The sequence below is a fragment of the Ideonella lacteola genome (genome assembly GCF_038066555.1).
GTDB classification, from domain to species: domain Bacteria; phylum Pseudomonadota; class Gammaproteobacteria; order Burkholderiales; family Burkholderiaceae_C; genus Ideonella; species Ideonella lacteola.
Map to the genome: position 1 here is coordinate 115344 of NZ_JBBUTG010000004.1, position 56613 is coordinate 171956.

The following is a 56613-nucleotide window of genomic DNA, read 5'->3' on the forward strand; positions in this document are numbered from 1 at the left end:
GGTCATCATCGCCACCGGTTCCGAGGTGCAGCTGGCGCTGAACGCCCAGCAACTGCTGGCCGGGCACAAGATCGCCGTGCGCGTCGTCTCGATGCCCTCGACCACCGTCTTCGATCGCCAGAGCGTCGAGTACAAGTCCGAGGTGCTGCCGCCCAAGCTGCCGCGCATCGCCATCGAGGCCGGCGTGACCGACTTCTGGTGGAAGTACGGCTGCGCCGCCGTCGTCGGCATCGACCGCTTCGGCGAATCCGCCCCGGCTGGCGTGCTGTTCAAGCACTTCGGCTTCACGGCGGAAAACCTCGCGCTGACGGTGCGCAAAGTGCTCGCCAAGTAACCACGGCAGGGGCAGACTTCAACGGTCTGCCCCTTGTTCATTCGGATCACCGCTTTTCTGTTCAACCTGGGAAATCACAACATGACGATCAAGATCGGTATCAACGGTTTCGGCCGCATCGGCCGGATGGTGTTCCGCGCTGCGGTGCAGAACTTCGCCAACGACATCGAAGTCGTCGGCATCAACGACCTGCTCGAGCCGGACTACCTGGCCTACATGCTGAAGTACGACAGCGTGCACGGCCGCTTCAAGGGCGAGGTTTCGGTCGACGGCAACACGCTGGTCGTCAACGGCAAGAAGATCCGCTTGACCGCCGTCAAGGACCCGGCCGAGCTGAAGTGGGGTGACGTCGGTGCCGACATCGTCGTCGAATCGACCGGCCTGTTCCTGACCAAGGAAACCGCCGAGAAGCACCTGGCGGCCGGCGCCAAGAAGGTGATCCTGTCGGCCCCGTCGAAAGACGACACGCCGATGTTTGTCTACGGCGTGAACGACAAGAGCTACGCCGGTCAGGCCATCATCTCCAACGCCTCGTGCACCACCAACTGCCTGGCGCCCGTCGCCAAGGTGCTGAACGACACCTTCGGCATCAAGCGCGGCCTGATGACCACCGTGCACGCAGCCACTGCGACGCAGAAGACCGTCGACGGCCCGTCGAACAAGGACTGGCGCGGCGGCCGCGGCATCCTCGAGAACATCATCCCCTCGTCGACTGGCGCCGCCAAGGCCGTGGGCGTGGTGATCCCCGAGCTGAACAAGAAGCTCACCGGCATGGCCTTCCGCGTGCCCACCTCTGACGTCTCGGTGGTCGACCTGACGGTCGAACTGAACAAGGAAGCCAGCTACGAGGACATCTGCAAGGCCATGAAGGCGGCGTCCGAAGGCGCGATGAAGGGCGTGCTGGCCTACACCGAAGACAAGGTCGTCGCCACCGACTTCCGCGGCGAGCCCTGCACCTCGGTGTTCGACGCCGAAGCCGGCATCGCTCTCGACAAGACCTTCGTCAAGGTCGTGGCCTGGTACGACAACGAGTGGGGCTACTCGAACAAGGTGCTCGAGATGGCGCGCGTGATCGCCAAGTAAGGCGCTCGCCAAGTTCGATCACGAAGGGCCCTGCGGGGCCCTTTTCATTGGGATCCTCAGCGTTCTCCCGGCTACGATGGCGCCCGCGTTCCTTAGCAGCGCTGCGAATCCGTCGTCACCACTGCTCTTGGTGGGTGTTGGCGACGCCATCGGAGTTCAAGTACGACGCTGCTACAACGAAATCCGAGCCAGCGAACCGCGCCCCGCCGACCTGGATCACGAGCTGCGCCCGAAGTGCAGCACCATGGGCGCCCGAACCTACAAACTCTGGGAGAACTTCCGATGCATATTCATCTCGACTTCGGGCAACGCCGTTGGCTGGTCCTGGGAATGGTCACGGCACCGCTGCTGATCGCGGGCAATGTCAACGCGACACCCATTCTTCAGCCGGACGGCTGGGCCTACGTTTACGAAGACTTCTCGAACACGAGCAATTCGAACAACTGGTGGTACTACGCTTCGTGCAACCAGGTCGCCCACGGCACCACGGACGGCAATGCGCCGAACACGCAATACAAAACCTTCGGCCAAGCTTCGCGGCCGGGGTATTGCGGCCCGCGCACACTGGATGGCAATCAGTTCTTCCGATTCATCACCATGCCTTTCGATCGTCGTGATGCGGTGGTCACCTACAACGCCGACGGGTCCGTCGCCAGCGACAACTGGAACGAGATGGACGACGGCAAGGGTGGCTCGGAGATGCGCAGCCGCCAGACCTACTACGCCTACGACGGCATCACCAACAAGCGGGGCTGGGATGACCTGGGCGTGAACTACCTCGCGCCGACCAACACGGTCCGGTTCTCGTGGAAATTCCGCCTCTACAACGTGAGCATGCTCAAGCGCGATGCCAACGGAGACAAATTGGCTGCATCCGCGGTCGTCGGGCAGTTCCACTCGCAGAACATTCCCGAGTGCAATCGGAACTACACCTACGAGGACGGCTTCTCCCCCGCTCCGGGCCTGGACGTGCGCGTGGACCCGGGTCCCGATGGCTCGGAACACGTCTACTTCAAGCTCTTCACCAAGATCAGGAATTCCCAGGTTCCGTCTGGCGTTCAGAAGTGTTCGCAAGCGGATGCCGATGCAAACAAGATCTGCCAAGTGACGCTGTGGGAGCAAAGCTTCCCGATCGCCAACGTGACTCGCGTGGACTCGGCCGACACGCATGTGCCGCCTTGGATTTCGATCAGCTACGTCATGCGGCCCTCCGTCACCAACGGCGCGCTGAAGTTCCTTTTCGGTGTCGAGGGTTCCAGCGATCAAGCCTTGAACTATCAGGTTCGGCCGCTGGGCAGCGCGGGCTCCAATCAATCCTTCCTGCGCATGCCCATGACGCAGAACGACTGCCCGAACCGGCCCTTCGTGGGCTCGTACGTGCTGGGCTACAACCGGAAGTACTACGGGTACCTGCACGGGGACGCTGCGCACTACGTTCCGAAACGCACTGACCAGCAGCCCTGGCCGTCGGTCTGGGTCCACCCCAATTTGCTGGGCAATGCGCACCTGAAGAGCTACATCGACGGCACCTGGGCCCCTGGCGACTACCCGCCCCAGTTCATCGTCGACTACGACGATTTCCGCATCGTGCAGGTGCCACAGCTTCCCTGAGAAAGCATGGAGCTGGTCTCGGATCTGGGGTCTTCGTGCCCCGTTCCTTGTTGAGATGCTTGGCCATTGAACTGTCGATGTGCCGCTGTCGTCGCCACCGACTTCCGCGGCGAGCCCTGCACCTCGGTGTTCGACGCCGAGGCCGGCATCGCTCTCGACAAGACCTTCGTCAAGGTCGTGGCCTGGTACGACAACGAGTGGGGCTACTCGAACAAGGTGCTCGAGATGGCGCGCGTGATCGCCAAGTAAGGCGTTGGCCTAACTTCGAATAAGGGGGCCATCGGCCCCTTTTTCGTTTCGCGACGATTGCGTCAATTTAAGACGTTAGACTCGGCGCCCTATGCACATCACGGGCCGCCAGCCATGAACATCGTCCGATCCGTCTTCGCGCTGACCGCCATCGCTGCTGCCGTCGGCACCTGGGCGGCCGAGCCGGCCACCTACCGCTGTGAACGCCTGTTCCAGGCGGGTGCCCATGTGTTCGACATCAACGACCGCGGTGCGGTCGCGGGCTCCACATCGGTGAAGCACGAGGGCTGGTACGCCGCGATCTGGCGCCAACGCAGAATGGAGAAGCTACCTCAAGTGGCTGGCTTCGAGCGGGCCACCAACGTCGCCTACGCCATCAATCGCCGGGGCGACTTGGCGGGCAGCGTCAACGACCAAGGCTATCAACTGGCCGCCGTGTGGATCGATGGGGTCGGTAAGACGCTGCCGCCGTTCTCTGACGCAGCGGTGCCTGACAGCCAGGCCATGGCGATCAACGACGGCGGTCACGCGGTCGGTTACAGCACCAACTCTCAGTACCGGCGTCACGCCGCCTTGTGGAAGAACGGCCGCGTGATCGACCTGGGCGCCCTGGACAGCCGGAGCGGTGGCAACCACAAGACCGACAGCCAGGCCAACGCGATCAATGCGTCGGGAATGGTGGTGGGGCACAGTGGCTCGCCCCGTTCATACCAGACGGCCGTGCAATGGACCGACGGCACCCGCGCCAGCCTGGTGGACCTGGGTTCCACGGCCTTCGGTGTCGAATCCTCCGCCGTGGCGGTCAACAACCTCGGCGTCGTGGTGGGCTGGAGCAGCATCGGTGACTCCACCCTGCCACGCCTTCCCATCGCCTGGATCAATGGTGCCGCCTTCGCGTTGAAGCCCTTCGCCGGCGCCGAAGGTACGGTCGCCAGTGACATCAACGATGGCGGCGCAGTGGTCGGGTACGTCAACACCGGCAATCTCGGTGCCCTCGTCTGGCCTCACTATGCAGACGAGCCGATCGACCTCAACACGCGACTCGACACCGACGGCTGTCGTGGCTCTGGCGGCAAGATGCACCGATTGGCCTACTCCATTGCCATCAACAACCACGGTGAGATCCTGGCTGCGGGCACTTCGTCGCCCGGCAGCTACGCATTCGAATCGTTCCGATTGAGACCCGTCAGCCCACGCTGAGGCCGTTGCGAACCGCACCAAGATGTGTGCGGATGGCCAAGGCCCGCGGCAGGCCCTCGGGTCACTGCGGGTCGAAATGCCGCGCCAGCACCGGCTGCACGCTCGGATGGGTTTCGATGCGGTGGAGCAGGGCGCTGAAGTCCGGGCGGTGCTTGGCCAGGTGGGCGCGGGCGCCGGACCATTTCGAGACCACTGCGGCCATCAGGTCGAGGGCGCCGGGCATCGTCGTCCGGCTGAGGAATGGGGTCGCCGGGAACTGGTCGGCAAAGATCTCCCAGTGGCGGTGCAGCATGCGCCGGGCGGCTTCGCGCACCGAGGCTCGGGCCTCGTCGCCGTCGTCGGTGGTGAAGCGCTCGGGGTAGTCACTGGCGGTGATCGCGCTGTAGCAGTTGGCCGCGATGAACACCACGCCGCGCAGCGTCTGGGCACGGGCGCTTTCGTCTGTGGGCAGCAGAGCGCTGTTCGGGTGCTGCAAGCCGAGGTGAATCAGGATCGCGGCGCTTTCGGTCATCACGCTGCCATCGGGCATGACCAGCGTCGGGATCTGCGCCAACGGATTCACCCGGCGCAGCTCATCGATGGCCGAATCGTCTTCCCAGGCCGAGGCGCGAACCTGGCGAAACGCGAGGCCGCAGCGTTCGAGCGCGGCTTCGACGATCGCCGAACCGCTGCCGCGTGAACCGTAGAGTGTGTACATGGTCGCCTCCGGGGTGGGGATGGTTGAGGGATGCCCGGCCGTCTCGTTGCTCAAGCCAGCCGCAGGGGCAGGCTGCGCAGGCGCTGGCCGGTCAGTGCAAATATCGCATTAGCCAGGGCTGGCGCCAACGGGGGCAAGGCCGGTTCGCCCATGCCGGTCGGCGGAAGGTGCGTGTCGATCAGGTGCGTTTCGATGGTCGGCGCATCGCGCAGCGAGAGCATCGGCTGGTCGGGGAAGTTGCGGGCCTGCACCTGGCTGCGCACGATGTGGATCTCGCCGTGGAGCGCCGCCGACAGGCCGAACACCACGCTGCTTTCCACCTGCTGCGCCACGCCATCGGGGTTGATGACGGTGCCGCAGTCGACCGCGCACACCACCCGGCGCACCCGCGGTTGACGCCGGCCATCGACCGTGTCGACAGACGCCTCGACCACCATCCCGACGATGCTGCCGAAGCTTTCGTGCAATGCCACGCCGCGCGCACGGCCCGCGGGCAGCGCTTGGCCCCATCCGGCCCGCTCGGCCACCCGCTGCAGCACCTGGGCGTGGCGCGGCATCGCGCCCAGCATCTGCAGGCGAAACGCCACCGGGTCCGTCTTGGCGGCGTGGGCCAGCTCGTCGATGAAGCTCTCGCTGAAGAAGGCGTTGTGCGAATGGCCGACCGAGCGCCAGAAGCCGATCGGCACGCCGCTGCGCCGCGCCACGTGCGCCATGCGCTGGTGCGGCACGTCGTAGGCCAGGTCGAACAGGCCTTCGGCCGTCGTCTTGTCGGGTGTATCCACCGGGCCGGCCAACGCAGGCAGCGTGCGCTCGATCCAGCGCGGCGCGATCGCATCGCCGGCACTGTGGATGCTCAGCACCTGCAGGCGCCCCGAGGCATCCAGGCCACCACGCAGCAGCGCAGCACCTGCCGGGCGGTAGAAGTCGTGGGTGAAATCCTCTTCGCGCGGCCACACCAGCTGCACCGGCCGGCCGCCTGTTTCCATCGCCACACGCACGGCCTGGGCCACATAGTCCACCTCGAGGCGGCGGCCGAAGCCACCGCCCAGGTAGGTGACATGCAGACTCACGCGCTCGGGCGCGACACCCGCCACCTTCGCGGCGGCATCCCGCGCGGCGGTGGGCATCTGCGTCGGCGCCCAGACCTCGACCGAGCCGTCCGCATGGACCTGAGCCGTGCAGTTCATCGGCTCCATCGTGGCGTGGGCCAGGTAGGGCGCGCGGTACAGCGCCTCCAGCTTCTGCGCGGCCTGGGCCAGCGCCTGCGCGCCGTCGCCACGGGCATAGAAGCCAAAGCCTTCGTCCTGCTCGGCCGCCTCGCGCGCCGCATCCGACAAGCCCTCGAGGATGCGCACCGAGTCGAGCGCGCCACCCGGCGGCAACTGCCAATCGATCTCGAGCGCCTGGGCGCCTTGCTTGGCATGCCAGGTGCTGCGGCCGACCACCGCAAAGGCATCGGTGGAGCCGGCCAGCGGCGGCAGCCGCACGATGCGCTCCACACCAGGCCGGGCCATGGCGGCCGTGGTGTCGACGCGCTGCGGCACGCCCCCCAGCGCGGGCGCGTGCAGCACCACGGCATAGAGCTGGCCGGGCCGACGCGTGTCCAGCCCATAGCCAGCCTGCCCGGTGCTTTTCGCCAACGCGTCGTGCCGGGGCTGCGGCTTGCCGATGCGCGTCCAGGCGGCGCGTGGTTTCAGGCGCACCTCGCCCGGCGGCGTCAGCGCCGCAGCGGCGGCCAGCTCGCCGTAGTGGCCTTGGTCGTGGCCCGCGCTGTGCACGACGCGGCCGTCGGTCACGGTGAACTCGTCCACCGGCAGCTTCCAGCGCAGCGACGCCGCACCGAGCAACTGGGCCCGCGCCGTGGCCGCGGCCAGCCGCAGCGGCTCCCACGCGTCGGCCATCGTCGACGACCCGCCGGTCACCGCGATGCCCAGTTCGCGCGCCACCTTCTTGATCATCCAGTGGCTCAGCCGGGCCCCCGTCGTCTCGTGGCCGGGCTCGGTGCTGGTGGGGTGCAAGGGCAGGCTGGCGGCAAACATCGCCACGTTGCCGTAGATCGCGTCGTGCGGGGCCTGCACCGGCTTCACGCGGGCGGGCGAGATGTCCATCTCTTCGGCCACCAGCTGCGCCAGCGCGGTGAACACGCCCTGGCCCATCTCGACATACGGGGACGCAAACTGCACGCTGCCATCGGGCAGCACCTTGATCCAGCCGTTCAGCGCCACCTCGCCCGAGCCTTCGGGCCACAGGCTGGCGCGGCCCAGGCGGCTGCGCGGTGGCAGGCCCGACCAGCCCAGCACCAGCGCGCCCGCGCCGCCCACGCCGGACAGCAGCCACAGCCGTCGCGTGAGCTTCATGCCTTCTTGCCCGGTTGCATCAGGGCCGCAGCGGTGTGGATGGCCGCCCGCACGCGCGGGTAGGTGCCACAACGGCAGAGGTTGGTGATCGCCGCGTCGATGTCGGCGTCGCTGGGGCGGGGGTTCTTCTGCAGCAGCGCTGCCGCGGCCATCAGCATGCCGCTCTGGCAGTAGCCACATTGGGGCACGTTGTGCTGCACCCAGGCTTGCTGCAGTGCATGCGGCGCCTCGGGCGAGCCGAGGGCCTCGATGGTGCGAATGGGTTGGCCGGCCACCGAGCCGACCGGCGTCACGCAGGCACGCGTCGCCTGTCCGTCGACATGCACGGTGCAGGCGCCACAGGCGGCAATGCCGCAACCAAACTTGGTGCCGGTGAGGTTGAGCACATCGCGCAGCACCCACAGCAGCGGCATCTCCGGCGCCACCGCGGCGTCGTCCACCGTGGTCTTCCGGCCATTGATCGTCAGTTCCATCGCCCCTCACTCCAACGCCCGGCCGGGCGGCGACGCGGAGTGTGGCAGATCTGGCCCGAACGGGCTCAGTCGAGGCCGTCGACACGCAACGCAGCTTGCATCAATTGCACCCTGTTTCGGGCGCCGAATCGCTTGCGCAATCGGCGCAGGTGGTAGTCGACGTTGTGGCGCGAGATGTCGAGCCGAGCGGCGATCTGCTTGTCGCCCATGCCGCGCGAGAGCAGGTCCAGGATCTGGGCCTGCATCGGTGACAGCTCGGACATCGGGGCCTCGTCGTCACCGGGCGCGGCCGCCATGCCAGGAAGCGTGTGGTGGAACTCTTCCAGGCACAACGCCAGCAGCAGCACCCGGGCCACCACAAGATCGTCGATGCGCGGCAACGGTTGGCGCCGCGTCAGCAGGCTGACGAATCGCCGGGTCTGCCCGGGCAGCGCGGGCAGGGCCAGCATCAGCCCGCCCGTCACGCCCCGCTCATGCAGATCGTCGACCAAGGCACACAGCTCGGTCTTGTGGGCCAAGGTCACGGGTTGGCGGGCCAGCTCCTGCAGCGTCCACACGCAAGGCAGGCTGCTGCGCTCGATGGCCCGCAATCGGGGGTCGATCTCGTGGTAGCGGCGCGCGAAATAGCGATCGATCCACTCCGGGTCGGCGTAGTCGCCGCAGAACGAACGCACCACCGGCGAGCCCCGGCTGATGTCGAGGGCGCCAAAGCCGACCTCGTCGAAGCCCAGCGCCTCGATTTCCTGCCGAACCAGGTCGCCACGGCGACGGTCGGAGCCGGCCGTGGTCAACGCCTGCAGCAGACGCGGTCTGAGGCACCAGGCCGAGGCTTCTTCCGGCGGGCGATCCGCCAGCACCCGGTCGCTGGCGATGGACGCTTCCAAGGCCAGCGGGCCGCGGCTGGTGGCTGCCAGACGTCCGATGGTGTGACAGTCGCGGGTGTTGGTTTCCCACATGCGCTTTCTCCCCTGTCGTCGAGCACGACGCTCAAGGTAAAGAAGCGCAAGGCAGCGCCGCACGGGATCATCCAGTTGCAATTGGGTACCAGCGATACAGCCGGCTCGCCTGTCAATAGTGATGCCGTCGTGGGGCGAAAACGTTTACGACGGCCCCGGCGGTGTTACCAATACCGGAGGCGCCCAGCCCAGTGCACGGGCCAGCGGGGTGGCCAGCGGCTCGGGCACGGTCTGGTCCAGGCGCACGCCAGCGTCGATCTGTTCGGTGAGCTCGTGCAGCGGCAGCTGTGGCAGCGTGTGCAACTCGGCCAGCGCCCGGATCTGGGCGGCCATCTCGCCGCGCCCCTTGGCCACCACATAGGCCCCCGCTCCGCCGCCCAGCCGCATCAGCGCAATGGCGACACCGGGCGTGTGGATGACGGCCTGGGCCAGCTTCAGCCGATCGGGCAGCGCGCTGAACAGGGCCTCATGCCGCAGGTTGCGACGCTGGCCGCGCATGTGGGGGTCGCCTTCGTCATCGCGGTGTTCCCGTCTGACCTCTTCGAGCGACATGCGTTGCTGGCGCAGGTAGTCGAAACGCTGGAACGCGAAATCGGCCGCTGCGACCAACACGAAGATCACGGCCGCCCAGGCGCTCACCCGCGACAGCAGCGGGCCCGCCACATCCAGCACTTTCAGCGGCGGCGCATGGCCCAGCCGCACCGCACTGTCCAGCGACAGGCGCACGCTCAGCCACACCACGGCGCCGAGCAGCACGGCCTTGAGCACCAGCATGAACAGCCCGAACACATTGCGCCACGCGAAGATCTGCTGAAGGCCCTGCGCCGGGTTGATGCGTTTGAGATCGGGCTGGATGCGTTTCCAGGCCAGCAAGGGGCCGACCTGCAGAAACGACGCGACCACCGCACCGGCCGCCGCCAGCAGCACCGCCGGCACCGCCACCTGGGCGAGGGTCAGGATGGCCTGCGTGACGAACGGGCCCAGGAACTGCGGCCCCTCGGCCCAGGCCACCGGATCGATCGCCCGCCGCCACAGGCTGCGCAGGGCGGGCAGCAGCGCGCCCATCGACCAGGCCACGCCCAGCATCGCCCCCAGGAAGGCGGCCGCGCTCGTCAGCTCGCTGCTGCGCGGCACATTGCCCTCGCGACGCGCCTCGCGCAAGCGGCGCTGGCTGGGCGGGAACTTCTTGTCGCTCATTGGCTGCTCAGAGGCTGAGAGTTTTTCGGCGGTGCCCGAAAGGGGCACCCAAGCGACCCGGATCGAGGCGCAAAGCACAGCCATAGCTCGGGCTATGGCGAGCATTTGCAACGAAGAGCCGGGGCGTTTGGGGGTTCAAGACGGGCATCGGCGAAAGACTCTCAGCCTCTCAGACCCTCAGTGCTCGGCCAGGCTGCGCCAGACGCTCAGCACATCGGTGCCCGGGCGCACTGCGGTGAGCAAGGCCTCGTGCAGCAGGCTCAGGCACACCAGCAGCATGAAGATGGCGACCAGGCTCTTCAGCGGCTGGGCGATCACGAACACGTTGAACTGCGGCACGAAACGGCCCAGCAGCCCGAGGCCGAAGTCCACCAGCATCAACACCATCAACACCGGCGAGCCGAGCTTGACGATCCAGTTGAACAGCGAGTCGGCCTGGTGGATGGCAAAGGCCTGCAGCAGACGCGGCAGGTCGGGCAGCGGTGCCGCGAGCGGCCAGATGCGGTACGACTCGGCCAGCAGCGCGACGACGCCGGTGAGCCCCCCCGCGCTGACGAAGAGCACCGCCATCAGCCAGCCGAGAAACTGGCCGGTCGGGCCGCCTTGGTGGCCGAAAGCGGGATCGAAGAACTGGGCGTTGGAGGCACCGGTGTGGAAATCCACCAGGTCACCCACGCTCTGGATGGCCCACAGGAAGATGCCCAGCCCCAGACCGAGCAGCAAGCCGATCAACCCCTCTTTGGCGGCCACCATGATGGCCTGCACCGGCGTCAGCCCCTCGGCCGAGCCGGCCAGCGGCAGCATCAGGATCGCCAGCAGAAAGATGATGCCGCGCCGCACCGTGCCGGGAATCATCGTGCGCGAGAGAAACGGCACCACCATGAAGAGCACGAAGGGCCGCGGCATCAGCAACACGACCGACAACGCGTCACGGTGCCACTGCGCCAGGACCGGCCCCAGCCATGGCAGCAGGCCGCCCGGGTCGGGCTGGAGAACGTCGACCGCGCTCATCGCCAATGCCAAAGGCTCATCGTGGTGGGGCAAGGGCTGAACCACATGGTTCGTCAGCCCTCGAGTCGCTGCCACCAGCGCAGCGGGGCCAGGTCTTCGATCTGCTGCTCTTCGGCGTGCTCGGCCACGGCCTCGGCACGCGCCCGGGCCCGGTCGATGGCCTGTTGCGCACGGTCATGGTCTTGCGCCGCGCGGCGCGCGCCCGCCTGGGCGGTACGCGCGGTGATCTGGGCTTGCCTGGCCTCGGCATGGGCCAGCAGCGCGAGGCGGCGGCCGTCGTCGATGCGGCGTTGCAGCTCGCCCGACCAGGCCTGCCCTTCTCGACCTTCAGCGGCTGAAAACCCGCCCGCCTGCTGGCGCCGGGTCGCGGCGTGACGCAGGCGCGCCTGGGCCCGCTGCTGCACCTCGGTCTCCTGCCGCAGGGCCTCGCCCTGCCGGTGGCGCCACTCGGCCGCGGCCTGCGACGCCCGGGCGGCCGCGAGCTGCTGGCGCCGCTGCCGGATCTGGCGGATCTGCTGCCAGCGGCGCTCCTCGCGGGCGTTCATGCCACTCATGCGACGCCGCCCTTCAAGTGCCCGCCAGCGCGCGCAACGCCCGGCACGCCTCGTTCCAGCCGATGGCCTCGGACTCTTCCTGCCGAAGCAAGCCGTCGATCAGCGTCTTGCTGCGCACCGCCGCGTCGGCCTCGGGGTCGGCACCGGGCCGGTATTCACCGATCTGAAGCAGCAGCTCGACCTCCTTGTACCTTGCCATCAGCGCACGCACCCGCCCGGCGGCCCGTCGGTGCGTCTCATCGACCACCCGCGGCATCACCCGGCTGATGCTGGCGAGCACATCGATCGCCGGGTAGTGGCCGGCGCCGGCCAGCTCGCGCGACAGCACGACGTGGCCATCGAGGATGGAGCGCACCTCCTCGGCCACCGGGTCGTTGTCGGCCTCGCCTTCGGTGAGCACCGTGTAGACGGCGGTGATGGTGCCGCGCGCGCCCGGGCCCGCCCGCTCCAGCAGGCGCGGCAGCATCGAGAAGACCGACGGCGGGTAGCTGCGCCGCGTGGGCGGCTCGCCGCAGGCCAGGCCGATCTCGCGCTGGGCACGCGCCAGGCGGGTGAGCGAATCGACCAGCAGCAGCACCCGCTTGCCTTCGTCGCGAAAGTGCTCGGCCACCCGCGTGGCCGCCTGGGCGCAGCGCAGGCGCTCGGCGGCCGGGCGATCCGAGGTGGACACCACCATCACGCATCGGTCCCGGCGTGCACCGAGGCCGTGGTCCAGGAACTCGGCCACCTCACGGCCGCGCTCGCCCACCAGGGCGGCCACCACCACATCGGCTTCGCAGTGACGCGCCAGCATGCCGAGCAAGGTGCTCTTGCCGGCCCCCGGCGGCGCGAACACGCCGATGCGCTGGCCCTCGCCCAGGGTCAAGAGCGTGTCGAGCGCCCGCACGCCGGTCGGCAAGGGCCGGGTGATGCGCTGGCGCATCAGCGCCGGTGGCGGAGGCGCCTGCACCTCGGTGCGCACGGTGGAGAGCAGCGGCCCCGCGCCATCGATGGGCTCGCCCATCGCATCGAGCACGCGGCCGAGCAGCCCCGGCCCCACCGGAAACTGCGCCGCATGCCCGGTGGGCAGCACGGCGGCGCGCACCGTCAGCCCGTCGATCGCCCCCATCGGGGCGAGCAATGCCGTGCCCTGGGAGAAGCCCATCACTTCGGCGAGCAAGGGCTGCGACTGGCCGATCGACAGCTCGCAGACCTCGCCCACGCGGGCCAGCAGGCCGGTGGCCTCGATGGCCGGGCCAATGGCCTTGGTGACCTGGCCGACCACGCGCGCCGGTGGCGCCTGGGCCAGCCGCTGGCGCAGATCGGCCAGCAGATCGATGGCCGGCAGGTCGGGGGTGGTGTCCATGGGCCGCGTCATCCGGCCTGCGGCGCTGGCGCCTGCAGCGCACGCCGCAACGCCTCGACCTGGGCCTGCAGCCCCATCTCGACGCGGCCGGCCGAGGTCTGCAGCCGGCACTCGTCGCCGGTCAGGGCCTCGTCCACCATCACATGCACCTGCCCGGTGTGGCGGGTGCCTTCGAGGACGCGGGCCACCGCGGTCTCGGCCTCTTCGCGCGCACCCGCCGACACCCACAGCGTGACCACCGGCTCGTGGGCCCACATCAACTCCAGGCGGCGCAGCACCCCCTCATAGCGCAACGCCGGGGGCAACTCCCCCAGCGACTGCGCCAGCGTCTCGACCACCAGGCGGGCCATGGCCTCGCGCTGCACATACACCGCGTGCTCGTTCGCCCAAGCCTGAGCCAGGTGGCGGCGCGCGTGTTCGGCCTGCGCCTCGCGCCAACCCGTGTGGTAGCCCTCACGCAGTCGCGCCTGCACATCGCGCTCGGCGTCCTTGCGCACCCGCGATGCCTCGCGCTGCGCGGTGCCGATGACTTCTTTCGCATCGAGCAGCGCACCGTATTCGTCGGCCTTCAACACCTTGCGCTCGCTGAGCAGGTGCAGGTGCTCGGCGGTGATCAGAAAAGCCAGTCCCATGATCCAAACCTCTCGGGCAGCGCACACATGAACAGCAGCTCTTCGTAGACCTGCCGGCGTTCGGGCGGCATCGCCGGTGGCGCGACCTGGCCGTGGCTGCGCGGAAACTTGACGCGCGCGCTGCGCCAGAGCGCCTCGCCCTGCGCCGCGAGCAACCCCAGCATCAGCTGGTAGCTGCGCCGCACCACCATGCGGCCGGCCGCGCGCGGGCGCTGCACCAGGGCCCGTGGGCTCATCGCCAACGCGGGGCACGAAGGCCAGCGCGAGAGGGCGAAATCCGGCAGGTCGCGGTCGAGCCGGCGGGCCTGGCGCCACATCTCCAGCGCCAGGCCGGGGGTTTCGAAGTGGTCGCGGTGGGCCACGAAGCCGCAGAAGAGTGCGAGCCGGCGCAGCTCGCGCCCCTCCATCCAGGCAAGCCGCTCGATCGGTCCATCGGGCCGGGCGGCCGCCTGCGCCGCATCCGGCACCGAATGGGCGCGCTGGAGCCAGCGCGAGCCCGCCTGGTGCCCGCCCTCGCCGAGCGCGACGGGGCTCGTCGCTCGCCAGCCGGGCGGCCACCAGCTGGCGTGGACGTCGAGCGACGGCCGGGTCGCCGCGCGCAGGCGTGCCCGCAGCACGCGCGATGAGCGGGTACTGGCAGGCAAGCTTTCGGCGGCGTCGCGGTTCATTTCACGAACCCCGCGCGGCGCAACCACACCCGCAGCGGCAGCCCAGAGCGGCGCAGCAGCCAAGGCAATGCCACCACCGCCGCGGCGGCCAGCAGCGCCACGATCGACAGGGTCGCCAGCGCGGTGGTGCTCAAGCCCAGCGGACCGGCCGCCTCGGCCGCGGCCCGCGATCGGCTGGAAGCCGAGTTGACGACGTCGCTCGCGGGCACGAGCGTCAGCGACACCTGCTCGTAGCTCAGGCCTTCGACGCTGTGCGCCACCAGCTCCTTGACGGCCGGCGCCAGCAGGCGCAGGTCGGTGCCGGGCCGATGCTTGATGAAGACCGCCGCCGAGCTGGGCTTGAGCTTGTCGCTCAGGGGGTCGTTGGCCGGAATCACCACATGCACGCGGGCCGAGACCACACCATCGATCTCGGCGACCGTGCGCGACAGCTCTTGCGACAGGCCGAAGATGTAGCGCACCCGCTCTTCGGCGGGCGTGGCCACCAGGCCCTGCTTCTGGAACACCTCGCCAAGCGAGGCGTGGCGCGGGCCGGGCAGGCCACGTTCTTGCAGCACCTCGACCGCGGCCGGCAGGTCGCGCTCGTCGACCTGCAGCTGCCAGCCCGATTCGCCGGCCTGCACCTTTACCGCGTCGATGCGGGCGCCGGCCAATGCGGCGAGCATCACGTTCGCCTCGTTCTCGTTCAGGCCGGAATACAGCTCGACGCGGCACGCACTCAGAAGGGCGGTCAGCAGCAGCGCCGCCAACAGGCGAAGCGGGCTATTCATTGCTGCTCAACAGTTGGTGGAAGGTCGTGTTGGCGGCGCTCGCCAACGCGCTGGTCACCGAGAGCATCGTGGTCTCGCTGGCCAGTTGAATGCTGGTCTGGATAGCGAAGCTGCTGACGCGTCTCAGCCCATCGACGGACGCTTCATCCAGCGTCGCATCCTCGGGCAGTCCGGCGGCCACCTGCTGGGCGGTCGGCTCGGCCGCTTCGCGCGTCGGCAGCAGCACGCTTTGGGTCAGATGGTTGAGCAGTTGCATCGGGGCCGTCGGCCGGCCGCTGTATTCGGCGCGCACGCCGTGGCCCACGGCATCGGGCGCCTGGGCCGCCTGGTGCAGCGCCTGCAGCGATTGCTGCAGCATCGGCTCGCCACGGGGCATGGCGGCACCGGGCAGGGTGTCGCGGCCGAGGGCGGCGGTGGCGGAGGTCGAAGACGCGGACAGGCCGGCGCCGACAGCGGACACGGGATCAATCGGGGTGGCCATGGTTCCTCCTGGCGATGCGGCAAACCTGAATGGGGGGCCGGGGCGACCGGCCGGTCTCGGGCCCGCGAAGGGCCGTCGCTCGATCGGATCGCCCCTGGAGGATTACTCCTTCATCTTGGCCGACTGGCGCAGGTCGCTGCCCATTTGGGCGGCGAGGTCGCCACGGGCCTTCGCGGCACCGGTGATCGATGAGGTTTCCAGCTGGATCGATGACAGCTTGATCGACGCCATCTGGGCTTCCTCGGCGCGCTTCTGGAAGTCGTCCACTGCGCCCGGAACGGTGCCACTGTCAACGGGTTGCGGGGTATTGGCCATGCTCTTCTCCGATGAATGTTGGAAAGACAAGTCAAGCGACAGGCGGCCCATCGATGGGCTCGCTCGATTCCCGCCGGCCGCGGCTGCAGCGCGTGGCCGGGCGGAAATGGGTGGGCGGTGCGTGACGGCACGCACATCGCCAGGCCCTGACGATTCGGTCAAGGCCCATCTTTTTTCTCCTCGACGGGGGCGGCCACCGGGGGTGCCAGGTCGTCGGCACTCACCGGGCCGAGTGCGCCCCCATTGCGCAGCGGCGCACCTTCGAAATAGCGATCGCCATTGGCCAGCTGCACGAAGCGAAGACCATCGGGGCCCTCGGTGATGCTGACCACGCGCGCCGGCAGACGGTCGGCCCAGTCGGGCGTGCCCGATGCCTGCGCGGCCCGCGCGACCGGCTTGTAGTGCAGCTGATCGTCGACGACGATCATGGGGTAGAGATCGCGTGTGAGCCGCTGCACCCGCTCGGCGGTGCCGGCCTGGTCCGAGGCACCGCTGAGCTGCAGGTGGCCCTGGCCCTTGTAGCTGACGGCCACGCCGGGGTCGGCCAGGAACTCGCGCGCCCGGCTGACCACCTCGTCCAGCGGCGTCACGCCCACCTGCACCCGGCCGCCGACGGCGCGCACCGCCTGCGAGAGCGTCCGCTGGCGCGCGGCAGATTCGACGAAGCCCGTCAGGCGGACCACGCCGCCCGCATCCGGCGGCTGCGCCACCACTTCGGGGTAGTCTCGCAACAGGCTTCTCAGCTTCACCGCATCGACACCCTGGCCTTCTTCGGCCGCGCCGCGGGCCGCCGGGCGCCACGCGAGTGCCGCCGCCGTCACGCCGAATGCAGCGAGCACGAGGACCACCGCCGCCTTGGGCCACCAGCGACCCGACGCCTGGTGCATGGCTGCGCGCGCCTGGGCCGCAGCTTCCTCGTCGAGGAACATCGAGTCGGGCGCATCGTCGTGGGTGCTGGCCTGCGCGTACTCGCGATCGATCTGCATGTCGATCGCGCCCACGCGCAGCACATCACCCGGCACCAAGCTGCGCCGCTCGGCCGCCATCGGTGCGCCATTCAACTCGACCGGCGAATCGTTCAGCCGGCGGACAGTGAGGGCCACCTCGCCGGCCGTCAGCGCGAGGTGCTGGCCGCGCGCGTCGGTGTCGGGCAGCAACACCTCGCACTCGGGCGCGGAACCGAGCGTGTGGGTACCCGGCTTCAGCGCGATGCGGCGGCCCCGCATGCCGCTGCTGAGGAAACGCAGGCACCAGGTGTCGCGCGGGGTGGGGGCGGCTGGGGTCATGCGGCGCTCCTCACGATCCGCTCCACGGCATCGTCTCTTCGACGCGGCTGGGCGCGGCCGGGCGCACGCCGGCCCCTTGCGCCGCCTGCGCCGCCGGGACCGCAGGCGCAACGCCCACCGACGTGGCCGCCGCTGCGCCGCCATCGGGCAGCACGAAGCGGGGCGTGAGCAGGTAGAAGCGCTCCAGCTTGCCGCCCTTGTCCTCCGAATACTTGAACAGGCGCCCCAACACCGGAATCGACGAGAGCCCGGGTACGCCCGCGTCGCTGGTGCTCTTGCTCTCGCTCGAATAGCCGGCAATGAGCAGGCTCTTGCCTTCGCCCACCATGGCCTGCGTGTTCACGCTGCGGCGGCGCACGATGGGGATGTTGTCGACCGTCTCGGCGGCCAGGCTGTCGTCGCCAATGTTGATCGCCAGCTTGACGCTGTGGCTGCCCTCCTCGTCCACCACCAACGGTGTGACCCGCACATCGGTGCCGGCGCTGACGGTGTACAGACTGGCGTCCTGGTAGCCGGGCACCTTGACGTAGAACTCGCTCTTGTTCTGCAGGCTGGCCTCGGTGTTGTCCAGCGTCAGCACCTTGGGCCGCGCGACGAACTTGGCGCGGCCGTTGGAGGCCAGCGCGCTGACGCGGGCCAGCAGGAAGTCGCGCATTTCCTTGCCCAGCGACGCGGTGATCACCACGCCCGAGGGCACGGTGAGGCCGGTCTGGCCGGCGGCGGTGGTCGCGCCGGCCCAGGTGAGCGGCGGGTTGCTGCCGTTGCCGGTCTGCACGTCCATTTGCGTGCCGTGGGCGCGCCAGTCGACGCCCAGCTTGTCCACCGAGTCGTCGCTCACGTCCATGATGGTCAGCTCGATCTCGACCAGCCTGGGCTTGGCGTCCATCGACGCGATCAACTTGGCGTATTGCGCCATGCGTTCGGGCAGGTCGCGGATCAGCACGGCGTTCATGCGCGCGTCCGCCTGGAACTGCGGGCCGTCACCGCCGGCCGACCAGGCGCCGCCGGTGTCGGTGTCGGTGCTCGCCGAATCCGCCGAAGCCGAGGTGGCCTGCGCGGCGGCGGCGGCCGCTGCCGCCTTCGGGCTCTTCATCCGCGGCACCTGCGATGCGCCGTTCCCCCCACCACCGGCGGAGGCTGCGGCGGCCCCACGAGCGCCGTACAGGCTGCGCAGCGTCGTCACCACCCCCGGCACGACCACCGGTGCACCGTCGCGCGTAAGCTTCAGGTCGTTCGCCCAGGCGTAGCGCAGCGGGAACATCTTGACCTCGGCATGGTCGACCTGCGAGGCGCGGTAGTCGATCGACTTGACGATCTGCCGCACCATCTCGACATAGCGCTTGGGGCCGCTGACGAAGACGCTGTTCTCGTTCTGGCTGATGACCAGCGGGTAACGCTTGTCCCAGACCTGCAGCTTGTTGAGCGTGTCGGCGATGCGCGGCGCATTGCTGCCGAGGATGGGCAAGACCTCGTTGCGCGCGTCGGCGGCCAGCTCGATGAACAGCAGCGAGCCGTCGTAGTACCAGGTGAGGCCGTAGTTGCTGCACACCGCCTCGAGCACCGAGCGGGCGTTGCCACTGCGGCCACCGCCGAAGGTGCCGCTGATCACGCCGTCGATCTTGGGATCGACCACCGCGGTGGTGCCCTGCGAGGCCGCCAGCTCGCGCAGAAAATCAGCCAGCTTCTTCTCGCTGGCGACGATCCGCACCGGCTTGGCATTGGCCCAGCGCAGCTCGGCGGCGTGGGCGACACCGCAGGCGCACAACGCAGCCATCACCACGCCGCGCCATGCGTGAGTCACAGCGTGGCGATCCGCAGGAGCCGCCCGGAAGGGGCTGCGGGGGTTCATACGTTCTCCATCCATTGAAAGGCCCGCTCACCGAACCGAAGCACTTCGCTGCCCAGCCAGCCCACACCCACCATGAGGCTGATCAGCACCACGACCAGCCGCACCGATTGGCCGATGCTCTGGTCCTGGATCTGCGTGACCGCCTGCAGAATCGCGACGCCCAGGCCGACGACGGTCGAGACGATGACCAGTGGCAGGCTGACCCACAGCACCACCGACAGCGCGTCGCGCGTCAGGCCCAGCAGATCAGCCCCCATGGCCGGCCTCCGTGCCCGTGACCCAACCGACCGGCTGCAGCGTGATGTCGTCGTCGACCTCCTGGTACGACAGCACCGGCAGCTTCGGCAGGGCGGCCGCGATCATGTTGCGCACGTACCGGCGTACCGCGCTAGAGACCACCACCACCGTCGAGGCCGGCGCGCCTTCCATGAGGCCGCGCAGTTGATCGAAGATGGCCTGCTTGACGGCCGGGTCGAGCAGCAACCGGTTGCCCAGTGCGGTGCGCTCGATCGAGGCTTCGATGCGGTCGATGAGCTGGGTGTCGAACAGCACCGCATGGATCTCGCGCTGCGGTGTGGCGTGCAGGCTGGTGATGTAGGGGCCGAGGTCGGCGCGCACGAGCTCAGTCAGCGCGATCGAGTCGTCCTCGCGAGGCGCCCATCGCACGAGGCTCTCGAAGATCGCCTTCAGGTTGCGCACGGGGATGTTCTCGGTGAGCAGGCGCCGCAAGGTTTCGGCGATCTTCTGCACCGGCACGACGCGAGTGACCTCCACCGCCAGCTCGGGCGCCTGGGCCTGCATGCCGTGGATCAGCTGCCGCACCTCCTGCAGGCCGATCATGGCCGGCAGGTGCTGGCGCGTCACGCGCTCGACGAGCGCAGCGAGCACGCCTTCAGGGCCCTCGGCGGCAGCCGGATCGATGGCCTGGGTGGCTTTCACCACGTCTTGCACCAGCACGGCCACGTGGCCCGGCGGCACCGCGGTGGAACTGGCCACCAGGATGCGTGGGAACACCGGGCCCAGCTCGGCCTCGACGCGACGGCGCGCCTCGATCAGCTGACGATCCAGCTGCGCCGGATCGACCGCGACGTGCAGGTCGGGCGCCATGCGCAGCGCCACCGGAAAGGTCAGCGCGCCGCCCGCCACCAGCGCCCCCGCGGTGCCGTCGTCGTGGAAGATCCAGTCGGGCGTGTCGCCGCGCTGGCGGTGACGTCGGGCAGCCCACGCGAAGCCGAACAGCGCGACCAGCCACACCAGGAAGGCCCAGGCCGGAAAGCCCGGCGCCAGCATGAAGCTCGACACCGCCAGCCCGGCGATGAACAGCGCCCGCGGATGGTTGGCGAACTGGCCCATCATCTGCGCGCCGAGCGGCTGCGATTCGTGCTCGTTGCCGCCGCTGCATCGGGTGATGACGATGCCGGCCGCGATCGACACCAGCAGCGACGGGATCTGCGACACCATGCCGTCGCCGACAGTGAGGATGGCGTAGCGCTGCACCGCGTGGGCGATGTCCATGTCGTGCATCAGCGTGCCCACCGCCACGCCGCCAAGGATGTTCACCGCCGCCACGACGAGGCTGGCGATCGCGTCACCCTTGACGAACTTCATCGCGCCGTCCATCGCGCCATGCAACTGGCTTTCCTGCTCCAGCTGCGCGCGCCGGGCCTGCGCCTGCGCGTTCGACAGGTTGCCCGCGCGCACCTCGGCATCGATGCTCATCTGCTTGCCCGGCATCGCGTCGAGCGCGAAACGCGCGCCGACTTCGGCTACGCGCTCCGAGCCCTTGGCGATCACGATGAACTGCACGATCGCGACGATGAGGAACACCACACCGCCGACCACGACGTTGTTGCCGACGATCAGCTTGCCGAAGGCATCGATGATCTGACCAGCGTGCGCATGCAGCAGGATCAGCTTGGCCGAGGCGATGTTCAACGCGAGCCGGAACAGCGTGGTGAACAGCAGCAGCGATGGGAAGGTGGAGAGCGACAGCGCCGATCCGACATACATCGACACGATCAGCAGCGCGACGCTGATCGACAGATTGGCCGCGATCAACAGGTCGAGCGCCGCTGCCGGCAACGGCAGCATGAACAGGGCGACGATGCCCACGAGGAACAGCGCCAGCAGCGCATCGCTGTGGCGCATCGCGGCCATCAGCGGCGAGCGAGGCCGCTGGGCGACGGTGGTTCCTGCAAACAAGGGCATGGGATCGACCAGGCTGGATGAGATGGGCAGGCGGCCATGTTGGCGGCGAAGGGCCTCGCCCTCAACGACGAGGATTCGTAACCTGCCGCAGCACCATCACATCTGCGCGCGGTGTCGGGCGCTGGCATACGCCGACTCGTAGTTCACGTGCAGATCGGGCTTGCCTAAGCTGCACGCCTCTGGTGACCCACCCGACCCGGCGTGCATTCGCACTCGGGGCTCCGGGCCATGGCACCGGCATGCCCATGCAGATGACACCGGCCACCCTGTTGATGCCCGCCTGGACGCCACTTGGCGAAGCGCGCGCCTTGCCACGCCTGTGGCCCGGCTTCGCGGCGGTGTGTCGGCAGCTCGCCGGGCGCACCTGGACACTGGACGCGCCGGTGGCGGATGTGGGCGCCACCTCGTCGGCCCACCTGCGGCTGTGCCCCGGCACACCCGCGCATTGGGGCGAGGCCCTCACGTTGCGGCTGCGTTGGCAAGGGCACGAGGGTGAGCTGGCGCTCGATGCCGCGGCGCAGGCCTGGTGCCTCGGGGACGATGTGCCCGGAGATGCCCCGCTGGCGTGGCGCCAGATCCTGCTGGCCGATCGCCTGATGCCCATGGCACGCGCCTTCCTGGGCAGCGCGCCCGAGTGGGAAGCCTCCGCGGCGCCGTGGCCCCGCGATGTGAACACCTTGTGGTGCGAGCTGCATGCCCTGGGCGCCGGGCCCACCTCATGGCCCGGTGCCTGCGGGCTGGTGCGCCTGCGCTGGGCCAATGCCGAAGCGTGGACAGCGCTGGCAAGCGTGCTGCAACGGCTGCCGCCAGAGAGGGCGCGCGACGTCCAGTCACCACAGGCACGACAGCACTTGTCGGCCTGCCGAGTCCCTCTGCGGCTGGAGCTGGGTCGCACGCGGCTCGATCTGGCCTCGCTGCGCGGCATCGAACGCGGCGACATCGTGGCGGTCGACGAGTGGCGGCCCCGCGGGCCGGCGATTGGCGTGCAGCTGTATGCCGGCCGGCGTGGCGAGCTGCAGTGGGCCGCCGAAGTGCGCCAGAACCGATTGACTGTTCTTCTCGATCCGGAGCCTGCCATGCCCGCTGCCCCCGCCACCTCTTCATCGGCGCCTGGCGCCGCCTCTGCGCCGCCAGGCACCTCTGCGGTGAAAGCCGATCGCGTGGCCGACAGCGCGCTGCCGGTCGAGCAGCTGGAGAAGCTGGAGGTGACCTTGCACTTCGATCTCGGCGGCCTGGCGCTGAACCTGGAGGCACTCGGCCAGGTGGCCGCGGGCCATGTGCTGGAACTGCCACACGCCTTGAACCAGTGCGAGCTCAGCATCCTGTGCCAGGAGCGCGTGCTCGGCAAAGGGCAGTTGGTGGCGGTGGGTGAGCGGCTCGGAGTGCGGGTGACCGAATTCGCCATGAATGGCCATGCAGCACCTGCCTGATCCGGCGACCGTCTTCACGCTGATCCTCGCGTTCGGCGTGGCGCCCTTCGTGGCGCTGATGATGACCTGCTACACCAAGCTGGTCATCGTGTTCGGCCTGCTGCGCACCGCGCTGGGGCTGCAGCAGACGCCGCCCAACATGGTGCTCAATGGCATCGCGGTGATCCTGTCGATCTACGTGATGGCGCCGGTGGCGATGGAGATCGGCGACAACCTGAAGCTGCACCCCGCCCCCAGCACGGCCAGCTCCACCGAGCAGATCGGCAGTGCCGTCGCGGCGGCCGAGGGCCCGATGCGCAGCTTTCTGAAAAAGCATGCGCAACCGCGTGAGCGCCAGTTCTTCCTCAAGACCGCCAAGGAGATCTGGCCACCGCAGCGGGCCGAGGCGCTGCGCGACGACGACCTGATGGTGCTGGTGCCGAGCTTCACCCTCAGCGAGATCACCCGCGCGTTCCAGATCGGCTTCGTGATCTACCTCGTCTTCGTGGTGGTCGATCTGATCGTGGCCACCATCTTGCTCGCGCTCGGGATGTCGATGCTCTCGCCGTCGACGATCTCGCTGCCGTTCAAGCTGTTGCTGTTCGTCATGCTCGATGGATGGGAACGGCTGATCCACGCGCTGGTGCTGTCGTACCGATGACACGGCGCACGGTCGCCGCGAGCTGAGAGGTCGACAGGCCCGAGCCCGGGCTCGCCAGGGCGGGGCGGGGGCGCCCTACGGATTTCCGTAGGACCACGAATCCCCGTACTTACATCAGGATTCGGCACAGGCCGCGTCACAGACGTAGCATGCGCGCTCGCTGAATGGAGCCCCCCTGTCGCCATGAAGCCTCCGGCGTCTCTTCCGCCCATCCTGCCTCTTGCACCAGGACCTTCCGGTTCTGCCCCACCGCCCGAGCCCTGCGCCGAAGAGATCGGCGAAGTGACTGCCTTGCTGCAGAGCTGGGCCAACGGCGACCGGGCGGCGCTCGACCGGCTGATTCCGGCCGTCTACGCGCAACTGCGCCAGGTGGCGCGCTCTGCTGCGCGGCGAGAGCGGCCCGAGAACACCTTGCAGGCCACCGGACTGGTGCACGAGGCCTTCATCAAGCTGTCGCAGCAGCGTTCGTCGCGCTGGTCGAACCGCTACGAGTTCTTCAGCTGGGCGGCGCGCGTGATGCGCCAGATCCTGGTCGACCACGCCCGCGCACGGCAGGCGCAAAAGCGCGGTGGCGGTGCCGAGCACGACAGCCTCGACGACGAATCGCTCTCGCTGCAGACCACACTGAAGGCGCCGACCTCGCCATGGATGGAATTGCTGGCCCTCGATGAGGCGCTGAACCGGCTGAAGGCCCTGGATGCGCAGCAAGCCCGCGTGGTGGAGTTGCGGTTCTTCGGCGAGCTGGGCGTCGAAGAAACGGCGCAATGCCTGGGCATCTCCACCGCCACGGTGAAGCGCGAGTGGGCCACCGCGCGCGCCTGGCTGCTGCGCGAATTGAAGACGACCGGCGGAGTGATCTGATGCAGCGCGACGTGGGCCTGGAGCAGGCCGACGGCGACGCGCGCCGCTGGCAGTGGGCCAAAGCGGCCCTGGCCGATGCGCTGGACCAGCCGACGGTGGCCCGCGCGGCCTGGCTCTCGCAGCTGCGCGAGCGTGACCCGGCGCTCGCCGACGAGGTGGCTTCGCTGCTGGAGGCGCACGCCCAGACCGACTCGGCGCTGCTGCGGCTGGCCAACGGCTCGGTCGATGGCCTGGTGCAGGCCCATGCCGACGACCGCCGCATCGGGCAGCGCCTGGGTGCCTATCGCCTGGTGCGGCGCATCGGCAGTGGCGGCATGGGCGACGTGTACCTGGGCGAACGGTCCGACGGCACCTTCGAGAAGTCGGTCGCGGTCAAGGTGCTGCGGCAGGAGCTGGTGGGCGAGCAGGCGGTGCGCCGTCTGGAGCGAGAACGCCAGATCCTGGCCAGCCTGGACCATGTGAACCTGGCCAAGGTCTTCGACGGTGGCGTGACCGAAGAGGGACTGCCGTACTTCGTGATGGAGCTGGTCGATGGCCAGCCCCTGACGGACTACTGCGACGCCCATGACCTGGATGTGGCCCAGCGGGTGGCGCTGATGCGCGCCGTCTGCCAGGTGGTGCATTACGTGCACCAGCGGGGCGTGATCCACCGCGATCTGAAGCCCGGCAACATCCTGGTCACGCCCGAAGGCGACATCAAGCTGCTGGACTTCGGCATCGCCAAGCTGGTGGCGGCCAAGCCGGGTGGGGCAGAGGAGACCGTCACCCTGCTGCGCACGATGACGCCGCTGTATTCCAGCCCCGAGCAGGTGAGGGGGCAGGCGATCGGCCCGGCCAGCGATGTGTATTCGCTCGGCATCGTGATGTGCGCGCTGCTCGCAGGCCGCGCGCCCTACGATGTCGACACCACCCGGCCGGCATCGTTCGAGCTGGCCCGCGCGATCTGCGATGAAGAGCCACTGAGGCTGAGCGACGCCGCGGCCGGGCGCGCCGGGGCGATGCCGGTGCGCCAACTGCGTGGCGACCTGGATGCGGTGGTGGCCAAGGCGCTGCGCAAAGACCCCTCGGCGCGCTACGCATCGGCCGAACAGATGGCCGACGACCTGTTCCGCCACCTGGAGCGCTTGCCGGTCGGTGCGCGCCGGGGCGCCACCGGCTATCGCCTGGGCCGCTGGCTGGTGCGCCACCGGGCCGTGGCCGCCGGCGCCCTCGTGGCCAACCTGGCCCTGCTGGCCGGCCTGGCGCTCGCGCTCGACCAAGCCCACGAGGCGCGCGAACAACGTCAGCTCGCCCAGCAGGCCTCGGCGCGTGCGCGGAGCATGGCGAACGTCGCGCTGTTCGATCTCGACGACGCCGTCGCCAAGCTGCCCGGCTCGATCGAGGCGCGCAAGCTGCTGGTCGAGAAGGCGCAGGCCTACCTCACGGCACTGGAAAGCGACCTGAACAGCGACCCGGGCCTGGCGGTGGAGCTGGCGGCCAGCTACCGCAAGCTGGGCGACATCCGCGGCCGCCCGAACACCTCCAACCTCGGTGACTTCGACGGCGCACTGGCCAGCTACAACCACAGCCTGGCCTTGCTGCAGTCGTTGGTCGGGCGGCCGCTGCCGATCAGCCAGGTCGAATTCGATCTCGAGCGGGTGTCCGCACTGGGGCGCAAGACCTCGGTGCTGAGCTACACCGCGCAACGCGACGCCGCACGTCAGTCGGCCGAACAGGCGCTGGCGTTGCTGGACGGCGTGGCCGCCCGCGAACCCGAGAACACCAAGGCGATGACGATGCGCGCCGGGGTGCACGGGGTGTTGTCGTGGGTGCTGCATGAGCAGGGCGACACGGCGGGCTTTCTGGCGCAGGCCGCGGCCGCCGAGAAGCAGCTCGACCATGTGCTGCGACTGACGCCGGACGACAACGAAGCCCGCTTCAATCTGGCGGCGGCGTATGCGCGCCGCGGCGTGTACTACCTGGAGCGCGACCACACACCCGAAAGCGCGCGCCTGGCCCTCGAGCCCCTGCAGAAGTGGACGGAGCTGGTCGAACACATGAGTTCGCAGCAACCCGACAACGCCACCTACGGCGGTGCACTCGCCGAGAGCCGCAGCTACCTGGGGCTGGCCTACGAGCGCATGAACGACCGGCGGCGCGCGATCCAGGTGCTGCGCGATTCCACCGACGAGCTGACACGCCGGATACAGCTCAACCCCCGCGATGAGCACCTGTCGTTCGTGCTGTTGAACGCCCGCAACGAACTGGCGGGGGTGCTGCTCAGCCATGGTGACGCGTCGGGCGCCCTGGACCAGACGCGTTTGGCCCTGGCATTGTTCAACGAGTGGCCCGAGGCCACCCGGCGCAACACGATGCACCTGCATTCGGCGGCGCAGGCGCACTTCATCGCCGGTCAGGCCCAGGCCGTGGGGGACAGGCTGGCGCCCGGGCGCGAGGCCTGCGAGCACTTCCGCGCCAGCTTGTCGTTGCTGCAGGGCATCCCGGGCGAGCTGCCCGCGTCGAGCAACGGTGAGCTCAGCCGCGACGATGTTCAGCGCGCCGTGGCACGCTGCCGCCCTTGATGCGGCGCGGTCAAGCCGCCCACCACTGCCACGCCGCCTGGGCCATCGCCCACAACACATGTGCCGACAGCACACCGTAGGCCATCGCCGCGGCACCAGCCAGCATGGACCACAGCAGGGCCACACCATCCCTGTAGATCCAGCCGAGTGACAGCAACACGAGGCTGATACCCGGCAGCAGGTTGCCGAGCGGCAACGGCAACAGGATCAGCAGCGCCATCGCGGCGATCCACAGCCGCCAGCCGGCATGGGTGCTCGGATGGCGCCAACTCAGCCAACGCCGCCGCAGGGTCAACCGCGCCCGTTCGTACAGCGTGGCCAGCAGGCCGAGGCAACGGCGCGACCAGGTCTCGCCCAGGCGGAAGGCCATCACCTGCGGCGGCAGCGCCACCCGCCCACGCGCACCTGCACCGGGTGCCCCTTGCGGCCAGCGGGCCGCCACCAGGAACAACGGCAGGCTGAGCACCGTGCCCACCCCGGCGATGGGCAAAGTGCTCAGCAGGGCCAGCACCAGCAACAAGGCGGGCCAACTGGCCCGACCATGGAGTTCCAGCAGATCGGCCACGCTGACGCTTTCGGCACGGCCAGCGGCATCACGAAACGCCTCGGGACGGATCATGCGTGCGACGCCATCGGCGGGTGCGGCAGGCGCAACGCCCGGGCCACCAGCCACGTCGCCAGCGCCGACAACCCCAGCAAACCCGCCAGGCCGATCGCCCACACGATCCAGACCAGCGGCACCAACAGGCCGGTGAGGCCGCTCAGCAGCGGCAGCATCGACTGCGCGGCTTGCAAGCCCTGCATCACCGCATCGGCCACCGCGGCCCACACCGACGGGTCGATCCTGCCCGCCAGCCACGGTGGCAGGCTGGCCAGCGCCGAGCTGGACGCAACGGCGGCCGATTCGGCGCCACCCATCGCACCGCCTGCCCAGCCCAACACCGCCGCGACGGCGGCGCTCAGGCCGGTCCAGAGCAGGGCAAGCAGGCCGGCCACGGCCCAGATCAAGGTTTTCATCAGCGCATCTCCTGTCGGCAGCGGGTGAGGGAATGGAGGGTCGGGCCCCCCAGCCAATGCTCGAGAGTAGCCCGGGCTTCATTCCGCTTCCAGCAGAGCAAGTCGAATACTCACTCAGGCGCAGCCGAAGTCACTCGGTCTTTCTGAGGTGCAAGATGCACGTCGATCATGGTTCGTTCAGAACGAAGTCAAAGTGAGAATAACTCTTCTTTTTACGAATTGAATCGGTCCCCACACTTCGGTGCATCGTCCACTTCCATCGAGGAGCTCTGATGAACCCAGCCTGGCCACCCGCCGTCTTTCGGGCCGCGTTGCTGCTCACGCAGCGCTGGCTGCAGCATGTCGCCCGCTGGATCGGCGAGTCATTCCAGCCGCCCCCGGCCCTGCAACGCGCACCGGCCTTGATTCCGGTGCGGCACGACAACCGCCGCGGCCCGCAGCGGCACCCGCGCCGGCTCTGAAACCCTCTTCCCCATTCGCTGCCCCGCCTTCTCACCGCCCCTGGACCCTCACTGGAGAAACCTCATGCGTCACTACCCCCGTAACAGCCCCGAGGCTGCCGCACGCTTGTTGGCTCTGTGCATGGTGGCCGACGGCCACGTGTGCAAGTCCGAAGTGGAGGCGCTGCGCCGGCTGGGCATCGAAGCCGAGCTGGGCCTGCCGCCCGATGGCCTGGGCCCGGTGTTGCAGACGCTGTGCGAGGACCTGCTGAGCGAACAGACCAGCGGCTCGCTGTCCGCCTGCATCGACGACAGCCTGCTCGAAGCCCTGCTGCGCGATGTGGACGACCCCGCCCTGCAGCGCAAGGTGATCGATGCGATGGCGGCGACCGCGGCCGCCGATGGTCACCTGTCCGATGGTGAACAGCAGGTGCTGCAGGCGATGCAGCGCGACTGGCGCGTCGACTGGCGGGCCGTGTTGGCGCAGGAACCGTTGATGGCCCGCGCCTGATCCGCCCGACTGGGCCGCCTGGGCCGCTAATCCACCTGCTGGCGCTCGCGCGCGGCCGCCAGCAGGCGAAGCACCAAGGGATGGTGCATGCCCCGCCGCGAGCGGATGGCGTGGATCTCTTCGTGCAGGCCCTCGCTCTCGCCCAGCAGGCGCAGCCCGCGCACCCCTTCGAGGTCGGTGGCGCCGAGCGCCGTCACCGGAAACACGCCCAGCCCTTGCGCCGCGAACAGGCTGAGCAGCGCGCTGTCTTCGAACTCGCCGACCACGCGCGGCGCGAGGCGCTGGGCCTCAAACCATCGATCGATGCGGCCGCGCAGCGCGGCGTGGGTCGTGGGCAGCAGGACCGGCAGGCGCCCGAGGCTCGCCGGGAACTGGTCGATCTCGGCCTGGGTCACCATCGAGACCGGCCCATACCAATCCACCCGCGACACCATCAGCCGCTCGCTGGTGAGCCGGAGGGCCGAGTTCTGCGGCGGGGGTTGGCATGCCAGCACCAGGTCCAGCCGATGCAGCGCCAGTTCGCCGAGCAGTTCGTCGACCTCGCCCTCGTGCACCACCAACTTGAGTGACGGCGTGTCCAGCACGGGCTGGATCAGCACGTGCGCGGCCAGCTTGGCCAGGCCGTCGGACATCCCGATGGCCAGGCGCGCAGTCTGGCCCGACGCGGCCGCCGCCGCCTCCTCCGGGATGAGCTCACCGAGCTGAAAGATCTCCTCGGCGCGGGAGAACACCGCCTGGCCCGCGTCCGTGACCTCGACGCCGCGGCCGGCCGGCTTGAGCAACTGGTGCCCCAGATCCTGTTCAAGCGCCTTGACCTGGGCACTGATCGTCTGGATGGCCATGTCCAGCCGCTCGGCGGCGCGGGCAAAGCCCCCCTCTTTGGCGACCACCCAGAAGTAGTACAGGTGCCGGTAATTCAGCATGCGCGATCCGGGAGTGATGAGAACTTCGGAATTCCCGAAGTGGTGCTCACTGTATCGCTGCTTTCGTTGGCGACGGTGGGCCCGCAAGATCGGCCATCACGACGGAGTTGGATCCATGGACACGCTCACCATCGTTTTTGTCGTTCTGACCGCCTCCCTGCTGTGGGTGACCTGGCAGGCCAAGCGGCTCGGGCAGGAGCGGCGCGATGTCGCGCTGCTGGCCGCGGTGGCCGGCGCACTGGGCATCGGCTCGGTCGTCTCGGCCGCCCTCTGACGACATCGCCTCCCTCATTCCCTTCACCTGCACACCATCATGGAACTACTGAACACCCTCTGGCTGGGCATGCCCGTCTGGATCTGGCTGACCTTCCTGGGGTCGGTACTGGCGATCCTCGCCTTCGACCTGGGCGTGATGCACCGCGATTCGCACGAGATCGGCGTCGCAGAGAGCCTGAAGATGTCGGCCCTGTACATCGGCCTGGGGCTGGCGTGGGCCGGCGCGGTGTACTGGATCTACGCGCACTACGGCAATGCTGGCGCGCTGGACCCGCAGATCGCGGCCGCCAGCACCGCGAGTGAACGGGCCTGGACGGCCGTCAAGCTCTACATGACGGGTTATCTGGTCGAGAAGACGCTGGCGATGGACAACGTCTTCATCATCTCGATGATCTTCACCTACTTCGCGGTGCCACGTCAGTACCAGCACCGGGTGCTGTTCTGGGGCATCTTGGGCGTGATCGTGCTGCGCGCGATCATGATCGGCCTGGGCGCGGCGCTGGTGATGGAGTTCACCTGGATCATGTACCTGTTCGGCGTGGTGCTGCTGGCCACCGGCGTGAAGATGCTGGTGATGATCGACCACCAGCCCGACATCGGCAACAACCCGGTGCTGCGCTTCCTGAAGAAGCACCTGCGGGTGACCGATGGTCTGCATGGCCAGGCTTTCACCGTGACTCAGCCCGACCCGGCCAGCGGCCGCCTGGTGCGCTATGCGACACCGCTGCTGCTGTGCCTGGTGCTCGTCGAAGTCGCTGACCTGGTGTTCGCGATCGACTCGGTGCCGGCCATCTTCGCGATCACGCCGGACCCGTTCATCGTCTACACCAGCAACATCTTCGCGATCCTCGGCCTGCGCGCCCTGTACTTCGCACTGGCGGCGGTGGTGCACCGCTTCTACTACCTGAAGTACGCGCTGGCCCTGGTGCTGATCTTCATCGGCACGAAGATCTTCCTCGGCGACTGGCTGTTCGACGGCAAGGTACCCGCGATGATCAGCCTGGGCGTGACCGGCGGCCTGCTGGCGGGCGGCATCCTCTTCTCACTGTGGAAGACGCGGCAACAACCCAGGGCGCCGGCGATGAACTGAACCTAGATCCAGCAGTTGCCGCAACCGGATGGCCTAAAAGTGAGAGCTGAAGCGCACTTGTGATGATTTGGCACGTCCACCCGATGGGTGAAGCAAGACGCAACGCGCTGACGGCGCCGTCTGGGGCTGGCGAGGACATTCCGGCGCAGGTAGTGCACCCGCTGGGCGGGCGCATGCACTTGAGCTGGGACGAGGGTGGGTGGCCACCGCCGCACGAGCAGTTGGTATTCTTCGCCGAGTTCCTGGCGCCCAGCGGAGGGTTTGAGCGCTGGTTGTCTGGCTGCCCGACGACGTCGCCAGCGCGTCGTGGCGTGGCGTGGCTGCACACGAGCTTAGTGCATTCCGTACGAAAAGCCCTGGACAGGCCCTCGGTTTCGGCATCAAGCCGCTGTATGGACACCAGGAGGGCGCCGAGATCGGCCACAACCCGAGCAAGCCTATGCGGCTCAGCCGCGTGCCGCACACGTTCCTGGTGGCGAACCTGCGCTTGGATAGCTGGACATGCAGGTGAGCTCAAGCAAGCAGCACACGCCCGGACACCCCAAGGCAGCGCTGGGCAAGTTGCTCGACGATCTGGGCCACACAGCGCCGGCGCTGGTGCTATGCGACTCGGACTACGGCAGCGGGGACATCCTGGGACGCTGCAAGAGCGAGACCAGCCCTGCCTGCTGCGGCTGATGGACAGCTGGAGGCCATCACCAGCCGCCGCTGCTGGCCGCGGCGGGCAAGGTCGCCAGCAACGCCAACCAGACCACGCTGAACCTGACGCCGCTGCATGGCCGAGCCGACATCCTGAAACGGCTGATCGCCAATATCGGCTCCGCCTTGCGGCATGTCTGGGCTGCTGCGGAGCAGTTCAAAGCGTTCGACCTCTGGGACTGTACGCTGCACTGCATTAGCGACCGTATCGCGCCGGTCGTCGCGCCAACGCCGTCGCCGCCCCTACTGGCCTCATTGGGGTAACTGCCGGAGATCGGATGTCCGGTACGAGCCATTTCTCGTGCGGGCGGCACCAAGCTCGCCAGCAACGACCTGGCGCACCACGTGCGCCTGTAGCGCATTCAATCCCACGACGCTCCCTAGAATGGCCCGTCATCACGTCTTGATACGCACAAACTACCCAACGGGTCCTAAACTAGCCTTGGCGCGAGAGAAAAAACGGACGCGCCAATCTGAAGTAAAACGGGCCACGACATTCAGTGGTCGATCTATTCCGTTTTCGTAGTTTTTAAATAGGGAAGAGACTTGATGAAATACGCGAAAAAACTCCTTATCGCCGGCCTGTTCGTGCAGGCGATTTGCGGATCGGCTTTTGCCGCAACGGAGGCCAGCACCACCGAAAGTGTCGCGGCCTACGCCGCCCGCCAGGAATCAATCCAGGCCGACACCGCTCTGATTCAGACCAAGAAGGACCTGCGCGCCTTCTTTGCCCTGAAAACAGGCTCCAACCCGCTGAACCTGCTGTCGCAAGAAGCCAAGTCCCGGCTGCTCGACCGCTCCTTGTACGATGCGGCAGGCCGCATCACCACCATCTACACGGGCGACATCGAGCAGGAGCTGTCACCCGGCAATTCGTACAAGGTGCTGGCTCTGTTCGGCGCGCAATCCCTGGCGGCCTGGCTGAACAACGGTAAAGTAGCCACCAAGCTGGATATGAGTGTCCTTGACTATGTTCAAGCCGGTGAAATCAGGCCGTACTTGAGGAATTCATACTGCAATGGCGGCTACTGCACGGACGGTGATCGTCTCGTTTGCGTTGTTAAGAACTGCACGCCGCCGCACCTGAACCAGTAAAAACGCGTGGAGAGGCCATGAAATCTCTTTTGGCAGTTATTGCGGCAGTTATCTATCTTCTGTATGGACTTCCAGTAGAAGCAGCGACGGCTGAGGCAGCTCCGACTTCCGTGTGCAGCAAGGCCTTTATGCTGGCCACGGACAAGACACCGGAAGAGCACCTTCATTGCCTCTCCTCCCTGAAGAAGCAGGACAAAAAACTACGCCTGTTCAAGGACAGGGATCTGGACCAGATGATCAGTGCGGTCTACAAGCGTTCCATGCTGACCGGTAGCAGTGCTGACGCTGACACGATGCGCATCCTGGTAGAAGAAGGAAAGCGGCGGCATCCGCGAGACCATTCTGCAGATGACCTTATATTCGGAACTCTCCTTGCCGCAGGTCGGGTCGAAGATGCAGAAAAAGCACCCTTCGAGCACGCACCAACAATCTCCAGAGAGCCGTTGCCGCCCTCTGCCTTGATCTCCGGCCATTCACGCTACTGGGCCATAGAAGAAGATCCATTTAAGCTGGTGGAGGGTCAGGTCGACCTCCGGAGCGGGATCCATGTTGTCGTTTATGCTGCCCCCGGATGTCACTTCTGTGAAGCGGCGTCCCAGGACATTGCAAAGAACGAAGCGCTCGGGGCGCTTTTCAGATCGCGCTCGATTTGGATTAACGTCCCAAACTCCAACTACGCGGTTGACTACTATCAAACGTGGCAGATTGATAAGTACTCATACCCCATGAATATCGTATTCGACAGAAGTGGGTGGCCATCGCGCAATCTGGGAGCAACGCCCTACTTTTTCCTGATGAAGGATGGCCAAGTCGTCGGCACCCTGCTGGGATGGCAAGAGGGCAGCATGACCAAGCTGGTTAAGCTGCTGTCGGAGAACCAGTTACTCAACTGAGCGGAGCGCGCGCTATCGTTCCGGCTCCGGGTCCTTACCCGTGCCGGCATCTTTGCCGCGAGAAGGGCCCTCGGCCGCGCGGGTTGCCGCGTTTCGGAGACGGACACACGCGCAAGCGCGGATCTTTGTCTGTGGATGGGTCCCAACTTGGTCAAGCGATCACGTTCCTTCCGCTCAAAGCCAGCGCCCTGGCACGCGTTGTTGGCCGCCAAGCGCCAGTTGAAGATCAGGCGCTCCTCGTCCGTGCGTTTGGCCTGTTGGCGCGTCGTGCTGCGGCCGTTGTCGGCCCCCGTAGGCCGTTCGTTCCGCCTGTTTTTGCCCGACCAGGTGATGGTGGCGGCCGGCAGGGTTGTGATCTGCGCGCCCCGGACCTGCCGCGCCCCGGCCACCAGGTCAAGCCAGCCCCGCGCGGCGGTCGTTGACCAATCAGCCACACAGTCCGTCCTGAACAACTCGGTTTCAGCCAACCGCGGCACGAGGAGCCGAGCCTGTTGAAGCCCGAGCATGACGGCCGGGCGGGGTCTTCGGGACGAAGCCCTACACCGGCCGCCTGCCATGTGGGGGCCTACGCGGTCACCAAGGCTCCGCAGGCGGCGATCCAACGGCCCACCTGCGACAAGACGTAACGCCCACCGGGCGGCGACATGGGTCTGACGATTGGCGCCGCGCGCCACGTCGGGGTGCTCTCGCCACCCGGCTCAACTCCAGGCCTGTCCCGCGGCCAAACGGCAGACCATTCCGACGCGGCTTCAGCCAAAAGGCAGCGCTTCCAGACAACGTTGTCCGATTTGCCATTACATCTGCTTGCCCGCACTTTCCCAATCTTGCCGGCCCGTGGGGCCGCGATGTCAGCATGCGCCGCGACGGCCGGGTGACGACGCCACGCGCGCAGCAGCCGTCGACCCCACGATCACAAACTCACCAAAGGAGATGCGAGATGCAGATGAAGGGATGGAGACATCAGACCACCCGCTGTGTGGCCGCCGCCACGCTGGCCGTGTTCGGCCAGGCCAACGCCTACACGCCGATCACCGACACCACGACGCCCACGCCACTGCCAGCCCACCTGGCGCAGCCCCCTGCGACGCTGCCGCACATGGAAGTGGCGGGGGTGGACAACGACCATGATGTGCAGGTCGTCTACTTCGTGCCGTCCAACGCCGCGCACCGCGACCGTGGCGAGCTGATGCTGAACGCGGCGCGGCAAATCCAGAAGCAGTGGTCGGGCTGGGGCTGGACGATCCACCTCAACAAGCAGCTGATCAACCTGGAGAGCAGCAACAGCTGCGCCTACTTCAACGACTACAACGTGCTGTGGGCCGAAACCCAGCGCCAGCTGGAATCGCGCGGGCAGTACTTCCCGAACGTGAAGTACCTGGTGTTCGGTGAGTGCACCACCGGCGGCGGCGCCGCGCAGGCGGGCATGCCGGGCAACTCGGCGCTGTTCTACAGCTACGTGGTCGACGGCATCGGCTTGAACGATGGCAGCCCGCGCAACCTGGCGGACATCGGCTCGATCGGCCACGAGATGGGGCACAACTTCGGCTTGCCGCACGAAAACTGCGGTGGCCAGGCCGACCAGAACACGATCGACGAGCTGGCCGCCTGGGCCCTGCCGACCAACGGCTCGAAAGGCCCGATGTGCAACGGCGCCTACTGGCCGAACGTGACGCCCGAGCCCTACCAGCACGACCTCGTCAAGCGCTACGGCTGCCCCTGGCTGAAGGGCTGTGCGAAGAAGCACCCCGACTGGGTGTGGACCGGCACGCCCGGTGATGGCAATGACAAGGGCGTCTACTTCGCCTCGCAGTCGAGCAACAAGTGCATCGACGTCTACTACTTCAACTACGCCTCGAACGCCGAGGTGGCGCAGTACGAGTGCGTGGGCCTGGCCAACCAGCGGGTGAAGATGAAGGACGCCGGCAACGGCCTGGTGCAGCTGGTGTTCGGCCACAGCGGCTACTGCCTGGACCCGATGAACGCCAGCCGCCTGGTCGGCGCGAAGATGGTGCAGTGGCCTTGCAGCGGCGACGACGACACCAAGTGGCGCGCCAAGGAGGTGTCGCCGGACGTCTTCGAGTTCGTCAACGCCCGCAGCGGCCTGTGCCTGGACGTGCCGGGCGCCAGCCCCGATTCCGGTCTGACCTTGCAGCAGTACACCTGCAACGGCACCGCCGCCCAGCGCTGGAAGCGCGAGCGCTGAGCTGTGACGCCGGGGCTCAGCGCAACATGAGTTCGCTGCGCACCGCCCCGGCCCGGCCCGCCCGGGCCTTCAGTGACAGCACCGTGCCCGCCGGGGCGCGGACGATCCACTCGGCCTGGGCTTTGTCGGCCGTCACATCGCGCTCCGGCACGAAGGCCTGCAGCGAGTTCTTCGGCGCATGGCCTTCGAGCTGCGGGCCTTCGATGCGGGTCTTGCCCTGCACCAACGCGGCGCCGGCCGGCAGCTCGATCTCGAAAACACAGGCTCGGGCCACCTTGCGCTCCAGCGCCCGCTTGGTGACATAGCTCGGCAGATAGCCGGCATTGCCGACGACGAAGCGCACGCGCCACGTGTCCGGACCGAGGGCCTCGACCTGCGTCGACAGCGCCTGCAGCTTCGGCAGCGACAGCCCCAGCTGGCTCAGCCAGGCCGGAAAGCGCGCAGCTTCGCGTTCACGGTACTTCGGCGGCGGGTTGCGCCAGTAGTTCATCCGGTCCCAGCCGCCGATCTCGACCGCCCCAAGTTGCGGATGCACGAACGGGCGCCAGTCGTTGTGAGCATGGCCGTCGCAGTGCTCATCGCTCCACTTCAGCAGCTTCAGGTCGTCTTCGGGCGGGTGGTCGCGGTACCAGTGGATCCAGTCGTAGTCGGTGATGCCGGCTTCCTTGTTCGGCGCCCAGATCTCCACCGTCCAGAACAGGGCCCCCAGATGCTCGTAGACCCAGTCCTGCGTGCCGGTGATGATTTCCTTGGGGTGGTACTTGAAGTCGTGCCAGATGCTGATGGCCGGGTAGCCGGTGAGCTTGGCGCCGATGTCGGACAGGCGCTTGTAGATCCACAGATCCTCCGGCGTCATGTCGTCGTCGCTCTGGGTGCCCATGGGCCGCAGGATGACGCCCGAGTGGGTGTGGAAGCTCACCGCCGCGCCGATGTTCGGGTGCTTGACGATGAAATCGACCATCGCGCGCACTTCGGGCTCGCTCGTGGGGTACGGGCCGGCGCCGAGCTGCTCGAACTCTTGCCGCCAGTAGGCCGGGAAGTTTCGATTCAGGTCGAGCCCTTCGCGGTCCTTGTTGACGCGGATCGTCGTGCCGTCGAAGTTCTCCAGCAGCCCCTCGGGCATGACCCGGTAGTAAGTGCCGCCGAACTCGCCGGGCTCGCGCGGGATCAGCAGCCTCGGCTCGTCCGGATGCGGTTTCCAGCTGCCGTTCGGATCGGCGATGCGCATTTGCAGAATGCGGCCGTCCCCATCGACATCCTGCACGGTGAGGCCGTCCACATGCGGCTCGTCGAAGGGGTACGGGCGGGTCGATGAGCGGATGTGGCGCGGCACATCGGCCAGCGCCAGCTCGGCGCCATCGGGGTTCAGGCGCGGGCACAGGTACACCACCCGGGTGTCGAGCAGCTCGGTGGTCTTGGGGTCGGTGCCGTAGGTGCTCGCCAGTTGGTGCAGCCAGTACAGGCAGGCGGTGCTGGCGGTGAGTTCGGCCGCGTGGATGTTGCCGTCGATCCACAGCGCGGGCTTGTCGGTGTCGGGCCCAGTGGCACGCTGGGTGATGACCAGCAGCCAGATCTCCCGGCCCTCGTGGCTGAAACCGATCGAGCGGCGTTCAATCAGATCGGGCCGGGCGGCTGCGTAGTCGGCCAGCAGTTGGCTGAGCTCGGCGTGGCGGTAGAAGCGATCGAACTGCGGCGTGGGCAGTGGTGCGGCGGCGGGCGTGGTGTGATGGGCGGCCATGGCGGGCGGGCCTGCTCGTGGCAGGCCGGGGGACTGCGGTGGCAACGAGTGTCGCACCGCTGTATAAGAGGCTGAGAGTCTTTCGCCGATGCCCGCCTTGAACCCCCAAACGCCCCGGCTCTTCGTTGCAAATGCTCGCCATAGCCCGAGCTATGGCTGTGCGTTGCGCCTCGATCCGGGTCGCCTGGGTGTCCCTTTCGGGCACCGCCGGAAAGCTCTCACCCTCTGAGGCGGCGCGAAACACGATGCATCCGCCCGCGCTGCCCCGCCGCGTCACTGCCCCTTGAACAGCCCCTGGAAATGGCGCGAGACCGGCAGGCGCTCGCTGCGGCCCCGCAGCGTGAGCACCATCGTGCCCTCGTCGACCCGCAGCGCACTGGCGATGTGGTGGTGGTTGACGATGACCGACCGATGCACCTGCCAGAACTGATGGGCGTCCAGTTGCGCCAGCAGCTCTTTCAGTGGCGTGCGGATCAGCGCCTCGGCGCTGCCCTGCTCATCGTCGTAGACCACGCGGGTGTAGCGCGCGTCGGATTCGAAGTACACGATCTGCTCGACACGGATCAGCCGCACCTCCTTGCCGACGCTGGCCTGGATGACCGATGGCGGGGCCGGTTTGCGTAGACCGCCGCTGAGCTGGGCCAGCAGCGCCGACAGGTCGGGCGCGGCCGGACGATCCAGCCGCGAACGCACCCGTTGCACCGCCTGCGTCAGGCGGGTGACGTCGACCGGCTTCATCACATAGTCGACCGCACCGGCATCGAACGCGGCCAGCGCGTGGTCGCCGTACGCGGTGACGAAGACCACCGGCACTCGGCCATCGATGCGTTGCGCGACCTCGATGCCCGACAGGCCCGGCATGCGGATGTCCAGAAAGCAGACCTGCGGCTCGTGCTCGAGATAGGCATCCCAGGCGTCGACGCCGTTGGCCGCCTCGGCCACCAGACGCGCGCCGGGCCAGGCCTGGCGCAGCGCAGCGATCAGTTGCTGGCGCGGCGCCTCTTCGTCATCGGCCACCAACACGGTGACGCGGTCGTTCGTGTCGTCAGGGTTCACGGTGTACTCGTCAGAACAGTGGAGGGAGCCGGCGGCACCGGCAGGTACAAGGTGGCGACGCACCCGCCTTCTGGCGCGTTGACGAGCGTCAGGCGGGCACGCTCGCCAAACGCCTGGGCCAACCGCGCCCGGGTATTGGCCAGGCCCACGCGGCCATGGGCGATGCGCGTGCCGTCGGGGTCATCGGCCGGCAGCCCGGGGCCATCGTCGACGACCTGCACGGTGGTGGCGCCGTCGTCTTCGGCCCGGGCCTGCACGCGCACCTGCCCGCCGGACAGGCGAGGCGACACGCCATGCTCCACCGCGTTCTCGACCAGCGTCAGCAGCACACCGGGCGGCAGCAACGCCGCCGCACGATCGGGTGGCAATTCGACCGAGAACTGCAGCCGCGCGCCCAGGCGCGCCTGCATCACTTCAAGGTAGCGGCGCACCGCCTCGACCTCGTCGCAGAGGGGCAGCAGGCTGCGCTCGAACAGCGGCAGCGTGGCGCGCAGGTAGCCGGTCAACGACGCCAGCATCGGCCCGGCGCGATCGTCCCGCGTGTCCACCCAGTGCTGCAAAGAGGCCAGCGAGTTGAACAGGAAGTGAGGCTGGATCTGCGCCGTGGCCAGTTGGCCCGCGACCGCCCGGGTGCGGGCGCGTTCGTCCTGCTCGGTCAGGCGGGCTTCGATCTGCTGAGCGCGAAAGAAGCTGAGGAACCAGAAGCCCAGGCAGCTCAGCGAACAGAGGATGCCAAAGGTGGTGAGCATCCATTCCCGCGCTGCGCCGGGCGACATGCGCCAGCGCAGGCCGAGCGCGAACGTGAAGAACACGCCCATGTAGATCAGCGTCAAGACCATCAGGCGCCGCCGCGAAGGCCGCCACCAGAGCCACATCCCGGCGCGATAGGCTGCAAAGATCGCCGCCACCAGCAGGCCGGTCAGCCGCGGCACTTCGCCGTCAGGCGCCTGCTGCAGCAGGGCCTGTGCCGCCGGGGCGATCGAGATCGCGGTGATCATCAAGAAAGTGCGGGTCGGCCGATCGGTGCCGGCACGTGCCATCTCTTCGTCGGTGAACACCCGGGTGGGGCCGGGGTACCAGAGCTGGCTCCAATCGATGCGATCGGGCGATGGGGCGGGGGTGGACATGGTCAGTTCGCAGGGCGAAGGGGCAACGATGCGGCCGTCGGGGTGGCCGTCGGGGTGGGTGGCGCGGAGAGGGTGATTTCGGCGCACGCGCCCGATGAACCTTGGGGCGCTGCGTGCAGCCGCAGCCGCGCCCCAGAGCCGAAGCGCCGAGCCAGCCGCTCGCGCGCATTGGCCAGGCCGATGCCTTCGCGCCAATCGGGCGCGGGCCCGGCGCCGTCGTCGATCACCGCCAACCGGAAGCGCTCAGGCACGGCCTCGGCCTGCAGCCGGATGCGGCCGCCGTGCAGCTGGGGGCCGATGCCGTGCTCGATCGCGTTCTCCACCAGCGTCAGCAGCAGCCCCGGCGGCAGCGGTTGCGTCAGCGCCTCGGGCTGGACCTCGATCTCCACCTGCAAGCGCTCTCCGAGCCGGGCCTGCATGATGGCCAGGTAGCGCCGCGCCAGCCCCAGCTCGTCGGCGAGCGTCACCTCGTCGCGCGCCATCAGCTCGGTCGAGCCGCGCAGGAAGCCGGTCAGTTCACGCAGCAGCGGGGCTGCGCGGGGGTCGCCCTCGTCCAGCCAATGCTGCAGGGCCGCCAGCGTGTTGAACAGGAAGTGCGGCTGGATCTGCGAGCGCAGCGCCGCCAGGCGGGCCTCGGCCGCCTCGCGCGCCGCGGCATCCCGCTCCTGCTCCAGGCGCAGGCGCTGCATTTCGCGGTCGAGGTGGGCCCGGCCCCACTGCGCCACCACCACCTGCACCACCGACACCAGCGCAATGGGCAGCAGCCAGGCCAGCCAGCGCCAAGGCTCACCGCCCCCGTGCCACAGCGCGATCTGGATGACCGCGGCGGCACCCAGGATGCCGTTGGACCACCAGAACTCGCGCCGCAGCCGGGCCAGGGTGCCATGCGGCTGGAACCAGGCCTGCACCATGGCCAGCAGCATCGCGATCGCCGCCGGGCCGCTGACCAAGACGGCCAGCCAGCGCGGCACGCCGCCGACCTCGGCCAGCCACCAGGCGACCAGCAGGCCGACCAGCAGCGCGCCCCCGGCACTGGCCAGGCCTGTGCGGCTCAACAGCCAGGCATCGCCTGCCCGCGCACCGGCCTGCTCGTCGGCCGACAGGCAGCGGTGCCGACGCCCCAGCAGCGCCAGCGCGCGTGCATGCCAAGTGGTGGTGGAGGGGGACGAAAGCATGCGGCGCAGTGTAGGCAGCCGCCCCGATCATCCGGCGATGCGGGCGGCGAATGCCCGGTCGGCCGGCATCAACCGCCGGCCAGCGCGCATGAACGGTGGCGCCAGCCGATCAGGGCAGCGGGGCGCCGTCGACGAACACCTTCAGCTCGCCGGCGCGGAAAGCCGTCCAACTCTCGTCGTTCGTCAGGGGCTCGGTGGCAATCACCGCCACCCGGTCGTTCGGCGTGGTGGCCTGGGCGAAGTCGACGCGCACGTCGTCGTCTTTCAGGCTGACCGTTCGAAAGGGGTGCTGTCGCACCAGCCAGTGCAGGTTCGTCGACGCATGCGCCCACAGCGCCCGGCCGTTGGACAGCAGCATGTTGAAGGTGCCGTGCCGGTGCAGCTCGGGCACCAGCTCGGCCAGCGTGCGGCTCAGCTCGCCGATCTCGGGCACGCCGGCGTGCGCCTTGGCCAGCTCCTGCATCAGCCAGCAGAAGGCACGCTCGCTGTCGGTGTCGCCCACCGGCCGGAAAGCGGCATGCAGGCGAGGGTGAAAGCTCTTCAAGTCGCCGTTGTGGGCGAAGACCCAGTAGCGGCCCCACAGTTCGCGCACGAAGGGGTGGGTGTTCTCCAGCGCCACCCGGCCCTGGGTGGCCTTGCGGATGTGGGCGATGACGTTGTCGCTGTGGATCGGGTAGGTCTTCACCAGCTCGGCAATCGCCGAATGGCGGGCGCTGGCGTGGTCGATGAAGACCCGAACGCCTTTGTCTTCGAAAAAGCCGATCCCGAATCCGTCTTTGTGCTCGTCGGCACGGGTGGCCAGACCGGTGAAGCTGAACATCACGTCGGTCGGCGTGTTGGCATTCATGCCCAGCAATTGGCACATGGCAGGCGGCGTCGGCAGTTCGGGGTGGGCGAGAGCCTGTCGATTGTAGGCAGCGTCACCGCCACCCGGCCCCCGGGTTCGGACGCGGGTGTGGCGTCAGCCGGAGCCTGTAACCTACGGGCTCCGTCACATCTTCTCGGGGAATTGGGCTTGCCCACCGACGCAGCCGAAGAGCCTTTCGCCGGCCTGCCCTTCCGGGACGGCGCGCTGCGCGCCGAAGCTGAGCGAGCCCGTGTCGCCGTGCGGGCACTGCTGTGGGTGTCCGTCACGCTCGCGGTGCTGTTGTGCGTCTCGGTGCCACTGCAGCAGTGGCTGGGTGTGCCCACGCCGTTCGTGCGCTGGCGCCTGATGATCGGTGCCGTGCTGGTGGTCAGCGCCGCCGCGTCGATCCTGATCGTGCGCCGCGCCTCGCCCCAGGCGGCCGTCGGGCTGCTGCTGCTGACACTGCAGACGACGTTCGGCCTGTACGGCTGGTTCACCGGGCTGGGGTTGATGTCGGTGTTGCTGTCCGGCTCGGCCGTGCTGATCGTGCTGGCGGGGCTGCTCGCCCGCACGACGGTGGCCTGGCTTCTGGCGGCGTTGCAGGCGGCCATGTTGTTCGCCATCTACCAAGGCGAAATCCACCAGTGGCTGCCCGGTGCGGCGCAAGCCGTGCCCGGCGGCAGCCTGGGGCGGCTCAGCTCGCACCTGTTGCTGACCGCCGGTTCGCTGGCGGTGGCCACCATCCTCGGGCGGCAGCTCGGCCAGAGCCTGCACCAGGCGTGGACGAAAGAACACCGGTTGTCCGAATTTCTGCGCCTGAGCAGCGATTGGACCTGGGAAGCCGACCGGCGTGGCTACCTGACCTACATCTCGCCGGCCTTCGAGCGCCACACCGGCCGCACGGTGGCCGAGTTCATGCGCATCGACCAGCCCGGCGGCCCACGCATGGTTCACGATGCCGAATTCGCCGCCCTGGTCGATGACCTGCGCGCCAGGCGGCCCTACCGCGGCCGGGTGCTCACCTTTGAATGCGCCGACGGGCAGATCATCTGTGTGCGCGGCAGCGGCGAGCCGGTGATCGGCCTGAGCGGCAAACACCTGGGCTGGTGGGGTATCAGCCAGAACGTGACCGGCGAGGTGCTGGCCGCGCGCGAACACGAACGCTCGCGCACGCTGCTGGACAGGCTGGTGCGCCTGTCGCCCGATGCGATCGCCGTCGCCAGCCTGCGCGACGGGCGGCTCACGCTGGCCAACCCCAGCTTCCTGACCATGGGCGGCTACGACCGGCCCGAGGAAGTGGTCGGTCGCAGCGCGCTACAGCTGGGGCTGTGGCGCAGCCGTTCGGACGAAGAAACCTTGATCAACGCGCTGCGCGGCGTGAGCGTCGTGCGCGACCTGCGCACCCGCTTCTGGCGCCGCGACGGGGCGCCGCGGGATGCCCTGCTGACGGCCGCCCGCTTCGAGTGGGATGGCGAGCCGGTGGCCGTGATGGTCATCCGCGACATCACCGAGGTCGAGCGGGCGCGGCTGCAGGGCGATGCGATCCTGAACCATGCGGCCGTGGGCGTTGCGCTGGTGCGGGCCCGACGGGTCGAGCGGGTCAATCCGCGGCTGGAGCAGTTGCTGGGCGCGCCACCGGGCTCGATGGCAGGGCAGCCGGTCTCGGTGTTCTTTGGCGGCGACGAGGCGTATCACCAGTTCATCGAACGGCTGCAGCGGCGCCTGAGCGCGTCGCTGCCGGTCGAGCTGGAGCACGAATTCACCCGGCCTGACGGCACCCGGTTCCTGGCCCTGCTGCGCTCGCAGCTGGTCGACCCGCGGCAGGCCGACGAAGCCGGCGCGATCTGGGTCGTCGAAGACATCACCGAACGCCGCCGCGCCGAGCAGGCGCTGGCCGAAGCCAAGGCAGTGGCTGAGGCCGCCAGCGATGCCAAGAGCGCGTTCCTCGCGCACATGAGTCATGAGATTCGCACGCCGCTGAACGGCGTGCTCGGCCTGGCCCGGCTGATGGCCGTACCGGGCCAACCCGAAGCCCGGCGGCAGAACCACCTGCGCTACCTGATCGATGCGGCAGAGAGTCTGAACGCCATCGTCTCCAATGTGCTGGACCTGAGCAAGATGGAGGCCGGCAAGCTGCAGATCGAATCGATCGACTTCGACCTGCACGACCTGATCGACAAGGTCCACGGCGCGCACGTGGTGCTGGCCGAAGCCAAAGGGTTGGTGATGCGCCAGCTGATCGAGCCGGGCGTGCCGCGACGGGTGCGGGGCGACCCGCTGCGCCTGCGGCAGATCCTGTCGAACTTCATCGCCAACGCGATCAAGTTCACCGTGCAAGGCGAGGTGCTGCTGCGTGTGGCGGTGGCCGAACCCGGCCGCTTGCGCTTCGAGGTGGAAGACACCGGCATCGGCATCGAGCCCGAGGTGCTGGCGGGCCTGTTCCAGCCCTTCGCGCAGGCCGACCATTCGACGACCCGGCGATTCGGCGGCACCGGCCTGGGCTTGTCGATCGCCCGCGAGCTGGCCCAGCGCATGGGCGGCGAAGTGGGCGCCCGCAGCGTGCCCCAAGAAGGCGCCACCTTCTGGGCCGAGCTGCCGCTGCCGTCCACCGACCGTCAGGAAGACCGGCCGACGACCGGGCTGGATGGCCAGGTCCAGCCGCTGCGCGGCCTGCGGCTGCTGGTGGCGGAGGACAACCCGGTCAACATGCTCATCGCCGCCGAGATGCTGTCGCGACTGGGGGCGAGCGTGAGCCCGGCGCACGATGGCGACGAAGCCGTCCGGGCCTGCCGAACCCACCCGAAAGCCTTCGACGTGGTGCTGATGGACCTGCACATGCCGGTGCTCGACGGACTGGAGGCGGTGCGCCGCCTGCGGGCCGACCCCAGCACCTGCGCGCTGCCGGTGGTGGCCTTCAGCGCCGCAGCGCTGGACCACGAGCGTCAGCAGGCCCGCGCGGCCGGCATGGACGACTTCGTCGGCAAGCCGATGCAACCGGACGAGCTGGTGCGCGTGCTGTCACGCTGGGTCAAGCCGGGCGCGTGACGCGGGCGCCCCCGCTGCAACCGGGCAGGGGCTTCGTCTGTCGGTGCGGTCCGACAGACAGTCCGCTTGCGCGCCGGCAGACGCCCGCCCGCCTCACCGCCAGACTGCGGCAGCCACTTCGCAGGACGCCGCCATGCCCACGCTGCCGCCCTTCTCGCCCCGCGTCCGCCCACCCCGGCGAGGCGCTGTCGCGCCGCGCGTCTTGAGGCGGGCTTGGGCCTGGGCTTTCGCGCTGGCCCTGCTCGGAACCGCCTGCGCTCCGATGCCACCCTCTGTGGCCCGCACGGCCCCCGTCTCGGGGCCCACCGCACCGGTCGACATGGAAAGTGCGCAAGGGCCGGTCTCCCCGGCGCGCAGCCGCCAGATCGTGAACCGGCTCAAGGCCGAGCCCGGCCCCGACAGCATCCTCGACCAGCATCTGCAGGTCGAAAGTGCTGTCACCGGCAGCCCCTTGGTCACCGGCAACGCGGTCACGCTGCTGCAGGATGGCGAGGCCACGTACCGCGCGATGTTCCAGGCCATCGCCGCGGCCCGGCACCACATCAACCTCGAAACCTACATCCTGCAGGACGACGAAGCCGGCAATCGCTTCGCCGACGCCCTGATCGCCAGGCGCCAGCAGGGTCTGCAGGTGAATGTGCTTCACGACGGCGTCGGCACCTTGGAAACGCCCACCAGCTTCTTCGAGCGATTGAAGGCGGCCGGCATCCAGGTCGTCGAATACAACCCGGTCAACCCCTTGCGCGCCAAGGCGGGGTGGGACGTGAACGAGCGCGACCATCGCAAGCTGCTTGTCGTCGACGGCGAGGTGGCCTTCCTGGGCGGCATCAACATCAGCGCTGTCTATTCCGGATCGGCCGGCTCGGCGCCGTTGAAGAGGGGGGCGCGCCGTCCCGCCGCCGAGAACGACGCCGAGCAGCGCCCCTGGCGCGACACCCATCTGCGCATCGAGGGGCCTGTCGTGGCCGAACTGCAGAAAAGCTTCCTGGAGGTGTGGGCCGCGCAAAAAGGCCCGGCCCTCGACGCCGCACAGTACCTGCCGGCCCGCCCCAAGGCACGGGGCCAGCAGGTGGTGCGCGCCATCGCCAGCTCGCCCGACCAGGGCCACAGCCCCATCTACGCAACGCTCATCTCATCGATCGAGCACGCTGAAAAGCGCATCTGGATCATGATGGCCTACTTCGTGCCCGACCCTCAGTTGGTGGCGGCGCTCAGCGCCGCGGCGCAGCGGGGCGTCGAAGTGAAGCTGATCCTGCCGCGCCACAGCGACGCCAAGCTGGTGCTGAGCGCCGGCCGGGCGCAGTACGGCACCTTGCTCGACAGCGGGGTGCAGATCTACGAGCGCCGCCACGTGCTGCTGCACGCCAAGACCGCAGTCATCGACGGCGTCTGGTCCACGGTCGGCTCGTCCAATCTGGATTGGCGCAGCTTCGTGCACAACCTGGAGCTCAATGCGGTGGTGCTGGGCAGCGAATTCGCCGAGCAGATGGAGCAATCGTTTGAACGCGATCTGGCGGTGTCCGATCGCCTGAGCCTGCAGGCGTGGCAGGAGCGGCCGCTGCGGCAGCGCGTGGGCGAGTGGATCGGCCAGTTGCTGCAGTACTGGCTCTGAAGCGGGAACCGCACCCGCCCTGCAGCCAGCGATCCACCCCCCCGCGTTTCACCCTGTCGGCAACGGGGCCGCAAACCTATACTGTGACGAAGCCTGCCGGCCTGCGGGTGCCTGTCGTGATGCGCGTCGCCGGAGGCGTCGATTTCGACTTCTGCCACGCCGCTTGGGCTGCGCGCCAGCCCGGACAGGACTCGCTTTGCTGCAGCATCGATTCGTCGCGGTCGCCGCGCTGGCGGTGACATGTTCGTTGCGCGCCGCGCCCGCCGAGGTGCTGGACTACCGCATCGAGCCCGGTGACACCTTCATCGGCGTGACCGAGCGCCTGCTTCGCCCCGGTACCCGATGGCAGCAGTTGCAACGGGCCAATCCCGGCATGCAGCCGTTGCGCCTGCCGCCCGGCCGCACGCTGCGCATCCCCGCCCAGCTGCTGCAGGAAACGGCGGAGATGGCCGAGGTCATGCACGCGCACGGCAGCGTCACGCTGGAGCGCGCCGGGGCGCCGCCGGTGGCGCTGGCCGGTGGCGAGCGCCTGCGGCGTGGCGACCGGGTGCGCACGGGGGCCCAGTCGTCATCGACCCTTCGTTTTGCCGACGGCGCCCGCGTGCTGGTGCGCCCGCTATCGGACTTGACGATCGACAAGACGGTGCGTTGGGGCCAGGGCGGCCCGGTGCAGACCGAGCTCGGGCTCGATGCCGGCAGCGCCGACAGCCTGGTGCCGCCCGCGGCCGGCCCGGCCCAACCCACGCGCTTTCGCATCCGCACGCCAGTGGCCAACCTGGGGGTGCGGGGGACCGAGTTCCGCACCAGCGCCGAGCGCGACCGCACGCGGCTCGAAGTGCTGCAGGGCACGGTCGCGCTGCGACCCGGTGCCTCGGCCTCCGGTGGCGAGCGTCGCGCCCGGCCGGCGGCGGACCTGCCGGTCGCCGCCGGCTTTGGCGCCATCGCCTCGCCGCAACAGGCCACGCCCCCCCAGCCCTTGCTCGGGCCGCCCGACCTCACGCCGACACCGTCGCGGCTCGAGCGCATGCCGGTGAGCCTCGGCTGGCCGGCGCTCGCCGGCGCCAGCAGCTACCGGGCTCAGGTGTTCGACGCCGCCGGCACCGAGGTGCTGAGGCTCGACGGCCGTTTCGACCAGCCGCAAGCGCGCTGGCCCGACGACCTGCCCGATGGCGCCTACGAGCTGCGGGTGCGCGGCGTGGCCGCCGGGGGCCTGGAGGGCCGGGATGCCCGCCATCCGTTCAAACTGAAGGCGCGGCCTGAGCCGCCGCTGCTCAACACGCCCGCTGCCGATGCACGCCTGGCCTCGCCGTCGATCGATTTCAGCTGGACGCGCAACCCGCAAGCGGCACGCTACCGGCTGCAGGTGGCAGACGACGCGGCCTTCGGCACGCCCCGAATCGACCGCGATGACCTGTCTGCCACGGGTGCCAGCCTGGAGTTGCCGGAAGGCACCCATTGGTGGCGGCTGGCCAGCGTGCGTGCCGATGGCGACCAAGGGCCCTGGGGTGACGCGCAGCGCGTGACCCGCGTGCCTCAGCCGCCCCCACCGCCGCCCGAACCGCCCGAATCCACCGACAGCGGCATGAAGCTGCGTTGGGGCGCCGGCGCGCCGGGCACGCGCTACCAGGTTCAGGTCTCGCGCGATCCCAGCTTCGCCGCGGTGCTGCACGACGAGCGCGTCGAGCAGCCCTCCTGGCTGTTGCCGAAGCCCGAACCCGGTCGCTACCTGGTGCGGGTGCGGTCGATCGACGCCGAGGGCTTCGAAGGCCCGTTCGGCACGCCACAGGAAATCGAGGTCCAACGCTCGCTGTGGTGGCTGATGTTGCTGCCCCTGGTACTGCTGCTGTGACGATGCCCTGGCGGCGCGCCGCCGCGCTGTGGTGGGTGCCGGTGGGCGCCTGCCTCGTCGGGCTGGGGCTGCTGCTGCCGGCGAGCCGGCCTTGGTCGCGTCCGCTGCTGGATGCTCAGCAACGCCTGCTGGCCCCGGCCGGCCAGGCCGAGGGCGTGGTGGTGATCGACATCGACGATGCCTCGCTGGCCGCGCTGCGCGACACCTTCGGCCCCTGGCCCTACCGGCGCGGCGTGTACGCGCTGCTGATCGAGCAGCTGCGTGACGCCGGCGCCCGCGCGATCGCCATCGACCTGCTGCTGGCCGATGCGCACGAAGGTGACGCGGCGCTGGCCCGCACGCTGGCCCGGCCCGGCGCCCCGGTGGTGCTTGGGGCGGCCGGCCTGCGCCACGGTGCCGACGATGCCCCGCCCCCCGCCCGGGCAGCGGCTGGCGACGGCGCGGAGCCACCGGCGGCCGCCATCCCCGCCGAGCCTTGGCCCACGCTGGCGCTGCCGGCCCGCAGCGTGTGGCCCGCCCCCGACACCCCGCCGCACATCGGGGTGATCACCACGCCCCTCGACGACGACGGCCAACTGCGCACGCTGCCGCTGTGGCACGAAGCGCACGGCCGCCGCTGGCCGGCCATGCCGCTGGCGGTGTGGCAGGCGACGCACGGCCCAGGTCAACCCGAAGCGCCGCTCACCTCGGACGGCCGGTTGTGGCTCGCGCTGCCGGGCCCGGCGGCTGCCCCCCCGGTGTTGCCTTTGGCCCAGGCCATGGCCGGCTCTTCGCTGCTGGACCAGGCCGTCAACGGTCGGGTGGTGTTCGTCGGCAGCAGCGCCTTGCTGGCCGACACGGTGATGACCAGCGGCGGGCAGGTCACAGGCACCACCGTGCTGGCCCAGGCCTATGCCGCCTTGCGTGACGGCACGATGCTGGCGCCCGCGCCCGTGGGCTCAGCCGCGTGGCTGCTCGCGCTGGGCTTGGTGCCGGCGTTCTGGACGGCACGTCGGGGTCACGCTTCGCTTGGCCGGGACGCCGCACTCGCGGCCGGCGCCGCGCTCGGGGTCGCCGGCATCGGCGCGGCGGCGCTGTGGGCCTGGCGCATGCCGCTGGACGTGATGCCCGCCTGGGGCGCGCTCATGGCCGGCCTGGGCCTGGCGGCGGTCGCGCGCCAACGCTGGCTGGCCCAGCGCCAGAAGCAGCTCGAGTACGAAAACGCCGTCACCGCGGCAGCCAGCCAGGCCAAGAGCGAGTTCCTGGCCAACGTCAGCCACGAGATCCGCACGCCGATGAACGCACTGCTGGGCGTGGCCGAGCTGCTGGCCGAAACCGAGCTGTCGCCGGCCCAGCGCCGCCATGTCGAAGTCTTCCGGCAATCCGGCCAGGCGCTGCACGACCTCATCAACGACCTGCTCGACATCTCGAAGATCGAAGCCGGCCGGTTTGAACTCGACGATGCCCCGTTCGCGCTGCGCGGCCTGCTGGAGCAACTGGTGTCGCTGATGCAGCCGCGCGCGGTGCAAAAGGGCTTGCTGCTGAGCCTGCACAGCAGCCCCGACCTGCCGGCCACGGTGGTGGGTGACCGCAAGCGCCTCGAACAGGTGCTGCTGAACCTGCTGGGCAATGCGGTGAAGTTCACCGCGGTGGGCCGCGTGACGCTGTCGGCCAGCCTGGAGCCCAACACCGCGGCCGACGTGCGTTTCGAGGTGCGCGACACCGGCATCGGCATCGTGCCCAGCAAGCTCGACACGATCTTCGAGCCCTTCACCCAGGCCGACACCAGCATCACCCGCCACTACGGCGGCACCGGGCTGGGCCTGGCCATCACGCGCAGCGTCGTCCGCCTGATGGGCGGCCGCATCGAGGTGCAAAGCCAGCCGGGCGAGGGCAGTTGCTTCGTCGTCGTCGTGCCGCTGCGGCCGTGCACCGATGCAGCCTCCACGGCCGAGGCCCACGAGGCCGCCACCGAGGGCCACGCAGGCCGAGGCCCGCGCCTGCTGCTGGCCGAGGACAACGAGGTCAACGTCTACCTGTTCGAGGCCATGCTGCAGGGCAGCGGGGCGCTGATCGACACCGCCCCCAACGGCCCGACGGCGCTGGAGATGGCGTTGCGGCAACGCTACGACCTGATCTTCATGGATGTTCAGATGCCCGGGCTGGACGGCCTGACCGTCACGCGGCGCCTGCGCGACCACGAGGCCACGCACGGCCGGCTGCGCACGCCGGTGATCGCGCTGACCGCCAACGCCTATGCGAGCGATGTGCAAGCCAGCGCCGCCGCGGGATGCGACGGCCACCTCAGCAAACCCTACACGAAGCAGCAACTGGTGGCGCTGGTCGCGCGCTGGGCCACGCCGGCCGGCGCGCCCGCGATGACGCCGCACCCCGCGCCGCCCCTGCCCGCCGACGCCACCCCGGCGAGCGTCATCGACCACGATGCGGCGCTGGCGCGCGCAGGCGGCAACGCGGCGGCGTGCGAGCGCATGCGGGCCCACGCGGCGGTGTTCGTACCCCAATGGGCGCGCGACTACGAGATCGCCCGCGCGGCCAGCCAACCCGAGCGCCTGCGCGCCCTGGCTCGCGATCTGGCCACCGTGGCCGAAGGCATTGCCGCCCACGACTTGCTCGTCGCGGCACAGCGGCTGGAAACGTCACTGTCGCACGATGATCCGTCACTGGCGCAGGACGCGTCCAACCAGGTGATGGCGGCCCTGGGCCCCGTCATCGTCGCGCTGACGCGCCACAGCGGCGCAGCGGCATTGAGTTGAAGGGTCAGGCCCGCTTCTTCAGCAGCCAGTACAACCCGATGGCGCCGAAGGTGGCGGTGCCGATGCCGCCAAGCGTGAAGCCGCCGAACTTCAAGGTGAAGTCGCCGGTGCCGAGCACCAAAGTCACCGCTGCGACGATGAGGTTGGTGTTGTTCGAGAAGTCCACCCGGTTGTCGACCCAGATCTTCGCGCCGGCGATCGCGATCAGCCCGAAGACGACGATCGAGACGCCGCCCATCACCGGCAACGGGATCGCCTGGATGAGCGCACCGAACTTCGGGCTGAAGCCCAGCAGCACCGCGAGCAGCGCGGCCACGATGAACATCGCGGTCGAGTAGATCTTGGTGGCTGCCATCACGCCGATGTTCTCGGCATAGGTCGTCACCCCGGTGCCGCCGGCACTGCCGGAGACCATCGTGGCGATGCCGTCACCCAGGAAGGCCCGGCCGATGTAGGGGTCGAGCGAACGGCCGGTCATGGCCCCCACCGCCTTCACGTGGCCCAGGTTCTCGGCCACCAGGATGATCGCCACCGGCGCGATCAGCATCACCGCCTGGCCGCTGAACACCGGCGCCGCGAAGTGCGGCAGGCCCAGCCAGGCCGCGGCAGCGATGCCGCTGGTGTCGATGGGCTTGCCCCAGCCCAGGCCGTTGGCCAGCACCGCGTACACCACGGTCGCCAGCAGCAGGCCCACCAGAATCAACAGGCGCTGTACCAAGCCGCTGGTGCGCACCGCCACCAGGCCGACACAGAGGAAGGTCACCGCCTGCATCCACTTGTCGAAGTCGGTCGGTGCCATGTTCTTGATGGGGATGCCGGCGAGGTTCAAGCCGATCACCGCCACCACCGCGCCGGTGACGACCGGCGGCATCAGCGACTCGATCCAGCGCGTGCCGACCGACATCACCGTCAGCCCGATCAACGCGTACACCGCGCCGCAGACGATGATGCCGCCGAGCGCCACACCGATGCTCGCGTTCGGCCCACCGCCCGCGTAGCCGGTGGCCGCGACCACGACGCCGATGAAGGCGAAGCTGGACCCAAGGTAGCTGGGCACCTGACCGCCGACGACGATGAAGAAGATCAACGTGCCCAGGCCCGACATCAGGATGGCCACGTTCGGGTCGAAACCCATCAGGATCGGCGCCAGCACCGTGGCGCCGAACATCGCGATCACGTGCTGCACGCCCAACACCACCGTCTGCGGCCAGGGCAATCGTTCATCGGGCGCCACGACGACCCCCGGTCGGGCCGGGACTTCGCGCCAGGTGGGCAGCAGGCTCATGACTCACTCTCCTTGTGCTGAAACTGTGGGCCGGGCATGCAGACTCCATGCCGGCGCCGCGCGCAGTGTAGGCAAGCCCTGGCGGCCCACGTCGCGCCGGTCAACCGCAAGCGTGCCCGAGCCAGCCGTATTCGACATCCGGCTCGTTCTCCGGCGCCGGGCTGATGCCCAGGCGCTGCACGCTGAAACCGTGGCGCTCGTAGAAGGCGCGGGCGGCGTGGTTGCGCTGGAAGGTGAACAGGCGCAGCTCGGCGGGCGAGCGCTCGCGCGCTTCGGCCAGCAGCGCGCTGCCGACACCGTGGCGGCGGTACTCGGCGAACACGGCCATCTGCGTGATCCACGGCACCTGCAGCGCCATCATGCCGGCCAGCCGGCCGTCCACCAGCGCCACCAGCACCTGGCACGACGGCAGCACCTCGGCCAGGAAGAAGCCGCGGGCGCCGTCGAGCGTGTGACGCTGTTGCGTGTCGTTGTACCAGTAACTGTCGACATTGGTGCCATGCCAGCGACGCACGACCTCGTCGACTTCGGCCGCATCAGCAACCGCGATCGGACGCACCTGGACCGTGGCCATCAGACTGTCTGCGGCTGCCAGCCCTTGGGCACCGCGCCGATCAGGCGGCGGGTGTACTCCTGCTGCGGCGCGCGCAGGATCGTGGTCGCGTCCGCCTGCTCGACGACCTCGCCATCCTTCATGACCAGCACCTCGTCGCTGATGAAGCGCACCACCGCGAGGTCGTGGCTGATGAAGATGTAGGCGAGGCCGAGTTCGTCCTGCAGATCCTTCAGCAGGTTGAGCACCTGGGCCTGCACCGACACGTCGAGCGCGCTGACCGCTTCGTCGAGCACCAGCACCTCGGGGTTGAGGGTGAGGCAGCGGGCGATCGCCACCCGCTGGCGTTGCCCGCCGGAGAACTCATGCGGGTACTTGGCGAAGGCGCGGTCATCGAGGCCCACCTTGGCCAGCAGTTCGCGTGCGCGCTGCTCGCGCTCGGTCACGTTCGCACCGATGCCATGGATGGTCATCGGCTCCACCAGCGTCTGGCCAATGGTGAAGCGCGGATTCAGCGAGGCATACGGGTTCTGGAACACGATCTGGATGCGCCGGCGCATGACCTGACGCTCGGCATCGCGCAGCGTCAGCAGGTTGTGGCCATCGAAGCGCACCTCGCCGTCGGTGGGCTCGTGCAGGCGCAAGAGCGTGAGCCCCATCGTCGTCTTGCCCGAGCCGGATTCGCCGACCACCCCCAAGGTGTGACCGCGCCGCAGGCGGAAGTTCACGTCGCGCACCGCCTTGAACTCGCGCCGGCCGAACAGGCCCTCGCGCAGCCAGAAGCTTTTGGCCAGCGACTTGACTTCGAGCACCACCGGGGCGTCCGGGTTCTTCGGCTTGGCGCTGCCCTGCGGCGCGCGGCCCGCGATGTGGTCGTCGATCACCATCAACCGCGCCGGGTTCTCTTCGGCCAGCGCGGGCCGGCAGGCCAGCAAGGCCTTGGTGTAGGCATCCTTCGGATCGCTGAAGATCTGCGCCACCGGCCCCTGCTCGCGGATCGTGCCGTGGCGCATGACCACCACCTGGTCGGCGATTTCGCCGACCAGCCCGAGGTCGTGGCTGATGAACAGCACCGACAGCCCGTGGCTGGCCTTCAGCCGGGCGAGCAGCTCGATGATCTGGCGCTGGATGGTCACATCGAGCGCCGTCGTCGGCTCGTCGGCGATCAACAGCTTGGGTTCGCAGGCCAGGGCCATCGCGATCATGACGCGCTGCTGCTGGCCACCCGACAGCTCGTGCGGATAGGCCTTGAGCCGCCGTGCCGGCTCCGGGATGCCCACCTCGCCGAGCAGTTGTTCGGCTCGCGCCAGAGCCGCCTTCGGCTTGAGGCCGAGGTGGGTGACCAGCGGTTCGATCAGCTGTTGCCCCACGGTGAACACGGGGTTCAACGAGGACATCGGGTCCTGGAAGACACAGGCGATCTCGCGGCCGCGCAAAGCCCGCAAGGTGGCCCGGTCGGCCTGCAGCAGGTCCATCGAACCCGCTGGGCTGCCGCTGGGCGCCAGCCCCGCCGTTTCCTTGCGCCCGCGCCACATCACCCGGCCCGAGCGCTCGGCGTTGTCGGGCAACAGGTTGACGATGGACATCGCCGTCACGCTCTTACCCGAGCCCGATTCGCCGACGAGGGCCACCGTCTGGTTCTCGGCCACGTCGAAGCTCACCGTGGTGGTGCCACGGCCCACCGCTTCGGCCCGCTGCACGACGCCGTCGCGCAGCCCCATGCGGAAGGCCACCTTCAGGTCCTGGATGGACAGCAACGGCGCGGTCATGCGGCACCCCGGCTCATGGATAGGTTGGGGCACGTAGACATCATTCGATCCCCCGCAGCTTCGGGTCCAGCGCGTCGCGCCAGGCATCGGCGGCGAGCGAGAAGGCGATCAGGAACGTGGCCATGAAGGTGGTCGCCGCGGCCAGCTGCCACCAGTAGCCCAGGATCAGCTCGCCCTGGGCCTCGGCCAGCATCGTGCCCCAGCTCACCTGGTCGATCGGCACGCCGAGCCCCAGGTAGGAAAGGATCACCTCGCTCTTGATGAAGCCGACGACCAGCAGGCTCATGCGCACCAGGATCACGTGGCTCACGTTGGGCAGGATGTGGCGGAACATGCGCGAGGCCGTCGACGCACCGATGGCCTCGGCCGCACGCACGTACTCGCGGCTGCGGTGCTTCATGAACTCGGCGCGCACCTGGCGATACAGGCCCGTCCACCCCACCAGCGCCAGGATGACCACCACCGTGCCGATGCCACGCCCGAACACCGCGGCGAACGCAAAGATCAGCAGGATGTCCGGGATGGCCGTGAACACGTTGTAGAGCCACTCGAGGAAGTCGCCCACCTTGCCGCCGAAGAAGCCGGCCATCGCGCCCAGCACGGTGCCGATGAGCGTGGCCAGCACGGCGGCCAGCACCCCCACGAAGACGGAGATCTCGGTGCCCTTGATCGCCTTGGCCAGCACATCCCGGCCCAGCCGGTCGCCGCCGAGCGGCAGGGTCTCGGCCTTCACCGTGTCGGAGGTCTGGTACTTCTTCGCCAGCTCGGCCCACTCGGCGTACTTCGGGGCCAGGGGGTCGATGTCGCTGATGTCGACGTTCGGGCCCTTGGGCTGTTCGATGGCGCCCGTGGCCTCCGGTGGCGCCGGCCCAAGCCAGGTCGGCGGCGCATTGGGCACGCCGATCTCCTGCTGCCACTGCCGGGCCACCAGGCCCAGCGCGGCGGCGGCGATCAACAGCAGGAAGGCCAGCACGACCACCATGCTCACGACCCCGACCCGGTCACCCTTGAAACGCCGCCAGGCGGCATGCCAGACACCTTCCGAGCGCTCGAGGGCCGAGCCCGGTGCCGATGCGGTAGACACGACTGCACTCATCACTTCAGCACCACGCGCGGGTCCACGACCTTGTAGAGCAGGTCGGTGCCCAGGTTGATCAACATCGTCAGCATCGCCAAGTACACGGTGACGGCCTGGATCACCGGGTAGTCGCTGCGGTTGACCGCCAGCAACACCTCCCGACCCAAGCCGGGGATGGAGAAGAACACTTCGATGAGAAATGAGCCCACGAAGATGCCCGGCAGCGCCAGGCCGACGTTCGTCAGGATCGGGACCATCGCGTTGCGCAGCACATGCTTGAACAAGACCGGCCCTTCGCCCAGACCCTTGGCACGCGCGGTGCGCACGTAGTCCTGGCCCAGCTCATCGAGGAAGAAGCTTCGGTACAGCCGCACCTGGGGCGACAGGCCCACCGCCACCGCCAGCATCACCGGCAGCGGCACGTAGGTGGTGAGGTTGGTCCAGGTCGAGTCGCTCCACCCCTGCACCGGGAACCAGCCCAACTGGAAGCCGAACACGTACTGACCGACGATGACATAGACCAGGAAAGAGATCGACAACGCCACGGTGGTGACGACCATCAGCGTGCGGTCGGTGAGCGAGCCGCGCACATAGGCCACGCCCAGGGCGATGGGGATCGCGATCAGCGTGTCGAGAATCAGGATGGGCGTCATCACCGTCAGCGTGGCCGGCAAGCGCGTGGCAAAGAGGTTGGAGACCGCCTCCTGCGTCGCCCAGCTCTTGCCCCAGTCGAAGGTGGCGATCTGCTTCAGGAAGATGCCCAGTTGCACCCACCAGGGCTTGTTCAGGCCCAGCTGTTCGCGGATGGCAT

50 protein-coding genes and 1 pseudogene (2 of these 51 running past the window's edge) are annotated in these 56613 nt (G+C 68.7%); 21 read left to right on the forward strand and 30 right to left on the reverse strand.

Annotated elements, in window-relative coordinates:
- The 5 genes and pseudogenes from tkt to AACH06_RS08515 form a co-directional block, all read left to right on the forward strand.
- Positions 1-334 carry the end of a transketolase gene (tkt, locus tag AACH06_RS08495; RefSeq protein WP_341425220.1) on the forward strand. Its footprint begins 1724 nt before the window's first position, so only the last 334 of its 2058 coding nucleotides appear in the window; the start codon falls outside the window, past its left edge; the stop codon is at positions 332-334.
- An 81-nt stretch (positions 335-415) separates the two neighbouring features.
- Positions 416-1417 (forward strand): type I glyceraldehyde-3-phosphate dehydrogenase, encoded by a 1002-nt coding sequence (gene gap / locus AACH06_RS08500; RefSeq protein WP_341425221.1) that lies wholly within the window; start codon positions 416-418, stop codon positions 1415-1417.
- A 282-nt stretch (positions 1418-1699) separates the two neighbouring features.
- Entirely contained in the window at positions 1700-3028 is a 1329-nt protein-coding gene (locus tag AACH06_RS08505) for a hypothetical protein (protein WP_341425222.1), read from the forward strand.
- Between the two features lie 87 nt (positions 3029-3115).
- Positions 3116-3277 (forward strand): annotated as a pseudogene (locus AACH06_RS08510) (type I glyceraldehyde-3-phosphate dehydrogenase); the annotation flags it as partial.
- A 114-nt stretch (positions 3278-3391) separates the two neighbouring features.
- Positions 3392-4477 carry a DUF3466 family protein gene (locus tag AACH06_RS08515; RefSeq protein WP_341425223.1) on the forward strand — a complete coding sequence of 362 codons (1086 nt, stop codon included), beginning with the start codon at positions 3392-3394 and terminating at the stop codon, positions 4475-4477.
- Positions 4478-4538: 61 nt separating this feature from the next.
- Here AACH06_RS08515 and AACH06_RS08520 read toward each other — a convergent pair whose 3' ends face one another.
- From AACH06_RS08520 to AACH06_RS08600, 17 genes are all read right to left on the reverse strand, one after another.
- Positions 4539-5174: a glutathione S-transferase family protein gene (locus AACH06_RS08520; RefSeq protein ID WP_341425224.1), complete on the reverse strand. Its 636-nt coding sequence runs from the start codon at positions 5172-5174 to the stop codon at positions 4539-4541.
- A 50-nt stretch (positions 5175-5224) separates the two neighbouring features.
- Positions 5225-7531 (reverse strand): xanthine dehydrogenase family protein molybdopterin-binding subunit, encoded by a 2307-nt coding sequence (locus AACH06_RS08525; protein WP_341425225.1) that lies wholly within the window; start codon positions 7529-7531, stop codon positions 5225-5227.
- Positions 7528-8004, reverse strand: coding sequence for a (2Fe-2S)-binding protein (locus tag AACH06_RS08530; protein WP_341425226.1), 477 nt, complete (start codon positions 8002-8004; stop codon positions 7528-7530). Before AACH06_RS08530 ends, AACH06_RS08525 begins: the two co-directional genes overlap by 4 nt.
- Before the next feature lie 65 nt (positions 8005-8069).
- Positions 8070-8960 (reverse strand): helix-turn-helix transcriptional regulator, encoded by an 891-nt coding sequence (locus AACH06_RS08535; protein ID WP_341425227.1) that lies wholly within the window; start codon positions 8958-8960, stop codon positions 8070-8072.
- Positions 8961-9104: 144 nt separating this feature from the next.
- Positions 9105-10157 carry an EscU/YscU/HrcU family type III secretion system export apparatus switch protein gene (locus AACH06_RS08540; RefSeq protein WP_341425228.1) on the reverse strand — a complete coding sequence of 351 codons (1053 nt, stop codon included), beginning with the start codon at positions 10155-10157 and terminating at the stop codon, positions 9105-9107.
- Positions 10158-10334: 177 nt separating this feature from the next.
- On the reverse strand, positions 10335-11243 hold the full coding sequence (gene sctT / locus AACH06_RS08545) for a type III secretion system export apparatus subunit SctT (RefSeq protein WP_341425229.1): 909 nt from the start codon (positions 11241-11243) through the stop codon (positions 10335-10337).
- The gene (locus AACH06_RS08550) at positions 11222-11722 is read right to left on the reverse strand and encodes a hypothetical protein (protein ID WP_341425230.1); all 501 of its coding nucleotides are present in this window, start codon (positions 11720-11722) and stop codon (positions 11222-11224) included. The genes sctT and AACH06_RS08550 overlap by 22 nt, the downstream gene beginning before the upstream one ends.
- Positions 11723-11735: 13 nt before the next feature.
- Positions 11736-13079: a FliI/YscN family ATPase gene (locus AACH06_RS08555; protein WP_423221996.1), complete on the reverse strand. Its 1344-nt coding sequence runs from the start codon at positions 13077-13079 to the stop codon at positions 11736-11738.
- On the reverse strand, positions 13076-13699 hold the full coding sequence (locus AACH06_RS08560; RefSeq protein WP_341425232.1) for an HrpE/YscL family type III secretion apparatus protein: 624 nt from the start codon (positions 13697-13699) through the stop codon (positions 13076-13078). The genes AACH06_RS08555 and AACH06_RS08560 overlap by 4 nt, the downstream gene beginning before the upstream one ends.
- The gene (locus AACH06_RS08565; RefSeq protein WP_341425234.1) at positions 13681-14367 is read right to left on the reverse strand and encodes a hypothetical protein; all 687 of its coding nucleotides are present in this window, start codon (positions 14365-14367) and stop codon (positions 13681-13683) included. Before AACH06_RS08565 ends, AACH06_RS08560 begins: the two co-directional genes overlap by 19 nt.
- Entirely contained in the window at positions 14364-15137 is a 774-nt protein-coding gene (gene sctJ / locus AACH06_RS08570) for a type III secretion system inner membrane ring lipoprotein SctJ (protein WP_341425236.1), read from the reverse strand. The genes AACH06_RS08565 and sctJ overlap by 4 nt, the downstream gene beginning before the upstream one ends.
- The gene (locus tag AACH06_RS08575) at positions 15130-15618 is read right to left on the reverse strand and encodes a hypothetical protein (RefSeq protein WP_341425237.1); all 489 of its coding nucleotides are present in this window, start codon (positions 15616-15618) and stop codon (positions 15130-15132) included. Before AACH06_RS08575 ends, sctJ begins: the two co-directional genes overlap by 8 nt.
- A 102-nt stretch (positions 15619-15720) precedes the next feature.
- Entirely contained in the window at positions 15721-15933 is a 213-nt protein-coding gene (locus AACH06_RS08580; RefSeq protein ID WP_341425238.1) for a hypothetical protein, read from the reverse strand.
- Between the two features lie 158 nt (positions 15934-16091).
- Entirely contained in the window at positions 16092-17219 is a 1128-nt protein-coding gene (locus tag AACH06_RS08585) for an FHA domain-containing protein (RefSeq protein WP_341425239.1), read from the reverse strand.
- A gap of 10 nt (positions 17220-17229) precedes the next feature.
- Positions 17230-19068 carry a type III secretion system outer membrane ring subunit SctC gene (gene sctC, locus AACH06_RS08590; protein WP_341425240.1) on the reverse strand — a complete coding sequence of 613 codons (1839 nt, stop codon included), beginning with the start codon at positions 19066-19068 and terminating at the stop codon, positions 17230-17232.
- Positions 19065-19325 (reverse strand): type III secretion system export apparatus subunit SctS, encoded by a 261-nt coding sequence (sctS, locus tag AACH06_RS08595; RefSeq protein WP_341425241.1) that lies wholly within the window; start codon positions 19323-19325, stop codon positions 19065-19067. Before sctS ends, sctC begins: the two co-directional genes overlap by 4 nt.
- Positions 19315-21276 (reverse strand): FHIPEP family type III secretion protein, encoded by a 1962-nt coding sequence (locus tag AACH06_RS08600; protein ID WP_341425242.1) that lies wholly within the window; start codon positions 21274-21276, stop codon positions 19315-19317. The genes sctS and AACH06_RS08600 overlap by 11 nt, the downstream gene beginning before the upstream one ends.
- Positions 21277-21458: 182 nt before the next feature.
- On the opposite strand from AACH06_RS08600, the gene AACH06_RS08605 reads away from it, so the two are divergent.
- The 4 genes from AACH06_RS08605 to AACH06_RS08620 all read left to right on the forward strand — a co-directional run bounded on the left by AACH06_RS08605 (position 21459) and on the right by AACH06_RS08620 (position 26768).
- Complete coding sequence (locus tag AACH06_RS08605; RefSeq protein ID WP_341425243.1) at positions 21459-22706, forward strand: FliM/FliN family flagellar motor switch protein; 1248 nt, start codon at positions 21459-21461, stop codon at positions 22704-22706.
- Complete coding sequence (gene sctR, locus AACH06_RS08610; protein ID WP_341425244.1) at positions 22690-23346, forward strand: type III secretion system export apparatus subunit SctR; 657 nt, start codon at positions 22690-22692, stop codon at positions 23344-23346. Before AACH06_RS08605 ends, sctR begins: the two co-directional genes overlap by 17 nt.
- A 282-nt stretch (positions 23347-23628) precedes the next feature.
- Entirely contained in the window at positions 23629-24207 is a 579-nt protein-coding gene (locus AACH06_RS08615) for a sigma-70 family RNA polymerase sigma factor (protein WP_341425245.1), read from the forward strand.
- Entirely contained in the window at positions 24207-26768 is a 2562-nt protein-coding gene (locus AACH06_RS08620; RefSeq protein WP_341425246.1) for a serine/threonine-protein kinase, read from the forward strand. Before AACH06_RS08615 ends, AACH06_RS08620 begins: the two co-directional genes overlap by 1 nt.
- A gap of 10 nt (positions 26769-26778) precedes the next feature.
- On the opposite strand, the gene AACH06_RS08625 is transcribed toward AACH06_RS08620, so the two are convergent.
- Together AACH06_RS08625 and AACH06_RS08630 are read right to left on the reverse strand one after the other, a co-directional pair.
- Entirely contained in the window at positions 26779-27387 is a 609-nt protein-coding gene (locus AACH06_RS08625; RefSeq protein WP_341425247.1) for an exopolysaccharide biosynthesis protein, read from the reverse strand.
- Positions 27384-27785: a hypothetical protein gene (locus AACH06_RS08630; RefSeq protein WP_341425248.1), complete on the reverse strand. Its 402-nt coding sequence runs from the start codon at positions 27783-27785 to the stop codon at positions 27384-27386. Before AACH06_RS08630 ends, AACH06_RS08625 begins: the two co-directional genes overlap by 4 nt.
- Positions 27786-28057: 272 nt before the next feature.
- Between AACH06_RS08630 and AACH06_RS08635 the strand changes: the two genes are divergently transcribed.
- Both AACH06_RS08635 and AACH06_RS08640 read left to right on the forward strand, forming a co-directional pair.
- Positions 28058-28246 (forward strand): hypothetical protein, encoded by a 189-nt coding sequence (locus tag AACH06_RS08635; protein WP_341425249.1) that lies wholly within the window; start codon positions 28058-28060, stop codon positions 28244-28246.
- Positions 28247-28310: 64 nt separating this feature from the next.
- Positions 28311-28736, forward strand: coding sequence for a tellurite resistance TerB family protein (locus AACH06_RS08640; protein ID WP_341425250.1), 426 nt, complete (start codon positions 28311-28313; stop codon positions 28734-28736).
- Positions 28737-28762: 26 nt separating this feature from the next.
- Here AACH06_RS08640 and AACH06_RS08645 read toward each other — a convergent pair whose 3' ends face one another.
- Positions 28763-29659 carry a LysR family transcriptional regulator gene (locus AACH06_RS08645; RefSeq protein ID WP_341425251.1) on the reverse strand — a complete coding sequence of 299 codons (897 nt, stop codon included), beginning with the start codon at positions 29657-29659 and terminating at the stop codon, positions 28763-28765.
- Between the two features lie 115 nt (positions 29660-29774).
- Here AACH06_RS08645 and AACH06_RS08650 point away from each other — a divergent pair, with 115 nt between their 5' ends.
- From AACH06_RS08650 to AACH06_RS08675, 6 genes are all read left to right on the forward strand, one after another.
- Positions 29775-29933 (forward strand): hypothetical protein, encoded by a 159-nt coding sequence (locus tag AACH06_RS08650; protein ID WP_341425252.1) that lies wholly within the window; start codon positions 29775-29777, stop codon positions 29931-29933.
- A 39-nt stretch (positions 29934-29972) separates the two neighbouring features.
- The gene (locus AACH06_RS08655) at positions 29973-31025 is read left to right on the forward strand and encodes a TerC family protein (RefSeq protein WP_341425253.1); all 1053 of its coding nucleotides are present in this window, start codon (positions 29973-29975) and stop codon (positions 31023-31025) included.
- Positions 31026-31526: 501 nt separating this feature from the next.
- Positions 31527-31703, forward strand: a complete 177-nt coding sequence (locus AACH06_RS08660) for a hypothetical protein (protein ID WP_341425254.1) — start codon at positions 31527-31529, stop codon at positions 31701-31703.
- A 570-nt stretch (positions 31704-32273) separates the two neighbouring features.
- Positions 32274-32819 carry a hypothetical protein gene (locus tag AACH06_RS08665; RefSeq protein ID WP_341425255.1) on the forward strand — a complete coding sequence of 182 codons (546 nt, stop codon included), beginning with the start codon at positions 32274-32276 and terminating at the stop codon, positions 32817-32819.
- A 17-nt stretch (positions 32820-32836) separates the two neighbouring features.
- Positions 32837-33712, forward strand: coding sequence for a hypothetical protein (locus tag AACH06_RS08670; RefSeq protein ID WP_341425256.1), 876 nt, complete (start codon positions 32837-32839; stop codon positions 33710-33712).
- A 937-nt stretch (positions 33713-34649) separates the two neighbouring features.
- Positions 34650-35915, forward strand: a complete 1266-nt coding sequence (locus tag AACH06_RS08675; protein ID WP_341425257.1) for an RICIN domain-containing protein — start codon at positions 34650-34652, stop codon at positions 35913-35915.
- A gap of 16 nt (positions 35916-35931) precedes the next feature.
- On the opposite strand, the gene AACH06_RS08680 is transcribed toward AACH06_RS08675, so the two are convergent.
- From AACH06_RS08680 to AACH06_RS08700, 5 genes are all read right to left on the reverse strand, one after another.
- Complete coding sequence (locus tag AACH06_RS08680) at positions 35932-37653, reverse strand: M14 family metallopeptidase (protein ID WP_341425258.1); 1722 nt, start codon at positions 37651-37653, stop codon at positions 35932-35934.
- A gap of 273 nt (positions 37654-37926) precedes the next feature.
- Positions 37927-38709, reverse strand: a complete 783-nt coding sequence (locus AACH06_RS08685; protein WP_341425259.1) for a LytR/AlgR family response regulator transcription factor — start codon at positions 38707-38709, stop codon at positions 37927-37929.
- Positions 38706-39836, reverse strand: coding sequence for a sensor histidine kinase (locus AACH06_RS08690; RefSeq protein WP_341425260.1), 1131 nt, complete (start codon positions 39834-39836; stop codon positions 38706-38708). The genes AACH06_RS08685 and AACH06_RS08690 overlap by 4 nt, the downstream gene beginning before the upstream one ends.
- A gap of 2 nt (positions 39837-39838) precedes the next feature.
- Complete coding sequence (locus AACH06_RS08695) at positions 39839-41011, reverse strand: sensor histidine kinase (RefSeq protein ID WP_341425261.1); 1173 nt, start codon at positions 41009-41011, stop codon at positions 39839-39841.
- Between the two features lie 109 nt (positions 41012-41120).
- Positions 41121-41876: a class II glutamine amidotransferase gene (locus AACH06_RS08700; protein WP_341425262.1), complete on the reverse strand. Its 756-nt coding sequence runs from the start codon at positions 41874-41876 to the stop codon at positions 41121-41123.
- Between the two features lie 150 nt (positions 41877-42026).
- Between AACH06_RS08700 and AACH06_RS08705 the strand changes: the two genes are divergently transcribed.
- From AACH06_RS08705 to AACH06_RS08720, 4 genes are all read left to right on the forward strand, one after another.
- On the forward strand, positions 42027-44903 hold the full coding sequence (locus tag AACH06_RS08705; RefSeq protein WP_341425263.1) for a PAS domain S-box protein: 2877 nt from the start codon (positions 42027-42029) through the stop codon (positions 44901-44903).
- Between the two features lie 262 nt (positions 44904-45165).
- Positions 45166-46515, forward strand: coding sequence for a cardiolipin synthase (gene cls / locus AACH06_RS08710; protein WP_341425264.1), 1350 nt, complete (start codon positions 45166-45168; stop codon positions 46513-46515).
- Positions 46516-46711: 196 nt separating this feature from the next.
- On the forward strand, positions 46712-48364 hold the full coding sequence (locus AACH06_RS08715) for a FecR domain-containing protein (RefSeq protein ID WP_341425265.1): 1653 nt from the start codon (positions 46712-46714) through the stop codon (positions 48362-48364).
- Positions 48365-48366: 2 nt separating this feature from the next.
- On the forward strand, positions 48367-51117 hold the full coding sequence (locus tag AACH06_RS08720; RefSeq protein WP_341425532.1) for a CHASE2 domain-containing protein: 2751 nt from the start codon (positions 48367-48369) through the stop codon (positions 51115-51117).
- A 4-nt stretch (positions 51118-51121) separates the two neighbouring features.
- Here AACH06_RS08720 and AACH06_RS08725 read toward each other — a convergent pair whose 3' ends face one another.
- From AACH06_RS08725 to AACH06_RS08745, 5 genes are all read right to left on the reverse strand, one after another.
- Positions 51122-52402 carry a solute carrier family 23 protein gene (locus AACH06_RS08725; protein WP_341425266.1) on the reverse strand — a complete coding sequence of 427 codons (1281 nt, stop codon included), beginning with the start codon at positions 52400-52402 and terminating at the stop codon, positions 51122-51124.
- 100 nt (positions 52403-52502) lie between these two features.
- A complete protein-coding gene (locus AACH06_RS08730) occupies positions 52503-52976 on the reverse strand; it encodes a GNAT family N-acetyltransferase (protein WP_341425267.1) in 474 nt (157 codons plus the stop codon).
- On the reverse strand, positions 52976-54724 hold the full coding sequence (locus tag AACH06_RS08735; protein WP_341425268.1) for an ABC transporter ATP-binding protein: 1749 nt from the start codon (positions 54722-54724) through the stop codon (positions 52976-52978). The genes AACH06_RS08730 and AACH06_RS08735 overlap by 1 nt, the downstream gene beginning before the upstream one ends.
- Before the next feature lie 40 nt (positions 54725-54764).
- A complete protein-coding gene (locus AACH06_RS08740; protein WP_341425269.1) occupies positions 54765-55820 on the reverse strand; it encodes an ABC transporter permease in 1056 nt (351 codons plus the stop codon).
- Positions 55820-56613 carry the 3' portion of an ABC transporter permease gene (locus tag AACH06_RS08745; RefSeq protein WP_341425270.1) on the reverse strand. It continues 145 nt past the right edge of the window, so the window shows 794 of its 939 coding nt (coding positions 146-939); its start codon lies off the right edge, out of view; the stop codon is at positions 55820-55822. Before AACH06_RS08745 ends, AACH06_RS08740 begins: the two co-directional genes overlap by 1 nt.

Excerpts from the sequence above, each read along its gene's own strand:
- AACH06_RS08730 (WP_341425267.1), bottom strand. The coding sequence starts at position 52,976 with ATGGCCACGGTCCAGGTGCGTCCGATCGCGGTTGCTGATGCGGCCGAA.
- cls (WP_341425264.1), top strand. The coding sequence starts at position 45,166 with ATGCCACCCTCTGTGGCCCGCACGGCCCCCGTCTCGGGGCCCACCGCA.
- AACH06_RS08530 (WP_341425226.1), bottom strand. The coding sequence starts at position 8,004 with ATGGAACTGACGATCAATGGCCGGAAGACCACGGTGGACGACGCCGCG.
- AACH06_RS08635 (WP_341425249.1), top strand. The coding sequence starts at position 28,058 with ATGAACCCAGCCTGGCCACCCGCCGTCTTTCGGGCCGCGTTGCTGCTC.
- AACH06_RS08725 (WP_341425266.1), bottom strand. The coding sequence starts at position 52,402 with ATGAGCCTGCTGCCCACCTGGCGCGAAGTCCCGGCCCGACCGGGGGTC.
- sctS (WP_341425241.1), bottom strand. The coding sequence starts at position 19,325 with ATGGGGGCTGATCTGCTGGGCCTGACGCGCGACGCGCTGTCGGTGGTG.
- AACH06_RS08695 (WP_341425261.1), bottom strand. The coding sequence starts at position 41,011 with ATGCTTTCGTCCCCCTCCACCACCACTTGGCATGCACGCGCGCTGGCG.
- sctJ (WP_341425236.1), bottom strand. The coding sequence starts at position 15,137 with ATGAATAGCCCGCTTCGCCTGTTGGCGGCGCTGCTGCTGACCGCCCTT.
- AACH06_RS08525 (WP_341425225.1), bottom strand. The coding sequence starts at position 7,531 with ATGAAGCTCACGCGACGGCTGTGGCTGCTGTCCGGCGTGGGCGGCGCG.
- AACH06_RS08735 (WP_341425268.1), bottom strand. The coding sequence starts at position 54,724 with ATGACCGCGCCGTTGCTGTCCATCCAGGACCTGAAGGTGGCCTTCCGC.
- AACH06_RS08655 (WP_341425253.1), top strand. The coding sequence starts at position 29,973 with ATGGAACTACTGAACACCCTCTGGCTGGGCATGCCCGTCTGGATCTGG.
- AACH06_RS08740 (WP_341425269.1), bottom strand. The coding sequence starts at position 55,820 with ATGAGTGCAGTCGTGTCTACCGCATCGGCACCGGGCTCGGCCCTCGAG.
- AACH06_RS08660 (WP_341425254.1), top strand. The coding sequence starts at position 31,527 with ATGCAGGTGAGCTCAAGCAAGCAGCACACGCCCGGACACCCCAAGGCA.
- AACH06_RS08620 (WP_341425246.1), top strand. The coding sequence starts at position 24,207 with ATGCAGCGCGACGTGGGCCTGGAGCAGGCCGACGGCGACGCGCGCCGC.
- AACH06_RS08645 (WP_341425251.1), bottom strand. The coding sequence starts at position 29,659 with ATGCTGAATTACCGGCACCTGTACTACTTCTGGGTGGTCGCCAAAGAG.
- AACH06_RS08700 (WP_341425262.1), bottom strand. The coding sequence starts at position 41,876 with ATGTGCCAATTGCTGGGCATGAATGCCAACACGCCGACCGACGTGATG.
- sctR (WP_341425244.1), top strand. The coding sequence starts at position 22,690 with ATGCAGCACCTGCCTGATCCGGCGACCGTCTTCACGCTGATCCTCGCG.
- AACH06_RS08585 (WP_341425239.1), bottom strand. The coding sequence starts at position 17,219 with ATGACCCCAGCCGCCCCCACCCCGCGCGACACCTGGTGCCTGCGTTTC.
- gap (WP_341425221.1), top strand. The coding sequence starts at position 416 with ATGACGATCAAGATCGGTATCAACGGTTTCGGCCGCATCGGCCGGATG.
- AACH06_RS08630 (WP_341425248.1), bottom strand. The coding sequence starts at position 27,785 with ATGAAAACCTTGATCTGGGCCGTGGCCGGCCTGCTTGCCCTGCTCTGG.
- AACH06_RS08550 (WP_341425230.1), bottom strand. The coding sequence starts at position 11,722 with ATGAGTGGCATGAACGCCCGCGAGGAGCGCCGCTGGCAGCAGATCCGC.
- AACH06_RS08555 (WP_423221996.1), bottom strand. The coding sequence starts at position 13,079 with ATGACGCGGCCCATGGACACCACCCCCGACCTGCCGGCCATCGATCTG.
- AACH06_RS08520 (WP_341425224.1), bottom strand. The coding sequence starts at position 5,174 with ATGTACACACTCTACGGTTCACGCGGCAGCGGTTCGGCGATCGTCGAA.
- AACH06_RS08675 (WP_341425257.1), top strand. The coding sequence starts at position 34,650 with ATGCAGATGAAGGGATGGAGACATCAGACCACCCGCTGTGTGGCCGCC.
- AACH06_RS08575 (WP_341425237.1), bottom strand. The coding sequence starts at position 15,618 with ATGGCCACCCCGATTGATCCCGTGTCCGCTGTCGGCGCCGGCCTGTCC.
- AACH06_RS08505 (WP_341425222.1), top strand. The coding sequence starts at position 1,700 with ATGCATATTCATCTCGACTTCGGGCAACGCCGTTGGCTGGTCCTGGGA.
- AACH06_RS08540 (WP_341425228.1), bottom strand. The coding sequence starts at position 10,157 with ATGAGCGACAAGAAGTTCCCGCCCAGCCAGCGCCGCTTGCGCGAGGCG.
- AACH06_RS08720 (WP_341425532.1), top strand. The coding sequence starts at position 48,367 with ATGCCCTGGCGGCGCGCCGCCGCGCTGTGGTGGGTGCCGGTGGGCGCC.
- AACH06_RS08580 (WP_341425238.1), bottom strand. The coding sequence starts at position 15,933 with ATGGCCAATACCCCGCAACCCGTTGACAGTGGCACCGTTCCGGGCGCA.
- AACH06_RS08600 (WP_341425242.1), bottom strand. The coding sequence starts at position 21,276 with ATGCCCTTGTTTGCAGGAACCACCGTCGCCCAGCGGCCTCGCTCGCCG.
- AACH06_RS08515 (WP_341425223.1), top strand. The coding sequence starts at position 3,392 with ATGAACATCGTCCGATCCGTCTTCGCGCTGACCGCCATCGCTGCTGCC.
- sctC (WP_341425240.1), bottom strand. The coding sequence starts at position 19,068 with ATGAACCCCCGCAGCCCCTTCCGGGCGGCTCCTGCGGATCGCCACGCT.
- AACH06_RS08640 (WP_341425250.1), top strand. The coding sequence starts at position 28,311 with ATGCGTCACTACCCCCGTAACAGCCCCGAGGCTGCCGCACGCTTGTTG.
- AACH06_RS08680 (WP_341425258.1), bottom strand. The coding sequence starts at position 37,653 with ATGGCCGCCCATCACACCACGCCCGCCGCCGCACCACTGCCCACGCCG.
- AACH06_RS08535 (WP_341425227.1), bottom strand. The coding sequence starts at position 8,960 with ATGTGGGAAACCAACACCCGCGACTGTCACACCATCGGACGTCTGGCA.
- AACH06_RS08625 (WP_341425247.1), bottom strand. The coding sequence starts at position 27,387 with ATGATCCGTCCCGAGGCGTTTCGTGATGCCGCTGGCCGTGCCGAAAGC.
- AACH06_RS08690 (WP_341425260.1), bottom strand. The coding sequence starts at position 39,836 with ATGTCCACCCCCGCCCCATCGCCCGATCGCATCGATTGGAGCCAGCTC.
- AACH06_RS08560 (WP_341425232.1), bottom strand. The coding sequence starts at position 13,699 with ATGGGACTGGCTTTTCTGATCACCGCCGAGCACCTGCACCTGCTCAGC.
- AACH06_RS08650 (WP_341425252.1), top strand. The coding sequence starts at position 29,775 with ATGGACACGCTCACCATCGTTTTTGTCGTTCTGACCGCCTCCCTGCTG.
- AACH06_RS08565 (WP_341425234.1), bottom strand. The coding sequence starts at position 14,367 with ATGAACCGCGACGCCGCCGAAAGCTTGCCTGCCAGTACCCGCTCATCG.
- AACH06_RS08670 (WP_341425256.1), top strand. The coding sequence starts at position 32,837 with ATGAAATCTCTTTTGGCAGTTATTGCGGCAGTTATCTATCTTCTGTAT.
- AACH06_RS08665 (WP_341425255.1), top strand. The coding sequence starts at position 32,274 with ATGAAATACGCGAAAAAACTCCTTATCGCCGGCCTGTTCGTGCAGGCG.